This window comes from Actinophytocola sp. KF-1 (genome assembly GCF_054661535.1).
The window spans coordinates 1-56,199 of record NZ_BAAFVK010000008.1 but is presented as its reverse complement, the minus strand read 5'-3'; the positions used below and the strand labels follow the sequence as shown (position 1 = coordinate 56,199).

The following is a 56,199-nucleotide window of genomic DNA, read 5'->3' as shown; positions in this document are numbered from 1 at the left end:
CCGTGTTTCAGGAAGCGGACGTCACGCGGTAGACGTCGTACACCCCTTCGACACTCCGCACGACCTTCAGCACGTGCCCGAGGTGCTTCGGATCGCCCATCTCGAAGCTGAACCGGCTCACCGCGACCCGGTCGCGGGAGGTGGTCACCGAGGCGGACAGGATGTTGACCTTCTCGTCGGCCAGCACCTTCGTCACGTCCGACAGCAGCCGGTGCCGGTCGAGCGCCTCGACCTGGATGGCCACGAGGAACACCGACGACTCCGACGGCGCCCACTCGACGTCCACCAGGCGCTCCGGCGACTGCAGCAGCTCACCGGCGTTCGTGCAGTCGGTGCGGTGCACGCTGACGCCACCGCCGCGGGTGACGAACCCGAGGATGTCGTCGCCGGGCACCGGCGTGCAGCACCGCGCGAGCTTCACCCACACGTCGGACGCGCCCTTGACGATCACGCCCGCGTCACCGGAGGCGCGGCGCCGGGTGACCGTGGACGGCGTGGACCGCTCGGCCAGCTCCTCCTCGGCGTGCTCGACCCCGCCGAGCAGCGCCACCAGGCGCTGCACCACGTGCCGCGACGAGGTGTGGCCCTCGCCGACCGCCGCGTACAGCTGGCTGACCTCGGTGTACCGCAGCTCGCGGGCCAGCGCCGCCATGGAGTCGGCCGACACGAGCCGCTGCATCGGCAGCCCGACCCGGCGCACCTCCTTGGCGATCGCGTCCTTGCCCGCCTCGATCGCCTCTTCCTTGCGCTCCTTGGCGAACCACTGCTTGATCTTGGCGCGCGCCCGCGGGGAAGCGGCGAACGCGAGCCAGTCGCGGGACGGGCCCGCGCCCTCGGCCTTGGAGGTGAAGATCTCGACGACGTCGCCGTTCTCGAGCTTGCGCTCCAGCGCGACGAGCCTGCCGTTGAGGCGGGCGCCGATGCAGCGGTGGCCGACCTCGGTGTGCACGGCGTAGGCGAAGTCGACGGGGGTCGAGCCGGCGGGCAGCGTGATCACGTCGCCCTTGGGGGTGAACACGAAGATCTCGCGGGCGGCGAGGTCGTAGCGGAGCGCCTCGAGGAACTCGCCGGGGTCGGCGGCCTCCCGCTGCCAGTCGAGGAGCTGGCGCATCCACGCCATCTCGTCGACCTCGACGGCCTGCCCGTCGTGGGTGCCGCGGGTCTCCTTGTACCGCCAGTGCGCCGCGATGCCGTACTCGGCGGTGCGGTGCATCTCGTGCGTGCGGATCTGGACTTCCAGTGGCTTGCCGTCCGGCCCGATGACCGTCGTGTGCAGCGACTGGTACACGCCGAACCTCGGCTGCGCCACGTAGTCCTTGAACCGGCCGGGCATGGGCTGCCACAGCGCGTGGACGACACCCATGGCGGCGTAGCAGTCACGCACGTCGTCGACCAGGATGCGCACGCCGACCAGGTCGTGGATGTCGTCGAAGTCGCGGCCGCGGACGATCATCTTCTGGTTGATCGAGTAGTAGTGCTTGGGGCGGCCCTCGACCTTGGCGTTGATCCGCGACTGTTCGAGGTGCGCGGTCAGCTCGCCGGTGACCTTCTGCAGGTAGGTGTCACGGGAGGGGGCGCGGGTGGCGACCAGGCGGACGATCTCGTCGTACTTCTTGGGCTGCAGGATCGCGAACGCGAGGTCCTCCAGCTCCCACTTGACGGTCGCCATGCCGAGGCGGTGCGCGAGCGGTGCGAGGACCTCGAGGGTCTCGCGGGCCTTCTTCGCCTGCTTCTCCGGCGGCAGGAAGCGCATGGTGCGCATGTTGTGCAGCCGGTCGGCCAGCTTGATCACCAGCACGCGCGGGTCGCGCGCCATGGCGATGACCATCTTGCGGATGGTCTCGGCCTCCGCGGCGCTGCCGAGCTGCACCTTGTCCAGCTTGGTGACGCCGTCGACCAGGCGGGCGACCTCCTCGCCGAAGTCGTCGTGCAGGTCCTTGAGGCCGTAGGAGGTGTCCTCGACGGTGTCGTGCAGGAGCGCGGCGACGAGGGTGATCGTGTCCATGCCCAGCTCGCCGAGGATGGTGGCGACGGCGAGCGGGTGGGTGATGTAGGGGTCACCGGACTTGCGCCGCTGACCGCGGTGCGCCTCCTCGGCGACGTCGTAGGCGCGTTGCAGCAGGGCCAGGTCGGCCTTGGGGTGCAGTTCGCGGTGGACCGCGGCCAGGGGTTCCAGCACCTGTTTGACCGGCGCGGACCGCTGGGCGGTGATGCGGCGCGCGAGGCGCGCGCGTACGCGGCGCGTGGCGGACGGCGCCCGCGCGGCTGGCGGTGGCGGCGCGCTGTCGGACGCCGCTCCGGTCTCAACGTTCTGGCTCAATCGCGACTCCTCTGGCACTGAGAATAACCGCGTTCGCATGGAAGATCCGGCAGCGGGTTGATGTAGACTTGGTTGAAACTTCAACTTCAGGAGTCGACCATGTCCATGCCGGTGCTGTATCTGTCCCATGGCGCCCCGCCGCTGGCGGACGACGCCGTGTGGACACGCCAGCTCGCGGACTGGTCAGCGGGCCTGCCGAAGCCCACGTCGATCCTGATGGTGTCCGCGCACTGGGAGAACGCGCCGCTCACCGTCGGTGCCACCACGACCGTGCCGCTGGTGTACGACTTCTGGGGTTTCCCGCCGCACTACTACGAGGTCACCTACCCCGCGCCCGGCGCGCCGGAGCTGGCCGCGTCCGTCCGCGGCCTGCTCGGCTCGGTGCACTCCGATCCGGACCGCGGGCTCGACCACGGGGCGTACGTGCCGTTGAAGGAGATGTACCCGGACGCCGACGTGCCCGTGCTGCAGATGTCGATGCCGTCGCTGGACCCGCGGGAGTTGTTCGCAGTGGGGCAGCGGCTGGCGCCATTGCGCGACGAGGGTGTGCTGATCGTCGGCAGCGGGTTCTTCACGCACAACCTGTCGGGGATGCAAGCGTCTCCCGGCGGCGCAGCGCCTTCGTGGTCGGCCGAGTTCGACCACTGGGGCGCGGAGGCGCTGGCCGCCCGGGACTTCGACGCCCTGCTGGACTTTCAGCACCGGTCGCCATCGGCTCGGCTCGCGCACCCCCGGACCGAGCACTTCGCGCCGTTGTTCGTGTCCATGGGAGCGGCTGCCGGCGGTTCGGATGCGCCTGAGCAGGTCATCGACGGGTACTGGTACGGCTTGGCCAAACGGTCCGTGCAGTTCGGGTGAGGCGCTGTCCACAGGTGGGGTGGTTATCCACAGCCTGCCCTTCGCCGCCCATGAATGTCGGTGGGTACCTGTAGACTGGCATGGCGGGTGGCCCCCGGGATCGGGTGGGGGTTGCCATCGCGCGCGCGAGCGGCGTGAGCCGACCCCGGCATGCCGGGCGCGCAGCGCCCGAACCCCGCGAAGCAGCGCGAAGCGGGGCGAAAGCCCCAACACCCACTGAGGGTGTGCCTGCCATCCCGTCGACCTGGCGAAGCCCGATCACACCGTGTCAAGGGGGCCCGAAACCCAAAGCACCACGCACCCAAGCCACCGGGCCCCCTTGACGCGGTGTGATAGCCCCGTGGGAGGTCGACGGGATGGCAGGCACCACCACCCAACAGCAGTCCTTGCCAACCCAGCCCCGTGCAAGACCCGCTGCCATCCCGGAGACCAGCCCCTCCGGCGAGGAGGCCCGTCCGGCAGGACGCCCTCCGGCGAGGAGGCCCGTCCGGCAGGACGCCCTCCGCCGAGGACGCCCGTCCGGCGAGGACAAACCCAGGACGGGGACAACCCCGGAGGCACCCCGATACACCACCAGCAGCGGTTTCGCCGTGTCGGCGGCCGCGGGCTGCCTGTCGGCGGGGTTCGGCTGTCGGAGGCTCCGCGGCCACGGGCGGGAGCGGTTCGGGTTCGATCGGTTCGTCGGTGGCTTGCTCGGCGGCAGGTGGCTGAAAGGCGCGTTCAGGACAGGTACGGCGTTCTGAAGGCGGTTCGGTGGCCAGTCCGTGGGATCACGGTTCGCCGGTTCGGTGGTCGGCGCGCTGCTTCGTGACGGTGCCCGGAAAGGCGCGTTCACGACAGGCCCCTTGGGGCGACGCGTTTTTGTCGGTGGTCGCTGAGACCATCCGTGCGTGATCACATTGAATGGGCGGCAGATCGCCGACGAGGGGTTGTCCGAGTGGGTCTACCTGCTTGGTGGAGTGCAGACCCGCGTCCGGACCGGGGACTTCGCGACCGGGGTGTCGTTCGTCGCCGCGGTTGGGGACGTGGTCGGGGAGGCCACGCCTGATCTCGACGTGCGGGCCGGGCACGTGGACGTGCGGATCACCAGCCGGGTCGTGCGTGGGGTCACCGCGGACGAGATCCGGCTGGCTCGCGCGATCACCTCGGTTGCCGGCGGGGCCGGGCTGACGCTCGAACCCGCCGGCGTGTCACGGCTCGAGTTGGCGCTCGACACGCCGGACCGCGAGGCCGTGCTGCCGTTCTGGGCCGCCGTCTTCGCGATGGAGGTGGGTGATGGGGAGATCCTCGATCCCGGGGACCACCTGCCCGCGGTCTGGTTCCAGGGCTCGGGCAGCGAGGAGCCGCGGCAGCGGTGGCACCCGGACATCTGGGTGGACCCCGTCCAGGTCCAGCCGCGGATCGACGCCGCGCTCGCCGCGGGTGGGACGCTGGTCAGCGACGAGGCCGCGCCCAGCTACTGGGTGCTCGCCGACCCGGAAGGCAACCGGGTGTGCCTGTGCACGTGGCAGGAGCGCCGGTAGGTCAGAGCACCTGCAGCGCCTGGATGTCACAGCCTGGCAGCCGGTCACGGCCGGACAGTGCCGCCAGCTCGAGCACCACGGACACCACGGACACGGTCGCGCCCGCGCGTTCGACCAGCTCGCGCACCCCCGCGACCGTGCCCCCGGTTGCCAGCACGTCGTCGATGACCGCGACCTTCGCGCCCGCCTGCAGCACGCCGCCGGGCAGTTCCAGGGACGCGGTGCCGTACTCGAGGGCGTAGTCGACACGGTCCGCGACCACCGGGAGCTTGCCCGGCTTGCGGATCGGCACCAGTGCCACGTCACGGGCGACGGCGATCGGGGCGCCCAGCAGGAAGCCGCGGGCCTCGATCGCCGCCACGGCGTCGACGTCGGCCGGTAGCCGGGCGGCCATCTCGTCGATGACCGCCCGGAACGCCGGTGCGGACGCGAACAGCGGGTTCAGGTCCCGGAACTGCACCCCTGGCTCGGGGAAGTCCGGGACCGTGCGAACCAGCTCCAGGGCCGCCGCGATGTCGGTCAACGGCGGCGCTTGCCCGACGGGCGACCGGGGTGCTTGCCGGCCGGCTTGCCTCGGCGGTGCGCCTCGCCCGCCTTCGGGTTGCGGGCCGGGACACTGCTCGCCGCCGCCATGGCGCGCTCCTGCCGCAGCTCGGCGTCGAGCGACTCGTCGTCGGTGGCCGGGGCGTCCTCGGCGTCGACGACAGCCGCGTCCGCCGGGGCGCCCGACTCCTCGCGCTCGGCCGCCTTGCGGGCCAGGTTCTCCCGCCGCGCCTTCACGCGCGCCGCCTGCTGCTGGAACTTCGGCTCCCGCATCTTCAGGTCGACGAGGACCGGCGTGGCCAGCGTGATCGACGACAGCGCACCCGCGATGATGCCGGTCAGCTGCACCAGCGCCAGGTCCTGCAGGGTGCCGACACCGAGCAGGCCGACACCGACGACCAGCAGGCCGATCACCGGCAGCACCGCGATCAGCGACGTGTTGATCGAGCGCATCAGCGTCTGGTTCAGCGCCAGGTTCGCCGCCTCCGCGTACGTCCGGCGCGTGAGGCCGAGCAGGCCGCGGGTGTTCTCCTTGACCTTGTCGAACACCACCACCGTGTCGTACAGCGAGAAGCCGAGGATCGTCAGCAGACCGATCACGGTCGCCGGGGTCACCTCGAAGCCGACGATCGAGTACACGCCCGCGGTGACCACGATGTCGTGCACCAGCGCGGCGAGCGCCGCGACCGCCATCCACTTCTCGAAGTACAGCGCGAGGAACACCGTCACCAGCACGAGGAACACGGCGAGCGCGATCAACGCCTGCTGCGAGATCTCGCCACCCCACGACGCGCTCACCGCGCTGTCGCTGATGGACCGCTCACTCGGCTCGCCCTGCGCGTTCACCGGCTGGAACTTGTCGAACAGGGCCGTCTTCAGCTCGGTGACCTGCTCGTTGTTCAGCGCCTCCGACCGGATCTGGATCGTCGCCGCGTCACCGGTGCCGACCGTCTGCACGGCGGCCGGCTCCATGTCGAGCGTCTCCTTGAACGCGTCCTCGATCGCGGAGATCGAGATGTCGCCGTTCGCGCCCTGCGCGGGCAGGGAGACGCGGGTGCCGCCGGTGAAGTCGATCCCGAGGTTGAAGCCGCGGAAGACGATCGACGCGAGGCACACGAGGATCAGGACCGCGAAGAAGACGTACCACCGCTTGCGCTTGCCGACCACGTCGAACGCGCCGGTGCCCACGTAGAGCCGGTGGAACACGCCCTCCTTCTTGGCGGGCGCCTGTGCTTCGTTGGCAGCCACGTCACACCTCCTTCGCGACGGTACGGCCGGCGGCCCGCCGCTCGCTCGCCTGGCGCTGCACCGCGCCGAGACCGGACATCTTCGGGCTGGACAGGAACTTCGACTTCGACGCCAGCGCGACCAGCGGGTGGGTCACGAAGAACACCACGATCAGGTCCAGGACGGTCGACATGCCCAGGGTGAACGCGAAGCCGCGGACCTGTCCGACGGCCAGCACGTACAGGACGGCGGCCGCGAGGAACATGACCGCGTCGGCGGACAGGATCGTGCGCCGGGCACGCACCCACGCCCTCGGCACCGCCGACCGGAACGTCCTGCCTTCGCGTATCTCGTCTTTCAGCCGTTCGAAGAAGACCACGAACGAGTCCGCGGTGATACCGATGGCGACGATGAAGCCCGCGACACCGGCGAGGTCGAGGGTGAACCCGATCCACCGGCCGAGCAGCACCAGCACCGCGAACACGATCACGCCGGACAGCGCGAGCGACAGGATCGTGAGCACGCCGAGCATGCGGTAGTAGAAGAGGCAGTACAGGAAGACCAGCGCGAGGCCGATGGCACCCGCGATCAGGCCGGCCTTGAGCGACGCCAGGCCCAGCGTCGCGGACACGGTCTCCGCCTCGGACGAGTCGAACGACAGCGGCAGCGAGCCGTACTTCAGCACGTCCGCGAGGCTCTTGGCCTCCGAGGAGCTGAAGCCGCCCTGGCCGCCGCCGGTGATCTGCGTCTGACCGGTGATGGCGCCCTGGATCTCCGGGGCGGACACGACCTGGGTGTCGAGCACGAACGCGGCCATCTCACCGACGTGGGCCTCGGTGTAGTCGGCCCAGATGCGGCTGCCCTCGCTCTCGAAGTCCAGCGTCACGACGTAGCCGACGCCCTCCGGGTTGGGCGCGGAGCCCGCGTCGGAGATCTCGGTGCCCTGCAGGAAGGTCGGGCCGAGGACGTACTTGGCGGTGCCCTCCTGGTCGCACGCGACCAGCGGCCGGTCCGCGATGTCGTTGCCGACGAGCGGGTCGGGCTTGCTGCAGTCGAGCGCGGCCATGGCGGCCTGCTGCGCGGTCGCGTCCGGCTGGACGGTGCCGTCGGCGCTCGGCGCGAGCTGCGGCGCCTGGCGGCACGCGCGGCCCGACTGGATCAGGCTCGCGGTGGTGACCGCGCTTTCCTTGCCCGCCGCGACGTCCTTGGTGTACGTGTCGACGTCCGCCGAGTACTTCGCGCAGGCGCTCAGCGGGTCGGCGAGCGCGTCGTCGGACGGCTGCTCGGCGCCGGACGTCGGCGGCGTGGAGGCACCGCTCGACGGCGGGGCCGACGGCTCGGTCGTGCCCGGCTGGCCCGCGGCGGCCGGGGCGGGGCGGCCCTGCGGCGTGCCCTCGCCCGCCGACGGCGGGGTCGACGACTCGCTCGACGGCGGCGTGGACGCGCCGCTGGACGGCGGCGTCGACGGCTCGGTCGACTCGGACGGCTGCTCCTCCTGCGCGGGCGGCGTGGCGGCCTGCGGCTGCCCGATCACCGCGCGGAAGCGCAGCTGGGCGGTCTGGCCGAGGTCCTTGGCCTGCTCGCCCTCCTCGCCCGGCACCGTGATGATGATGTTGTTGCCGTCGAGCACGACCTCGGTGCCGGAGACACCGATGCCGTTCACGCGGGTCTCGATGATCTGCCTGGCCTGGTCGAGCGACTCCCGGCTGGGCGCCTCACCGGTCTCGGTCCGCGCGGTCAGCGTGACCCGGGTACCGCCCTGCAGGTCGATGCCGAGCTTGGGCTCCAGCTTGTGGTCCGGCGTGGCGAAGACCAAGCCGTAGAGCAGAACCACGATGAACAGAAAGAACGCAAGGTAGCGTCCTGGGCGGATCTGCCCGGAGGGTGAGGCCACGGTCGGTCGGTCTCCTCGAACTACAAGGGTCGTCAGGCGTGTCTTGGTCCGTGTCTTGGCACAAGACTGCGCCCGCACCCATTACACGTGTGGGTGAGGGCGCAGCGTACCTCCCGTGACGTGAGGCCGTTGTCACACGGTCACGTCACGCTCACGCATCCCGCTACTTCTGCTTGCCGGACTCGAGCTCGGCGTCCTTGGCGGCCGGGGGCTCGTTCGTCTCGGGGTCGACGGGCTCGACCTCGATCTCGGCGTCCTCGAGGGCCTCGACGTCGTCGGTCTCCTCGACGGGGCCGACCTTCTCGCGCACCGCGGCACGCAGCCACTCCGTCTCGACGCCGGGGGCGATCTCGATGGAGACGGTCTGCTCGTTGTCCGTGTCGGTCACCGTGCCGTAGAGGCCCGAGGTGGTCATCACGCGGTCACCGACGGCGAGCGAGTTCTGCAGCGCCTGCTGCTGCTCCTGTGCGCGGCGCTGGCGCCGGCTCATGAAGTACATCATGACGCCCAGCAGGCCGAACATCAGGAGCAGGGGGAGGAGTTCCATGGTTGTCCATCCGTGAGTTGCCTACTCTGCGGTGTGCGCAGTGTTGTTCATGTCACTGTCGAACAGCGTAGGCGGCATCGGGCCAGGAGCGTTAACCGGGGGCAAAAGCCCCAAATGGGACCAAGCCGCCGCAGTGGCGACACGACCCCGCGGAGTCCTGGCGAGCATGCCCGCCCGCACCAGGTACGGCTCGCACACCTCCTCCACCGTACTTGGCTCCTCCCCCACCGCGACAGCCAGCGTCGACACGCCGACCGGACCGCCGCCGAACGAGCGGACGAGCGCGCCGAGCACGGCCCGGTCGAGCCGGTCGAGCCCCAGCTCGTCGACGTCGTAGACCTCGAGCGCCGAGCGGGCGATCGCCCTGGTCACGACGCCGTCGGCGCGGACCTCGGCGAAGTCGCGCACGCGGCGCAGCAGCCGGTTCGCGATGCGCGGCGTGCCCCGGGAGCGGCCCGCGATCTCGGCGGCGCCGTCGGCGCGCAGGTCGACGCCGAGGATGCCCGCCGACCGGCGCAGCACCTGGTCGAGGTCCTCGGCCGAGTAGAACTCCATGTGCGCGGTGAAGCCGAACCGGTCGCGCAGCGGACCGGTCAGCGAGCCCGACCGCGTGGTGGCGCCGACGAGCGTGAACGGCGCGATCTCCAACGGGATGCTGGTGGCGCCGGGCCCCTTGCCGACGACCACGTCGACGCGGAAGTCCTCCATCGCGAGGTAGAGCATCTCCTCGGCGGGGCGCGCCATCCGGTGGATCTCGTCGATGAACAGCACGTCGCCCTCGACGAGGTTGGACAGCATGGCGGCGAGGTCGCCCGCCCGCTCCAGCGCGGGGCCGGACGTGATGCGCAGCGAGCTGCCCAGCTCGGCGGCGATGATCATGGCGAGGCTGGTCTTGCCGAGGCCGGGCGGGCCGGAGAGCAGCACGTGGTCCGGCGGCACCCCGCGCTGGGTGGCGCCCTGCAGCACCAGCTCGAGCTGCTCGCGGACCCGGTGCTGGCCGACGAACTCGGCGAGCCGCTTCGGGCGCAGCGTCGCCTCGTCGTCCCCGGGCAGCACCTCGGGGGAGGCGATCTCGTCGAGCTCGTCCGGGTCGGTCACGGCTTCATCGTGCACGACCCGCTACCGCTTCTTGCCCAGGGTGGCGAGCGCCCTGCGCAGGACGGTGGCGGTGTCGGCGTGGCCGTTCTCGGCGAGCACCCCGTCGACCGCCTGCTCGGCCTGCTTGGCGGCGAACCCGAGCCCGGTCAGCGCCTCGACGACACTCCCCCGCACCGCGCCGTTGCCGGTGGCCACCGACTCGGCGGTGACGGCGGCGAGCGCGCCGACCTTGTCCCGCAGCTCGACGATGAGGCGTTCCGCGCCCTTGCGGCCGATGCCGGGCACCTGGGTGAGCACGGAGACGGCGCCCTCGCCGAGCGCGGCACGCAGCTGGTTCGGGTCGAGCACGGCGAGCGTGGCCATGGCGATGCGCGGGCCGATCCCGGAGACGGTCTGCAGCAGGCCGAACAGCTCGCGGGACTGCGAGTCGGCGAACCCGAACAGCGTCAGGGAGTCCTCGCGGACGACGAGCGTGGTCTCGAGGATCGCCTCCTCGCCGGTGCGCAGCGTGGCGAGGGTGGCCGGGGTGGCGGTGATCGTCAGGCCGACCCCGCCGACCTCGACCACCACGTGGTCGAGACCGATCGAGAGCACCGTGCCCCGTACGCGGGAGATCATGTGGTCGTCTTCCTCTTGTTGGCGGCCTCGGCGAGCCGTGCCTTGTGGTTGCGGGCGAGTTCGGCGGCCTTCGCCTCGGCCTCGGCGAGCCGGTTGCGCATGGGTGCGCGCCAGATGTGGCAGACGGCGATGGCGATGGCGTCCGCCGCGTCCGCGGGCCTCGGCGCCGTCCGCAGCCCCAGCAGCTTCGTGACCATGGCCGTGACCTGCGCCTTGTCGGCGCGGCCGGAGCCGGTGACCGCGGCCTTGACCTCGGACGGCGTGTGGAACACGACCGGCAGGCCGCGCTTGGCGGCGGCCAGGGCCACGACGCCGCCGGCCTGGGCGGTGCCCATGGCGGTGCGGACGTTGTACTGGCTGAAGACCCGTTCGACCGCCACCACGTCCGGGCGGTGGCGGTCGAGCCAGTCCTCGACGGCGTCGGACACGGCGAGCAGGCGCACGGCGAGGTCGGCGTCGACCGGGGTGCGCACCACGTCCACCTGGACGCAGGTCACCTTCCGGCCCACGGCCCCGTCGACGACGGCGATCCCGCAGCGGGTCAGGCCGGGGTCCACGCCGAGCACGCGCATGGTCTTGGCTGTCGAGAACATCAGTTCGAAGCCTAGGGGACCAGGGCCTTCTCCCTGCGCACCGACACGGCGCCGAGCGCGACCGCGCCGAGTGCCACCACCCCGGTGGCAGCGCCGAGCCAGGCGACGACCGGGTAGTCCGCGCCTGCGTCGAGCGCGCGGCCGCCGAGCCACGGGCCCGCGGTGATGCCGACGTTGAAGGCGGCGATGTTCAGCGCCGCGGCCAGGGTCGGGGCCTGTGCCGACTCGGCGAACACCCGGGTGTTGAGCGCCGGGTTCACCGCGAAGCCGAACGCGCCGATCAGGAAGACCGCGGCGATCGCGGGCAGGGGCGCGTGCGCGGTCGCGGCGAGCACGGCGCTGGCGGCGACGAGGCCGCCGGTGCCGTAGGCGAGGGTGCGGAACGGGTGCCGGTCGGCGGTGCGGCCGCCGACCGTGATGCCGATGAGCGAGCCGAGCCCGTAGACGCCGAGCACGACCGGGACCGCGCCGTCGGGCAGCCCGGTGGTCTCGGTGAGCAGCGGCGCGAGGTAACCGAACGTGACGATCAACGCGGTCATGAGGAGCGCGGTGGTGGCGTAGGCGAGCCAGAGGCGCGGGTTGGCCATGGCCCGCAGCTCGGCGGCGACGCTCGGCCGCGCGCCGGTCGTCGGTCCGTTGTGGACGGTGGCGCGCACGGCGGCCATCGCGAGCAGCGACATGATCGCGACCGCCCAGAACGCCGCGCGCCAGCCGAGGTGCTGCCCCACGAACGTGCCCGCGGGGAGCCCGGCGATGGTGGCGACGGTGAGCCCGCCCGCGACGATGCCCATGGCACGCCCGCGGCTGTCCTCGGGCACGAGCGACAGCACCGCGACCGTCGCGACCGCCCAGAACCCGGCGTAGACGAACGCGCCGACGACCCGCGTGACCAGGAGGAATTCGTAACTGTCCGTGAGCGCGGCGGCGACGTGCACGACCGCGAACACCGCGAGGAACGCCAGCAGGGTGGCCCGCCGCGGCCAGCGCAGGGTGACGACCGCGAGGACGGGCGCGCCGGCGAGCATGCCGACCGCGAACGCGGAGATCAGCAGTCCGGCCTGGGGGATCCCCACGTCGAGGTCGCGGGCGAGTTCGGGCAGCAGCCCGGCGAGCATCAGCTCGGACGTGCCCTGGGCGAAGATCGACAGCCCGATGACGTACACGGCGAGCGGCACGGTTCCTCCTGTTTTGGATCGATTGGTTCAGAATGCGTGCGTGCGGGCACGCCGTCGTCCCGCACCGGAGGTCAGATGGCGGTCAGCGCCACCTCGGCCACGGACTCGAGCGTCGCGCGGCCGGCGCCCGCCCGCGCCATGACCCGCATGCCGTTGATCGACGACATGACGAAGTGCGCGAGCGCGTCCGGATCCTTGCCCGCCGCGATCTCCCCCGCGGCGCGCCCGGCGGCGAACGCGTCCCGCAGCGCGGCGAAGCGCCGGTCCTGGTCGGCCCGGAGCAGGGCGGCGACGTGCTCGTCCCGCGGCCCCAGCTCGACCAGCGAGTTGACCACGAGGCAGCCGAGCGGGTCGTCCTCCGGCGCGTCGACCGACTGCCACAGCAGGGCGCGGACCCGCTCCCGGACCGGGCGGTCCTGCGCCAGCAGCGCGAGCGCGGCGGCGGTCCGCTCGGTCATGTACCGCGTCAGCGCCTGCTCGAACAGGTCCCGCTTGCTGCGGAAGGTGTTGTAGATGCTGGACCGCCCGAGCCCGGTCGCCGCGCACAGGTCCTGGGTCGACGTGGCCTCGTAGCCCGCCGACCAGAACGCGCGCATCGCGGCGTCCAGTGCGCGGTCCTCGTCGAACTCCCTCGGCCTCGGCATGCCCCGACCGTACCAGAGTTTTGGAACGTTCGATTCACAACCGCAGGTCGAGGCCAATGAAAGCGCCTTCACTTGACATGCGTGTTAGAACTGCACACAACAGAAATGTAAGCGCTTCCAACGACGGAAGGCCGCCATGTCGGGTCGGGAACGACGGCCGGTCACCATCTACGAGGTGGCCGAACGGGCCGGGGTGTCGATCGCCACCGTGTCCCGTGCGCTGCGCGACTCCGACCTGGTCGCGCCCGCCACCCGGCGGCGCGTCCAGCAGGTCGCCGAGGAGCTGCGCTTCCGCCCCAGCCGCGCGGGCCGCGCGCTCGCCGAGGGCCAGCACGCCGCGAACGGCATCGTGTTCCCCGACCTGTCCGGCCCGTACTACGCCGAGGTGGTCCTCGGGTACGAGGAGGTCGTCGCCGAGCTGGGCCGCAGCGTCCTGATCCTCGCCACGAACGGTCGCGCGAACGCCGAGGAGGCGGTGCTCGAGCTGGCCGGGCGCGTCGACGGCATGGTGATCATGGGCCGGACGGTCGGCGACCACGTGGTGGCCCGCATCGCCGACACCGGGCTGCCGCTCGTGCTGCTGGCCCGCCCGCCGGTCGGGCTCGTCGACACCGTGACCGCCGACAACGAGACCAGTGCCCGGGACCTGACCGCCCACCTGCTCGGTCACGGGCACCGGCGGATCGCGTTCCTCGGCGACCCGGCGGAATCACCGGACGTCGCCGGCCGCTACAAGGGTTTCCGCCGCGCGCTCACCGACGGCGGGTTCACCGTCCCGGCCGCCACACCGTGCGCCTTCGACGTCCGGTCCGGCTACGCGGCGGCCGAGCACCTGCTGGGCACCCGCCCCGACGCGGTCGTGTGCGCCAACGACGAGGTGGCGCTCGGTGCGCTGCGGGCCGCCGAGGACCTGGGGCTTTCCGTGCCCGGCGACGTCGCGCTGACGGGCTGGGACGACATCATGGCCGCCGGCTACGCCCGGCTGACCACCGTGCACCAGTCGATGCGCGAGCTGGGCGCCACCGCCGCGCGGTGGCTGGACGAGCGCATCGGCGGCGCGAAGACCGCACAGACAGCCACACGGACACCGGCACGCCGCGAGGTGCTGCCGACCCGGCTGGTGATCCGCGCCAGCTGCGGTAGTCACGACCCCTCCGGAGGTACAGCATGACCCGACCCAGCAGGCGAACAGTATTGCTGGCCGCTGTCACCGCGGCCGCGCTGGCCGCGTCGGCGTGCGGGCGCGAGAGCGGCGACGCGGGCGCCAAGCAGGGCGAGGAGGTCGCCGCGGGCAAGGCGTCCGGCGAGATCACCGTCTGGGCCATGGGCACCGAGGGCGAGAAGCTGTCGGTCCTCGCCGACGACTTCATGAAGGAGAACCCGGACGCGAAGGTCACCGTCACGCCGGTGCCGTGGGACGGCGCGCACAACAAGCTCGCCGCCGCCATCGCGGGCCAGGAGACACCCGACGTGACCATGCTCGGCACCACCTGGGTCGGCGAGTTCGCCAAGACCGGCGCGCTGGACGTGGTGCCGCCGGACTTCGTGAACGAGGACGACTTCTTCCCCGGCGCGTGGGAGACCGGCGTCGTCGACGGCACCTCCTACAGCGTCCCGTGGTACGTGGAGACCCGGCTGCTGTACGTGAACAAGGCCGTCGCCGAGAAGGCCGGGATCACCGAGGCCCCCACGACGTGGGACGAGCTGAAGCAGTCTGTCAAGGCCATGCAGTCCAAGGGCGGCGCCAAGTGGGGCACCTACCTGCAGCCCGGCCAGACGGGCGCGTGGCAGACCGTGATGCCGTTCGTGTGGCAGAACGGCGGCGACATCCACGACGGGTCGAAGTTCACGCTGGACTCGCCGCAGGCGGTCGAGGCACTGGAGTACTACAAGTCCTTCTACGACGAGGGTCTGTCCACCAAGGACCGCCTGCGCGAGGGCGAGACCGAGCCGAAGATCCTCTCCGGCGAGATCGCGTCGTTCGTGTCCGGGCCGTGGCACATCGGGCTGCTGAACGAGCTGGGCGGCGAGGGCAAGTACGAGCTGTGGCCGATGCCGTCGGGCGACGGCGACTACACGTCGTTCATCGGCGGGTCCAACATGTCCGTCTTCAAGAACACCGAGAACCGGGACGCCGCCTGGAAGTTCGTGTCGTACCTGATGCGGCCGGAGGTGCAGGTCAAGTGGTACCGGACGGTGTCGGACCTGCCGTCGGTGCAGGCCGCGTGGGACGACGAGGCGCTGGCCGGTGACCCGCAGCTGAAGGTGTTCGGCGACCAGCTCGACAAGGCCAAGGCGCCGCCGTCGATCCCGACGTGGGAGCAGATCGCGGCAGGCATCGACAGCGAGCTGGAGAAGGTCGCGAAGGGCACCGAGTCGGCCGCCGACGCGGCGAAGGCCATGCAGGCCCAGGCCACGTCGATCGGCACGGGTGGCTGACGTGCCAGAGGTACGGGACCGCACCGTCCCGCGAGACCCGGCCGCGGATCCCGCGGTCGTGCCGGGCCCGCGCCCGCCCGCGCGGGCCCGGCGAACCTCCCGCGCGCTGACCGGCTGGGGGTTCGCGCTGCCGTTCGCGGTGCTGTTCCTCGTGTTCACCGCCGGGCCGGTCGTCGCGTCGCTCGTGATGAGCGTGACCGACCTGCGCAGCGCGGACCTGCTGAACCCGTTCAACGTCAACGTGATCGGGCTGGAGAACTACGTCCGGCTGTTCTCCGACGAGAAGTTCCTGACCGCGGCGGGCAACACGGCCGTGTTCGTGGTGGTCGGCGTGCCGCTCACCATGGCGCTGTCGCTGCTCGTCGCGCTCGGGCTCAACTCGGGCCTGGTGCGGTTCCGGACGCTGTTCCGGGTCGGCTACTACCTGCCGGTCGTCACCAGCATCGTGGCGATCTCCGTGGTGTGGCGGTTCGTGCTGCAGCCCGACACCGGGTTGCTGAACGAGATCCTCGGGTTCGCCGGGATCCAGGGCCCGAACTGGCTCGACAACCAGACGTTCGCGCTGCCGACGCTGATCGTGATGGGCGCGTGGCGCAACCTCGGGTTCGGCATGGTGATCTTCCTGGCCGGGCTGCAGGCCATCCCGAAGGACCTGTACGAGGCCGCCACGATCGACGGCGCCAAGCGGTTCCAGCAGTTCCGGCACCTGACGCTGCCGATGCTGCGGCCCACCATGCTGTTCGTCGCCGTGATCACCACGATCGGCTACGTGCAGTTCTTCGAGGAGCCGTTCGTGATGACGCAGGGCGGCCCGCTGGACTCGACCCTGTCGATGGCGTACGCGACCTACAACCAGTTCGGGTTCGGCAACTACGGCTACGCCTCCGCCATGGGCTACGTGCTGTTCGTGGTCGTGGTGCTGCTGTCCATCGCCTGGTTCAAGCTGCTGAGGAACAACGTCGATGACTGACAGGCCGCGTTCTCGGGACAGGATCGCCAAGGCGGTGCTGTACGTGCTGTTGTTCGGCGGGCTGCTGCTCGTCGTCGGGCCGTTCGTCTGGATGCTGCTGTCCTCGTTCAAACCCGAGGGCGAGATCCGCGCCGACCCGCCGACGTGGTGGCCGAACGACCCGACGTTCGCGAACTACGGGACCCTGTTCGACCGGCTGGACTTCCCCACGTACTTCACGAACTCGGCCGTGGTCGCGATCGTCACGACCGTCGGCAACCTGCTGTTCTGCTCGGCGGCCGGGTACGCGCTCGCGAAGCTGCCGTTCGCGGGCAAGAGGGTGCTGTTCGGGATCGTGCTGGGCACGCTGATGGTGCCGAGCATCGTCACGATGGTGCCGCTGTTCGTGCTCTCGTCCAACCTGGGGCTGGTCAACACGCTCGCCGGGCTGATCCTCCCCTACCTGGCGCAGGCGTTCGGCGTGTTCCTGATGCGGCAGTTCATCCTGTCCATCCCGGACGACCTGCTGGAGGCCGCGCGGATCGACGCGGCGAGCGAGTTGCGGATCTTCTGGCAGATCGTGCTGCCGCTGTGCCGTCCCGCGCTCGCCACGCTCGGCATCCTCACGTTCCTGGCCTCCTGGAACAACTTCCTCTGGCCGCTGGTCGCGGCCACCGAGGAGGAGACGTACACCCTGCCGGTCGCGCTCGCGCTGTACGCGATCGGTCAGAACCGGACCGAGTACGACCTGCTCCTCGCGGGCGCGGTCGTGGTCGTGGTGCCGGTGCTCGTCGTGTTCGTCCTGCTGCAACGTCATTTCGTCCGCGGAATCGCGACGACCGGACTGAAGTAAGAGGAGCCACGCATGTCCCGATTACGACTGGCTGGCGTCGCCGTGCTCGCCGCGGCGCTGCTGTCCCCGCTGGCGCCAGCCACGGCGTCCGCCACGGCACCGCACCTCGCGCTGGTGCGCGACACGTGGCGGTCTTTCGACGCGATGACCGTGCCGGAGACCGGGATGCCCGCCGACAACATCGGCGGCGACCTCGACCCGGCCACCCGCTCGAAGTACACGTCGCCGACGAACATCGGCTCGTACCTGTGGTCGGCGATCGTCGCCGAGGACCTCGGCGTGATCTCCCGGCGGGAACTGGTGTCCCGCACGAGGACCACGCTGTCGTCGGTGGCCCGCCTGCAGCGCCACCCGGCGTCCGGCCAGTTCTACAACTGGTACGACCCGGCGACGCTCGAACGGCTCACCACGTGGCCGGAGGACGGGTCGGTCGTGTACCCGTTCGCGTCCAGTGTGGACAACGCGTGGCTCGCGGCCGCGCTGATGGTGGTCCGCAACGCGGTGCCCGAGGTGCGCGCGCAGGCGCAGGAACTCCTGGCGCCCATGGACTTCTCGTTCTACTACGACCCGCAGGGCCGGGGCCCGGACGTGCCTGCCGGACTCATGCGCGGTGGTTTCTGGGACTCCCCTCCCCCGCAGTGCTCCCTGCCCGGCAACTACACCGGGGTCGGCCCAGAGGTGTACTACACGTGCCACACCTACGGTTCGTTCGCGTCCGAGACCCGCATGATCTCCTACGTCGCGATCTCGCTCGGCCAGGTGCCGCCCGCGCACTACTTCGCGCCGTGGCGGACGTTCCCGGACACGTGCGACTGGGCATGGCAGGAGCAGAAGCCGTCCGGTGAGTTCGTCGACTACCTCGGGGTGCCGGTGTTCGAGGGCCACTACACCTACCGCGGGCTGAAGTTCGTGCCCACGTGGGGTGGCGACATGTTCGAGGAGCTGATGCCGGACATGTTCGTGCCCGAGGTGCGCTGGGGCGTGAACTCGTGGGCGCGGCAGCACTCGGTGTACGTGCGCGGCCAGATCGAACACGGGCTCCACGACGCGAAGTACGGCTACTGGGGCTTCTCGCCCGCGTCCAACCCGGCGGGCGGGTACCGCGAGTACGGTGTGGACGTGATGGGCCTCGACGGCCCCGGCTACACGAGCGACCAGGAGAAGACGTCGGTGGACGTCGGCTTCGAGGGCTGCCGTGAGGCGCAGCCGTTGCCGTCCTCGTACGGCGACGGGGTCGTGACCCCGCACGCGGTGGTGCTCGCGCTGCCGTACCAGCCCCGCGCCGCCGTGACCGAGCTGGCCAAGCTGCGCCGCGACTTCGACGCCTACGGCCCGGGCGGCTACTACGACGCGATCGCCGTCCGCAGCGGCACGGTCGCCAAGCGGTACCTGGCCCTCGACCAGGGCATGGTCATGGGCGCCCTGGGCAACCTGCTGGGCGACGACATCCTGCGGAACGCTTTCACCAAGGGCGGCGCGGAACAACACCTGCGCCCGGTCATGGCGATGGAGGAGTTCAACCTCCCCCGGCGGCAGTGACCCGGCGGGTGCCGGGGCGGATGGCAACCCCGTCCGCCCCGGCGCCTCAGGCCACCACCACCCCGGCCGCGGGCAACACCGTCCGCCAGGGCTTGATCGCCGCGACCATGGTGACGATGTCGAACGCGGCCGACAGCAACTCCGCCCCACCACCGCCGAACATGCCGGTCGCGCCTGATGTGGTCGCCCGCGCCCGCAGCGCGTCGAGTTCGGCGAGCTGCGCGGTCGTGAACTTCGGGGACATCGCGGCCCCGGTGCCGACGAGGTCGAACCGCCTGCCCGCCGCCGTCAGCACCATCGTGGAGAAGACCGTGAACCTGGCGCGGGCCTCGGCACAGGGCACGTCGAACGCGACCCCGTCCACCGCGGACAGCCGGAGGCGACCGCCCGTCACCGACAGGATGGCGGGCACGCACTTCCTGCCGTTGAGCTTGCTCTTGCGCCAGTAGAGCCCGGCAGCGAAGTCGACCACGTGTGGAGCTGGTGTCACCGGGCGAGTGTATGTGCCGCTGGACAACGGTCGGCCCGTTTTCCCATGACGTGTGGCGTGCGGCTCGTGACGGTCGCTCATGGCACTGCCGTTGCGGGCCGGGGCCGCGTGACCGAACACGACCATCAGTGCATCCGGTGAATGCGCCCCACGCACAGCACCACTCAGGCGCTACGGTCCGGCCACGGAGCGGGACCTGCCCGAAAGACGAAACATCCACGGCACCGCCGATGCCCTCACCCCATCGCGGCCGGGCGCCACAGGCTCGGGCCGCGAAGCGCGCGGCACCACACACCACCGAACACAATCACCAATGCATCCGGTCGGCACCACCCACTTGCGGCACCGGGCACTCCGCTCCGGGCCACAAGAGCGTGGCCTGTCGGGAACGACATTCACCGGGCGCTACGCGCCCCGCCCGCGAAGCGGGGCACCTCCCATACGACCGAACACCTCCATCAATACGTCCGATCGACGTCGCCACCGCGCCATTCATGGCACCACGGGCCGCGCGCTACGCCCGGCCCGCAAAGCGGGCCACCACACACGACAGAACACGACCATCAGTGCATCCGGGCGACGCCGCTCCACTCACGGCGCCACCCGGACACTCCGTGCACAGCCACGAGAGACCGACGTGTCAGGAAAGACGAACATTCACCGGGCGCTTCGCGCCCGGCCCGCGCAGCGGGCCGCCACCGCACGATCGAATACGACCATCAGTGCATCCGGTGGAAGCCGCCCCATTCTCGGCACCACTCAGGCGCTACGGTCCGGCCGCGGGGCGAGACCTGTCGGAAAAGACGAAACCACCGATATCCTCACCACAACCCGGCCGGGCACCACAGGCTCGGCCCGCAAAGCTGCGACACCACCGAACACAATCACCAGTGCATCCGGTCGGCACCACCCGGGCACTCCGCAGAGCGTGGCCTGTCGGAAACGGGCGCCACCCCGACCACGATCACCAACCCACGCCGAAGAACCCCATCACGCAGGCGGCACCTTCACCGGCGGCTCGATCAGTTCCGGGGTGAGCGGCTGCTCCGGCAGCAGCCACGGGTCGGTCGGCGCGCCGGCCGGGTTGGGTTGCCACGCGCGGCACACGCGGTCCACCTTCACCGGGTATATGGTCAGCGTGCCGTCGCGGCCGACGTGCAGTCGCAGGAAGCCCTTGTGGTCCTCGATGCCCTGGCCCGCCATGACCTCGTTGAGGTTGATGCCGAACCGGCTCGCGATCAGCAGGTACAACGCGACCAGCTCGGCGTCGACGAAACCGATCACGACCAGCGTGCCCGCCGTCGCGACGAAGAAGATCACCCAGTCCGCTGCGACGGTCCCGCCGGGCAGGACGTCGTGGTAGAGCCAGCGGATCACCACCGCCCAGCCCGCGCTCAACGCCAGGTGCGCCACGGCGTGCAGCACGCCCGCCACGACGTTGACCTTGTTCGTCTCCGGTATGTCGATCCGCGCGAACGTCACTCCCACGAGCACCAGGACGGCCGCCACCAGCAGCGCGGGCGACCACGAGGCCAGCAGACCGAACACCCCGGACCGCGTCGCGGACTCGGCGAGCCCGTACAGCATCGCCAGTGTCGCGAGGAGCTGGATGAGACCGGTCAGCCCCCAGAAGCTGGGGTTGCGCCACGGCAACCGGAAGATGCCCGCGGCGAGGCGGCCCGTGTGGCTCGGGTAGCGGGTCGTCAGCCGGTACCGGGACGGCGGTGACGGTTCCCGCACCCGCGACTTCGCGCCCGGCAGGTCGAGGGTGGCCGGCATCCGGTCCGTCGAGGCGAGGTACGCGCCGCCGAGGCCTGCCGTGATCTTCTGGCCCGTGCCGCCCTCCTCGGCGTAACGCACGTAGTGGTGTTTGTCGCCGGTCAGCATGACGCGGACCTTCGCCCCGTGCGGGCGGATCACCTCGCGCTGGAAGAACTCGATGGTGTCGTACCCCTTCGCGCGGCCGCCGCAGCCTGCCTCCACCCACGCGGGCGTCGACGTGCACAGGATGATCGAGTCGCCCTCCCGCAGCCCGGCGGACGCGGTGCGGAAGTACTCGAGCTGCGGCGCGTCGACGTAGTCGTCGAACTGGGTGTCGATGGCGTACAGCCACCAGTTCCTCGGCAGCCGGATCGCGAAGTAGCTGCGGGTCTGCTCGGTCTGCCAGCCACCGAACGGCCGCCGCTGCGCGAAGACGCGCAGGAACGAGGTGAGCCCGTCGTACCAGTCGTGGTTGCCGGGCAAGGCGAACAGCGTCGGCGGCTCCTCGGGCGGCACCGGCAACGCGGCGCGGTAGACGCCCTTGCTGCGGTCCTCGTACGCGTTGGTGGACGCCGCCGGGTAGACCTCGTCGCCGCCCATCACGAGGAGCCTGCCGCGCGGCGTCGGCTGCCCGTCGAGGACCAGCTCCGGCGCGGCGAGCAGCGACGCGATCGAGTAGGTGGCGTCGAACCCGTCCCCGAGATCCGCGACGAAGTCGAGCCACAGCTCGTCGTCGTCACCGTGGTCGTGCACCGTCGCGGGCAGGCTGCCCTGCAACTCCCTCTTGTCCGCGTAGGAACCGAAGATCCCGGCGAGCATCGACTGCAGACCGGTGGTGATCAGGACTTTCGGTGCGAGCCAGCGAACTGCTTCCCTGGGCCGGAAACCGAGCTGCTCCTCGGACATGTCCAGTGGGCGCGGTCGTGCCATCCGTCCAGGGTGGTGCAAGATCGTCCGTATGTCCATGACCAGCGGCACGCCGCGACCACCAGACGAGAACGAGTCCGCCCCGGCCGCGGCGCCCGCGCCACCGCTCCCGCCGCCGGCCGCGCCCGGCACGGGACTCGGCGCCATCGCCATGGTGCTCGGTGGTCTCGGCTGCCTGCTGCCGCTGACACCGTTCGCGTTCAGCGACGCGCGGGAGTGGCTCCCGCTGGTGTTCGCGATCCCCGGCGTCGCCTTCGGGCTCTACGGGTGCACCGGGCGCAACCGCGGCAACGTGCTGGCGATCGTCGGCGTGATCCTGTGCACGATCGCGATCGGGTTGTCGACGGTGGCGCTCACCAAGTTCTGGGGCAACCCGGGCGCCGACGGCGACGAGACCGAGGAGCTGCTGCGCGACGAGATCGACGTGCACCTGGGCGAAGTGCACCAGGACCCCGAGTCCGGGAAGCTGTCCATGTCGGTGACGATCTACAACAAGGGGTCCGACTTCGCCTCGTACGAGGTCACGTTCGACGTCAACGACAGCGAGGGCGGGTGCGAGGCGACCGCGAGCGTGAGCGACCTGTTCCCCGGCGCCAGCGCCCGGGAGATGGTCAGCACCTGCAACGCGGGCCTGGAACCGTCGGAGTTCGACGCGCAGATCGTCAAGGTGGAGCGGCGCTAGCGGGGACCGTAACCGTGCGGCGGGTAGCCCTGCGGCGGGTACGGCGGCCCGGGCGGCATCGGCGCGCCGGGACCCATTGCCGGACCGGGCATCCCCGGCGGCGGCGTGCCCGGGCCCATGGGGCCGGGGTGCATCCACCCGCCCGGCGGCGGAGTTCCGGGTCCCATCGCCGGGCCGGGCATCCCGGGCGGCGGCGTGCCCGGTCCGTACCTCCCGGGCGCGACCATCGCGGGACCCGGCATGCCGGGCGACGGCGTGCCGGGACCCATTGCGGAGCCGGGCATTCCCGGCATTCCGGGTGGCGGCATCCCCGGTCCCGGCATCCCGGGCGCGACCATCGCGGGCGCGGGCCCCGGCATCGGCGGTGCGCCCATGCCGGCGGTCGCGGCCAGCTGCCGTGCCTGATCACCCGGCACCCGCTGCTCGCTCTCGCACGCGGTGCAGAACAGCGTGTGCTTCTTGTTGATCGGGAAGAGCGGGATCCAGAACAACGTGAACTTCGTCGTCAGCTTGCGCAGGACGTGTTCTGCGTTGTTGCCGCACTGGGCGCACACCAGGTGCAGCACGGCCAGCACCTGGACGTACGTCTTCCAGCCATAGATGATCATCCGGGATCGCCTTCGTGAAAGGGCCGCGACGGCCCGAGGGTACGCGACACCCTAACCGGGCTTCGCCGTGGTTCGTCGGGGTTTCTCCAACACCACCAACGTGACGCCCGCCGGGTCGGTGCTCTGCCCGACGACCTCGTAGCCCGCTTTGCGGTAGAGGCGAAGATTGTCCGCACTGTCGAACCCGGTGATCAACCAGAACGTGCGCACCGCGGCCGGGGCCGCCGCCTCGACCGCCGACAGCAGCGCGCGCCCGATCCCGCGGCCCTGCAGGTCCGGCGCCACCGACAGCCGCGCGACCTCCATCCGGTCGCCGTCGACCCGGCCGCGGACCGAACCGGCGAGCCGGTGGCCGTCCCACGCGCCGAGCGCGAGCACCCCGGACGCGAGGTCCGCGCGGAGTTCGGCGAGGGTCTCGACGAGCGGCGGGATGCGCGGCGCGTCGTAGTGCTGCGCCTCGGTGACGTACGCGGCGCGCTGCACGGTCAGCGCCTCACCGGCGTGCGCGTCCGCGAGGGGTCCGATGTGGATGGTCACGCGGCCAGTGCACCACAGTCCGCGCTTGCGCGGGGGTCAGGGCCCGTCGACGCCGGGGGTCCAGCTCTCCGGCGCGTGGGTGGTGGTCAGGATCGGCTGCCAGCGGTCGAAGCCGGGCGGGGCCTCGGGTTCCCACGGCCACATGTCGTCCGGGGTGGCGGTGATCAGCTGGACCGCGTCGAAGTCGCCGTCCGGGTGGAGCAGGAAGACGCTGCCGAAGTACGTGAAGTAGTGGCCCTTGCTGACGTTCTCGACCGTGACCAGCACGCCCTCGAGGAGGTCGTCCCACACCGAGCCCGGCGGGAACTCCTCGCCCTCGCCCGCGCGGCGCACGTAGTTGCGGACGAGGAACTCGCCCGCGCCGGGCGGCAGCCCGATCGTCACGGCCTCCGGCACCCCGAACCGCCGCCACGCGCCGACGGAGAACGTGTACGGCGGGTGCTGCTCGTCCCCGGCGACGTCGACGACCGCGGCGCCGTGCGCGTTGGACTCCGCGATGAACCGGTCCCGCAGGCGCCGCTCCTCCTCACCGAGTCCGGTGGTCATCGCGGCACCTCCGGTGCGACCTGGGCGACCTGCCACGGCATGGCCTTCACCTTGCCGATGGCGTACAGCACGTACCCCGCGGCGAGCACGGCCAGCAGGAAGAACATCACCATGCCCGCGAACGTGCTGCTGTCGGGATCGAGGAAACCGCCGTACAGCGCGGGCCTGGCCGCCACGAAGTACCCGAGGTAGGCCAGCGGGAACACCAGCCACGTGAACGGGTGCCACCACCGCACCCGCGCCTGGCTGCGACCCACCAGCACCCAGTCGGCGAGCACCACGAGCGGCGTGACCACGTGCTCGAACAGCGAGTACGTGTCGTCGACGTCCCCGCTCATCAGCGTCTGGTAGGTGCCTGCGACGAGCAGCAGCAGGACGCACACCGCACCGCGCAGCCACGGCGACGCCGGCTCGTGCGCGCGGCCGCCGGTGCACAGCGGGTAGGCCGCGAGCCCGAGGTACACCACGCCGGTGAGCAGGCTGGCCTGCTGCGACAGCGCGGGCCACGGGTCGGACATGACCGCGACCGCGGCGAAGAACCCGGTGAACGCGCACGCCGCGACCACCAGCCGCCACGCGACGACGCCGGTGAGCACACCGGCGGACAGGCGTGGCGGCGGCGGTAAGTGCGGGTTATGCATCAACCTCAGCCATCACGTCGTCCGACACGTCGAAATTGGCGTAGACGTTCTGCACGTCGTCGCTGTCCTCGAGCGCCTCGATCAGCCGGAACACCTTGCGGGCCGCGTCGGCGTCGAGCGGGACGCTGACCGACGGCAGGAAGCTCGCCTCGGCCGACTCGTAGTCGTAGCCCGCCTCCTGCAGCGCCGTGCGCACGGCGACCAGGTCGGTGGCCTCACTGACGACCTCGAAGCTCTCGCCGAGGTCGTTGACCTCCTCGGCGCCGGCCTCGAGGACGGCCATCAGCACGTCGTCCTCGGACAGGCCGTTCTTCGGGAGGAGCACGACGCCCTTGCGGTTGAACAGGTACGACACCGAACCCGGGTCGGCCATGGAGCCGCCGTTGCGGGTCATGGCGGTCCGGACCTCGCTCGCGGCGCGGTTGCGGTTGTCGGTGAGGCACTCGATCAGCACGGCGACGCCGTTGGGGCCGTAGCCCTCGTACATGATCGTCTGCCAGTCGGCGCCGCCCGCCTCCTCGCCACCGCCGCGCTTGCGGGCGCGCTCGATGTTGTCCTGCGGGACCGAGTTCTTCTTCGCCTTCTGGATGGCGTCGAACAGCGTCGGGTTGCCGTCCGGGTCACCGCCACCGGTGCGGGCCGCGACCTCGATGTTCTTGATCAGCTTGGCGAAGAGTTTGCCCCGCTTGGCATCGAGTGCGGCCTTCTTGTGCTTGGTTGTGGCCCATTTTGAATGGCCGCTCACGATCTACCCTCCACCATTTCGACAAACAGTCTGTGTACGCGCGTGTCCCCAGTGAGCTCCGGGTGGAACGCCGTGGCCAGCACGGTTCCCTGCCGGACCGCGACGATCCTACCGGCGGCCGCCTCACCACCAGGGACCTCCGGGTCATCACTCACCCGCGCGAGCACCTCGACCTGCGGCGACGCCGACTCGACCCACGGTGCGCGGATGAACACCGCGTGCACCGGGCCGCCTGCCACGCCCGCGAACTCGAGGTCCTCCTCGAAGGAGTCGACCTGCCGGCCGAACGCGTTCCGCCGCACGATCATGTCCAGCCCGCCGAGCTGGTGCTGGTCCTCGCGGCCGTCGAGCACCTTGGTGGCGAGCAGGATCATGCCCGCGCACGACCCGTACGCGGGCATGCCGTCCGCGATGCGCTCGCGCAGCGGCGTCAGCAGCTCGAAGATGTCGAGCAGCCGGGACATGGTCGTCGACTCGCCGCCCGGCAGGACCAGCCCGTCCACTTCGGACAGCTCGGCCGGCCTGCGCACGGTCGTCGCGCGCGCGCCACTCGACTCGAGCGCGGCGAGGTGCTCGCGCACGTCTCCCTGCAGCGCGAGCACACCGATCAGCGGACCAGCGGACACGGGTTGACCTCCTGTGATTCGTCCAGCTTACTTACGGCACGCCGAGCGCCCGCAGCCCGGCCGCGACCACGGCGGCCGCGACGACCACGACGACGAACGGCGCCTTGCGCCACGCCAGCACCCCGCCCGCCAGCACGCCCGCGGGCAGCGCGATCCCGGCGAACGAGCCGCCGTCGGTGAGCGCCGAGGTGGCGATGAGCGCGACCAGCAGCACGGTGGCCGCGGCGGACAACAGCTCGGCGAGCCGCGGCGGCAGCTCGGCCTCCCCGCCGTGCGCCTTGGCCAGCCGGGCCCGCAGCAGCGGGCCTGCCAGCCGGAACGCGTACGTGCCGGCCGCGAGGATCAGGATGGCCGTGATGGTCATGCCGCCACCTCGTCGTTCTTCTTCGGCGCCGGGACCAGCACGACCAGCCCGGCGAGCGACAGCAGCACCGGCACCCCGGCGGGCAGGAACGGCGTGGTCGCCAGCGCGACCGCCGCGCCGAGCAGCGCCGCGTTGCGCACCCGCGCGTTCTTCAGCGCGGGCAGCACGAGGGCGAGCAGCGCGGCCGGGAACGCGGCGTCCAGGCCGAACGCGCCGGTGTCGCCGATGACCTGCCCGGCCGCCGCGCCCACGACCGTGCCGAGGTTCCACACGACGAACGCCGTCGTGCCGAGGAACCAGAACACCGCGCGTGCCCGGGCCGGGTCGCCCCGCTGGGCCAGCGCGAACGCGACCGACTCGTCGATGAGCAGGTGCGCGCCGACGACCCGCGCGAGCGGGCGGCGGCCCATGAGGTCGCCGAGCGCGAGCCCGAACGGCAGGTGCCGCGCGTTGAGCAGCAGGGCGCCCGCCACCGCGGCGACCAGCCCGCCGCCCGCGGCGACGACGCCGACCACCATGAACTGCGACCCGCCCGCGAACACCAGCACGGACAGGGCCGACGGCATCCACCAGTCGAGACCGCTCGCGACGGCGATCGCGCCGAACGACACGCCGACGACCGCGATCGCACCGGCCATGGCCAGCGCGTCCCGTTGCAGGGATGGAGTGAGTGTTCGCCAGATCGAACGCATGTCTTCTAGAATGAACACCACGCGTTCGTTCGTCAAGGAGAACGAGCGGTCCGGTATATCGAACGGAGCTGTCATGGCACAGGCCCCGCTGGACGCCATCGCGTTCTCCCTGCGCCGCGAGCGGGAACGCGCCGGGCTGTCGCTGTCCGAGCTGGCGAAACGCGCGGGCATCGCCAAGTCGACGCTGTCCCAGCTGGAGTCCGCGAGCGGCAACCCGAGCGTGGAGACGCTGTGGGCGTTGTCGGTCGCACTGGACGTACCCTTCGCGCGGCTGATCGAACCGGTGCGGCCCAAGGTGCAGATCATCCGCAAGGGCGAGGGCCCCGCGGTGTTCTCCGAACGGGCGAACTACGTCGCCACCGTCCTGTCCGCCTGCCCGCCCAACGCGCGCCGCGACCTGTACCTGATCACCGCCGAGCCCGGGTCGGTCCGCGAGTCCGAGCCGCACATGCCCGGCGTGGTCGAGCACGTCGTGCTGTGCTCCGGCCGCGCCCGGCTCGGCCTCACCGACGACCCGGTGGAGGTCAGCCCGGGTGACTACGTCGCCTACCCGGGCGACCTCCCGCACGTCTTCGAGGCACTCGAACCCGGCACCACGTCGGTCATGGTGTCCGAGCACACGTGACTACCAGCCGCGCTCGGCCAGCCGGTGCGGCTCCGGGACGTCCTCGACGTTGATGCCGACCATGGCCTCGCCGAGGCCGCGCGACACCTTCGCGATGACGTCGGGGTCGTCGTGGAACGCGGTCGCCTTCACGATCGCCTCCGCGCGCTTGGCCGGGTCACCCGACTTGAAGATGCCGGAGCCGACGAACACGCCCTCGGCGCCGAGCTGCATCATCATCGCCGCGTCGGCCGGGGTCGCGATACCGCCCGCGGTGAACAGCACCACCGGCAGCTTGCCGAGCTGCGCCACCTCCTTGACCAGTTCGTACGGCGCCTGCAGCTCCTTGGCGGCGACGAACAGCTCGTCCTCGGGCAGCGACGTCAGCCGCTTGATCTCGGCGCGGATCTTGCGCATGTGCGTGGTCGCGTTGGACACGTCGCCCGTGCCCGCCTCGCCCTTGGAGCGGATCATGGCCGCGCCCTCGGTGATCCGGCGCAGCGCCTCGCCCAGGTTCGTCGCACCGCACACGAACGGCACGGTGAACTGCCACTTGTCGATGTGGTTGGCGTAGTCGGCCGGGGTCAGCACCTCGGACTCGTCGATGTAGTCCACGCCCAGCGACTGCAGGACCTGCGCCTCGACGAAGTGGCCGATGCGGGCCTTGGCCATCACCGGGATGGAGACCGCGTTGATGATCCCGTCGATGAGGTCGGGGTCGCTCATGCGGGCCACACCGCCCTGCGCCCGGATGTCCGCGGGCACCCGCTCGAGCGCCATCACGGCGACCGCGCCGGCGTCCTCGGCGATCTTCGCCTGCTCGGCGGTGACCACGTCCATGATCACGCCGCCCTTGAGCATCTCCGCCATGCCGCGCTTGACACGCGCGGTGCCCGTCTCCGGAGTGGTCGAAACGTCAGTCACCAATTCGTCCTTCCCATGTGGATTCCCCACCCAGTTTAGGTGTGATGTGGCCCCCGCCAGCGTGCCAATTCCGAGGTATCTCGCCAGGCCACTTCTCTGCTTGGGGTTGTCCCGCCTGGTAAACAGGTGTGAGATCGAGCACATAGCGGACACCAAGCATCCGGGCTGACAACGAGGTCAGTGGGCAGCGGCGGATGTCTGCTCCGCAGGCTCCGCAGAGAGGTGAGATGCATGGCCAAGAATTCCGACAACGGCGGTGGTGGCGGAGCCGCGGTCGCTGTAGACGACCCGGCCAAGGTGCGGAACATCGTTCTCGTCGGGCCATCCGGTTCCGGGAAGACCACCCTCACAGAGGCGCTGCTCGCCGCGGCCGGGGTGATCAGCAGGGCGGGCACGGTCACCGAGGGCACCACGGTCTGCGACCACGACCCCGCGGCGCAGCGACAGCAGCGGTCGGTCGGGTTGTCCGTGGCCCCGCTGGTGCACGACGACGTCAAGATCAACCTGATCGACACCCCCGGGTACGCGGACTTCGTCGGCGAGGTGCGCGCCGGCCTGCGTGCCGCCGACGCCGCGCTGTTCGTCGTGTGCGCGGCCGAGGGCGTCGACCCGGCGACCATCGCGCTCTGGGAGGAGTGCGCCGCGGTGCGCATGCCGAGGGCCGTCGTGGTCGCGCGGCTGGACCACCAGCGCGCGGACGCCGAGGCCGAGATCCGGGCCTGCCAGGAGGCCTTCGGCGCGGGCGTGCTGCCGCTCTACCTGCCCTCGGCCGGCAAGCCGGGGCTGCTGGGGCTGATCACCCGCCGGTTCTTCGACTACTCGAACGGCTACCCGCCCACGGTGGCCGAACCGGACGAGGACGACCTCGCGCGGATCGACGAGGCACGCAACGAGCTGATCGAGGGGATCATCGCCGAGTCCGAGGACGAGACCCTCATGGACCGCTACCTCGAGGGCGAGGACATCGAGACCGAGACGCTGATCTCCGACCTCGAGACCGCCGTCGCCCGCGGCTCCTTCCACCCCGTCATCCCCGTGTGCGCGACCAGCGGCGTCGGCCTCGCCGAGCTGCTCGAAGCGCTGACCGGCGCGTTCCCGTCACCGCTCGAGCACACCGTGCCCGACGTGACCGACGTCAACGGCAAGAACGGCGACCGCATCTCCGCCGACCCGGACGGGCCGCTGGTGGCCGAGGTCGTGCGCACCGCCATCGACTCCTACGTCGGCCGCGTGTCACTCGTCCGGGTGTTCTCCGGCACGCTGCGGCCGGAGCGGCCGGTGCACATCTCCGGGCACGGCATGGCCGACCGCGGTCACGAGGACCACGACGTCGACGAACGCGTCGCGCACATCTACTCGCCGCTCGGCTCCAACCTGCGCGAGGTCACCCACTGCGTCGCGGGCGACATCTGCGCGCTGACCAAGCTCGGCTCCGCGGAGACCGGCGACACCGTGTCCAGCCCGGACAAGCCGCTGCTGATGCGGCCGTGGACGATGCCGGAACCGCTGCTGCCGGTGGCGATCGTCGCCAAGACCCGCAGCGACGAGGACACGTTGTCCCGCAACCTCTCCCGGCTCGTGGCCGGTGACCCGACGCTGCGGCTGGAACGCAACGGCGAGACCCACCAGCTGGTGCTGTGGTGCATGGGCGAGGCGCACGCCGACGTCGTGCTCGCGCGGCTGCGGGCCGGTGGCGCGGACGTCGACACCGAACCGGTGAAGGTCGCGCTGCGGGAGACGTTCGCGACCAAGGCGCGCGGGCACGGGCGGCACGTCAAGCAGTCCGGCGGGCACGGCCAGTACGCCGTGTGCGACATCGAGGTCGAGCCGCTGCCGGTCGGGTCCGGGTTCGAGTTCGCCGACAAGGTCGTCGGCGGGGCCGTGCCGTCGCAGTTCATCGGCTCGGTCGAGAAGGGCGTCCGGGCGCAGCTGGAGAAGGGGCTGCAGGCGGGCTACCCGGTGGTCGACCTGCGCGTCACCCTGTTCGACGGCAAGGCGCACAGCGTCGACTCCTCCGACGCGGCGTTCCAGATGGCGGGGTCGCTCGCGTTGAAGGACGCGGCCGCGAACGGCCGGATCTCGCTGCTGGAACCCGTCGACGAGGTCGCGGTGCGGCTGCCCGACGACCACCTCGGCACGGTGCTGGGCGACCTGTCGTCCCGGCGCGGTCGCGTGCTCGGCACGGAGGCCGACGCGTCACCGGGCTACAGCGTGGTCCGCGCCGAGGTCCCGGCGACGTCCCTGCTGCGGTACGCGATCGACCTGCGTTCCATGACGTCCGGCTCGGCCACGTTCACCCGCAAGTTCGTCCGCTACGACCCGCTGCCGGAGTCCCTGGCCGCCCAGGTCACCTAGCCCCCGTGCCGTGACAGGCGCGTTCCGGCACCCAACGCGGGAACGCGGCTGTCGCGGCACCGGTCAGCGGACCGTGCGGACCGTGCCGTTCCACGGGGTCGACAGCACCTCGGGCAGCAGCGACGGCAGCTGCACCGGGTACACGGTCTCCTCGGTGGCGCGCAGTTCCTCGACGGTCCACCACTTGTGCCCGTCCACCGTGTCGTTCTCCAGCTCGGTGAAGCCGGAGGTGTCGACGGCCACGTCCTCGGCGAGGTCGGCCACGAAGAACCACTCCTCGCCGTCGTAGGTGCGGCCGTCGAAGCTGAACGCGACGCGGCGCCGCCACACCGGGCCGACCAGGGCGTCGTCGGAGAGCTTCACGCCGGTCTCCTCGGCCAGCTCGCGCAGCGCGGCCGTGCGCAGGTCCTCCCCCGGCTCGACGCCGCCGCCGACGGTGAACCAGAACCGCGCCTCCGGGCGGATCGGGTCGTGGCCGTTGAACAGCAGCACCCTGCGCTCGGCGTCGATCAGCAGCACCCGCGCCGACGGCCTCGGCAGCGGCGCGGCGTCCGGCTCGCCGGACAGGGTCGGCTCGACGATCTCGAAGTACTCCGGCCGCGGCGCCGTGCCCGCGAGCTTCAGCCACCGCACGAGCCTGCGGCGGCGCTGGGTGAGGGTGTCGCGGACGGCGTCGTTGTGCACCCGCCGCGCGATCACCACGCGGTGTTCGGCGTCGAGCAGCTCGGCGGCCAGCGCGAGCGGCAGCTTCGCCCGGTCCACGGCCGCGAGCTGCAGCGACAGCCGGTTCTCCGCCTCCTCGCGCTCGTCGCGCGGGGTGCCCTCGGCGCGTTCGGCCTCGGCACGCAGCCGGTCCGCGCTCACGTCGTCGAGCCGGATCGCCGCGGCCACCGCCCGGGCCACCACCGCACGGCGGGCCAGTGCGGCGTCGAGTGCCGCCCACGCCGCGTCGGTGCGCACGTGCAGCCGGTCCAGCCGGTTCGCGGTCGCGGCGAGCCACAACCCCAGGACCAGCGCGACGACGAGAACAACGACGACAAGCGTGACGACCAACGCTGTCACTGCACCTCACCAGACTCGAGACCGGCACCTGACTCGACGATCCGCCGCGGGTCGGCGGCGATCGCCTGCTCGTAGACCCGCAGCACCTGGCCGGACAGGACCGTCCAGTCGAACACCGTCACGCGCCTGCGCGCGGTCGCCACGAGCGACGCACGCCGCTGCGGGGAGACAAGCATGCCCCGCAGCGCGTCGGCGAGCCCGACCGGGTCGCCGACCGGGAACAGCGCACCCGCCCGCCCGTCGTCGAGCACGCGCCGGAACGCGTCGAGGTCGCTGCCGACCACCGCCGCGCCCGCCGACATGGCCTCCGTGAGGATCATGCCGAAGCTCTCGCCGCCGGTGTTGGGCGCGCAGTAGACGTCGACGCTGCGCAGCGCCCGCGCCTTCACCAGGTCGTCGGCCTGCCCCAGCAGCACGAGCCGGTCCGCCAGCTCCGGTCCGGCCTGGCGCCGCAGCTCGTCCTGGTCGCCGCCGCCGACCACCAGCAACTGCAGTCCGGGGAACTCCGGGGCCAGGACCTTCATGGCGGACAACAGGACCGGCATGCCCTTGCGCGGCTCGGTGAACCGGCCGACGAACCCGATCGTGCCGCCCTCGCGCGGGTAGCCCGGCAGCGGCTCGGCGGCGGAGAAGAACGAGACGTCCACCCCGTTGGGGATCTCCACGGCGTCGCCGCCGAGGTGTTCCACCTGCACGCGGCGGGCGAGCGCGGACACCGCGATCCGCGCGGTGATCTTCTCCAGGAACGGCCGCAGCACCGGCTGGAACGCGCTCAGCGTGCGCGACCGGGACGTCGACGTGTGGAAGGTGGCGACGATCGGCCCGTCGGCGATCATCAGCGCCAGCAGCGACAGGCTCGGCGTCGTCGGCTCGTGCAGGTGCAGCACGTCGAAGTCGTGCTCGCGGATCCAGCGGCGCACCCGCCGGTAGGACACCGGCCCGAACGACAGCCGCGCCACCGAGCCGTTGTAGGGGATGCCGACCGAGCGGCCCGCCGGGCGCACGAAGTCCGGCAGCGGTGTGTCCTCGTCGGCGGGGGCGAGCACGTCGACCTCGTGGCCGCGTTTGCGCAGCGCCTTCGCGAGGTCGAGCACGTGGGACTGCACCCCTCCGGGGACCTCGAAGGAGTACGGGCACACGATGCCGATCTTCATCGCGATCCCTGCAGTGCCTTCCGCCGGTCGTCGTCGAGGTCGGCGAGCCAGAGCTTCTGCATCATGTGCCAGTCGGCCGGGTGGGTCGCGATGTCGGCGGCGAACGCGTCGGCCATCCGCTGGGTCGCCGGCGCCACGTCCTCCCGGCCGTGCACGTGGATCGGCGTGTGCACCCGCACGCCCCAGCCGTCGTCGGTGAACGTGTTGTCCACGATCAGGACCTCCGCTCCGGTGGCCGCCGCGAGCCGGGCGGGCCCGGCGGGCATCCTCGTCTCCTCGCCGAAGAAGGTGACCGGGATGCCGCGCTTCGACAGGTCCCGGTCGGCGACCAGGCACACGATCTTGTTGGCGCGCAGGCGTTCGATCAGCACCCGGTACGCACCGCCCTCGCTGGGCACGATCTCGAACCCGAGCGACTCGCGGAAGGCCACGAAACGCTGGTAGAGCGACTCCGGCTGGAGCCGTTCGTTGACCGTGGTGAACGAGCCCTGGGTGGCGACCAGCCAGATGCCGGAGACGTCGAAGTTGCCGGTGTGCGGCAGCGCGAGGACGAGGCCCTTGCCCCGCTCGAGGGCCGCGTCGATCAGCGGCTTGCCGACGAACTCCGCGTCGACCTTGCGGTAGATCGCCTCGTGGTCCATGCCGGGCAGGCGGAACGTCTCTTTCCAGTACCGCGCGTAGGACCGCAGGCCTGCCCGGACCAGGTCGTCCAGCTCGGCGGGCCCCGCCTGCGGCACCACCCGCCCGTAGTTGCGGCGCATCTGCCGGGTCCCCGGCCCGTTGCGCCGCGCGCCGAGGTCGGCCGCCGCCCGGAACAGCCCGTTCGCCACCGGCTCCGGCATGCCCCGCACGACGCCCCAGCCCGTGGCGTACGCGAGGTCGGACAACCGTTGCGTGATGCTCATGCCGCCTCCGCTGCCGCCGCCGACCGCCGCACCGCGACGAGCCGCTGTCCCACCGTGATCACAGAACCGGCGACGAGCAGCCACAGCGCCACGTCGACCGCGTAGGGCACCCCGAGCCCCGTCAGGCCGGTGCCGACCAGCGCGATGATGAGCCGCTCCGCGCGTTCGACCAGGCCGACGTTCGCCGAGAGTCCCGCTGCCTCGGCCCGTGCCTTGATGTAGGAGATGACCTGGCCGAGCACCAGGCAGATCAACGCGGCCGCGCCGAGCAGCCGGCTGCCCGCGACCTCGAAGGCGTACCACGCGATGCCCGCCATCAGCGCGCCGTCGGCGAGCCGGTCGCACACCGAGTCGAGCACCCCGCCGAACCTGGTGCCGCCGCCCTGCGCGCGCGCCATCGCGCCGTCGAGCAGGTCGAGCATGACGAAGCCCCACACGACGAACGTGCCTGCCAGCAGGTGCCCCGTCGGGAACAGCCACAGCGCGAACCCGACCGCGCCCGCGGTGCCGATGAGCGTCATCCCGTTCGGCGTGAGCCCTGCCCGCACGAGCGCCGCGCCGATCGGGTCGGTGACGCGCGAGACCGAGGCTCTGGCGAAGATGTTCAGCATGGGGGCGGCGAGCCTCACGGACGGGCGGCGACAGGTGGCCCTGGCAGCCTACTGGGTACGCGCGCGGGTCCGTCAGGACGCGCGGCCCTCCGCGGTCAGGCTCGGGCAGGTCACCGCGGGCGGGGTGCCCAGGCCGCGCTGGATGGCCCTGCTGATCTCCCCCAGCTGCTCCACCTGCTCCGGCGTGAGCTGGTCGAACAGCCGCGCGCGCACCTCGGTCACGTGCCCCGGCGCCGCGGCCTCGAGTGCGGCGTACCCCTCGTCTGTCAGCATCGCGAACGAGCCGCGTTTGTCGGTGGGACAGTCGCGGCGGCGCACCCAGCCCGCCTCCTCGAGGCGGGCGACGGCGTGTGACAGCCGACTACGGGAGGAGTTGCGGACCCCTGCCAGCTCACTCATGCGCATCGTGCGGTCCGGCGCCTCGGACAGCGCGACGAGAATCTCGTAGTACGCGTGCGGCATCCCGGCGTCCCGCTGGAGCTGCCGGGCGAGTGCGTCGGTCAGCCCAAGGGTCGCCGACAGGAACGAACGCCAGATGTCCTGCTCGCGTTCGGACAACCATCGGATCTCGGACATGACACCAGTGTACTTGTTGAACTCTCAATCACGCAGGTGTACAGTTCCGGTTGATCGCTCAACAACTGATCGCTCAACTATCTCCACAGGAGGACCTTCCCGATGAGCAGTGCCACCAGCATCGAGATCCCGGGTTACGTCGCCGGTACCTGGGACATCGACCAAGCGCACTCCGAAGTGGGCTTCGTCGTCCGCCACCTGGTGGTCACGAAGGTCCGCGGCCGGTTCGCCAACTTCTCGGGCACCATCGTGACCGCCGAGAACCCGCTCGAGTCGAGCGTGGACGTCGAGATCGACCTGAACTCGATCACCACGAACCAGGAGCAGCGCGACGGCCACCTGCGCTCGGCCGACTTCTTCGAGGTCGAGAAGTACCCGACCATGACCTACAAGGCCTCCGGCGCCCGCCAGGAAGGCGACAAGTTCGTCCTCGACGGCGAGCTCACGCTCAAGGACGTCACCAAGGTCGTGCCGCTGACCTTCGAGCTCAACGGCATCGGCGAGAACCCGCTCGCCGGCGGCACCGTCGCGGGCTTCTCCGCGCACGCGACCATCAACCGCCGCGACTTCAACGTCAACTTCGAGGGCGTGCAGAACGGCATCGCCATCGTCGGGGACAAGGTCGAGATCCACATCGAGGCCGAGGCCAACCTCCGCAAGCCGGAGGCCTGAGCCCGGGCTCCGGTTGCCGTGAAGGCCCCCTCGCGCGTGCGCGACGGGGCCTTCACGGCATCTCGGACCAGGCCTTCGCCAGCATCGAGCGGGTCTCCCCGAGCAGCTGCGGCAGCACCTTCGTGTGCCCGATCACCGGCATGAAGTTCGCGTCGCCGCCCCACCTCGGCACCACGTGCTGGTGCAGGTGCGCGGCGATCCCGGCGCCCGCGATCACGCCCTGGTTCATGCCGACGTTGAACCCGTGCGGCGCCGACACCGCCCTGGCAACCGTCATCGCCTTCTGCGTGAACCGGGCCAGCTCGGTGGTCTCCTCCGGCGTCAGGTCCGTGTAGTCGGCGACGTGCCGGTACGGCACCACCATCAGGTGCCCGGGGTTGTACGGGTACAGGTTCAGCACGCCGTACACCAGCGCACCACGCGCGATGATCAGCGCGTCGGCGTCCTCGAGCGCGGGCAGGCGGCAGAACGGGCACCCGTCGGACTCCTCGCCGACGGGCTTGCCCTCACCCTTGATGTAGGCCATGCGGTGCGGAGTCCAGAGCCGCTGCAACGCGTCGGGAATCCCGACGCCCTCCTGCTCGACGAACTCCGCACCAGTCATGCGGCCAATCCTAGTTCTCGACCTTGATCGCCTCTGCCGACGGCGAGGTGTTCTCCCTGCGCTCGACCCACTCGACCACGGTCCGCACGGCCTCGTCGACGGGCACGCCGTTGATCTGGCTGCCGTCGCGGAACCGGAACGACACCGCGCCCGCCTCCACGTCCTTGCCACCCGCGAGCAGCATGAACGGCACCTTCTGGGTGGTGTGGTTGCGGATCTTCTTCTGCATGCGGTCGTCCGAGGTGTCCACGTCCACCCGGATGCCCGCCGCCCGCAGCTTCTCCGCCACGGCCTGCAGGTGCGGCGCGTGCTCGTCCGCGATCGGGATGCCCACCACCTGCACCGGCGCGAGCCACGCCGGGAACGCGCCCGCGTAGTGCTCGGTCAGCACACCGAAGAACCGCTCGATCGACCCGAACAGGGCACGGTGCAGCACGACCGGCATCTGGCGGGAACCGTCCGGCGCGGTGTAGGCCAGCTCGAACCGCTTCGGGTGGTTGAAGTCCACCTGGATGGTGGACATCTGCCACGACCGGCCGATCGCGTCCTTCGCCTGCACGGAGATCTTCGGGCCGTAGTAGGCGGCGCCACCCGGGTCCGGGACCAGCTCGAGGCCCGAGTCGACGGCGGCCTGCCGCAGCGTCTCGGTGGCCTCCGCCCACTCCTCGTCCGACCCGATGAACTTGCCGGTGTCACCCTTCGTGGACAGCTCGAGGTAGAAGTCCGACAGACCGTAGTCGGCGAGCAGGTCCAGCACGAACCGCAGCAGCGACCGCAGCTCGCCGGGCATCTGCTCCTTGGTGCAGTAGATGTGCGAGTCGTCCATGGTCAGGCCGCGGACGCGGGTCAGGCCGTGCACCACGCCGGACTTCTCGTACCGGTAGACCGTGCCGAACTCGAACAGCCGCAGCGGCAGCTCCCGGTACGACCGCCCGCGCGACCGGAAGATCAGGTGGTGCATCGGGCAGTTCATGGCCTTGAGGTAGTAGTTCTCCTCGTCGAACTTCAACGGGGGGAACATGGTGTCCGCGTAGTACGGCAGGTGCCCCGAGGTCAGGAACAGCTGTTCCTTGGTGATGTGGGGGGTGTTGACGAACTCGTACCCGGACTCCTCGTGGCGGCGCCGCGAGTAGTTCTCCAGCTCGCGGCGGATGATGCCGCCCTTCGGGTGGAACACCGGCAGCCCGGACCCGATCTCCTCCGGGAAGGAGAACAGGTCCAGCTCGGCGCCCAGCTTGCGGTGGTCGCGGCGCTCGGCCTCGGCCAGCCGCTCCAGGTAGGTGTCCTGTGCCTCCTGCGACTCCCACGCGGTGCCGTAGATGCGCTGGAGCTGCGGGTTCTTCTCGTCACCGCGCCAGTAGGCGGCGGCCACGCGGGTCAGCTTGAACGCCGGGATGTGCTTGGTGGTCGGCACGTGCGGGCCGCGGCACAGGTCGCCCCACACCTGCTCGCCGGTGCGCGGGTCGAGGTTGTCGTAGATGGTCAGCTCGCCGCCGCCGACCTCCATGACCTCGTCGGTGTCGATGGCGTCGTTGGCGTCGGACTTGAGGTCGACCAGCTCCAGCTTGAACGGCTCGTTCGCCAGTTCCTCCTTGGCCGCCTCGACCGACTCGAGCTTGCGGCGGGAGAAGCGCTGAGCACCCTTGATGATCTGCTTCATGCGCTTCTCGAGCGCCTGCAGGTCCTCCGGGGTGAACGGCCGGTCGACCGCGAAGTCGTAGTAGAAGCCGTCGCGGACCGGCGGGCCGATGCCGAGCTTGGCCTCCGGGAACTGCTGCTGCACGGCCTGGGCGAGCACGTGCGCGGCCGAGTGCCGGATGACCGAGCGGCCGTCGTCGGTGTTCGCGGCGACCGGCTCGACCTGGGCGTCCGCGTCCGGGGTCCAGGACAGGTCACGCAGGCGGCCGTCGACGTCACGGACCACGACGATCGCGTCGGGGCCCTTGCCGGGCAGGCCTGCCTCGCGGACCGCTGCGCCCGCCGTGGTGCCGGCCGGCACCACCACGCGCGGGGTGGGTTCGGCGGCAGGCGGACGCGGCTCAGACACTGTTACTCCTGGAAGCTCGACTTGTAGTGGGTGCAACAGGTCGATGCTATCGAGCCGCCCCGCGCCTTGGCCTGCGGGTTTCCGCTCAGCCGTTCAGCCACTTCTGCATGCGCCGGATCTCGTCGGACTGCTCGGCGGTGACGTCGTCGGCGATCTCCTGCACCCGGATGTCGACGCCGTTCTTGCGCACCTCGTCGGCCATGGTGAGCGCGCCCTGGTGGTGGGCGATCATCAGCTGCAGGAAGAGCTTGTCGAAGGCCGCGCCCTTCGCGTTCTTCAGCGCGTCCAACTGCTCGGCCGTCGCCATGCCCGGCATCGCGGCGCCGCCGTGGCCGTGCGGCGCGTTCGGGTTCACCGTCGGCACGGCGTGCTGGGACAGCCAGCGGTTCATCATGTCGATCTCGGGGCCCTGGACGTCGTGGATGCGGCTGGCCAGGCCCTTGACGTCGCTCGACGCGGCCCGCTCCGGCGCCAGCCCGGACATGTACACGGCCTGCTGGTGGTGCACGATCATGTCCTGGACGAACCGCTTGTCGGCGTCGTTGGGGCCGGGCTGCTCGGCGACGCTGGCCTCGCCCGGGGCGATCGTGCTGGCCTCCTCCCCGGGCTTGCCGGGGACGATGACGGGCACCGAGTTCGTCGGTGGTGGCGGTGGCTCGCTGGTGCAGCCGGCCAGCACACCGAGGGTGAGCAGTCCACCGACACCCACCGTGACCAGGCGGTATGTCCAGTAAGTCGCGTTCACAGGAAAACGGTTTCCCATCTGCCGGTCGGCGAAGATTAGATCTAGTTTATTACCGACCCAACTGTTCATAATGTGTCATCCCAACGGCACGAGAGGGGACCGTCGTGAGCTCCACCCTGCGCGGCTGGCATCGAAGAGTGTCAGTCGCCGCGATCGGCGCAGCAACCCTGGCGATCGGCGTGCTCACCGCGCCCGGGGCGTCCGCACAGGACTTCCCGGCACCGGACGAGATCGTCAGCAGCCCGAACATGAAGCACGAGCTGAACATCCCGCCGACCGCGCCGCTCGCCGGCGCCGGCTCGACGGGCACGGACATCGCGTTCCAGGGCCGTTACGCGTTCGTCGGCAACTACCTCGGCTTCACCATCTACGACATCAAGACCCCCAAGAAGACGAAGATCGTGAGCCAGGTGCTCTGCCCCGGCTCCCAGAACGACGTCTCGATCATGGGCAACCTCCTGTTCCTGTCCACGGACTCGCGGCGCAGCGACGACTCGTGCGCGTCGACGAGCCAGCCGGACGGTACGAAGGCGTACTGGGAGGGCATCAAGATCTTCGACGTGAGCGACAAGCGGGCGCCGCGGTACATCAAGTCCGTGGAGACCGCGTGTGGCTCGCACACGCACACCCTGGTGCCGTCGAAGGACCGGAAGACGGCGTACCTCTACGTGTCGTCGTACAGCCCGTCGGCGACGCTGTCGAAGTGCCAGCCGCCGCACGACCTGATCTCGATCGTCGAGGTGCCGCTGAGCAACCCGACGTCGGCCCACGTCGCGGCGACCCCCGTGCTGTTCCCGGACGGCGGCAACCCCGGCGACGGCAACTCCTACCCGAACGGCACGTCCGCCACGACGGGCTGCCACGACATCACCGCGTACCCGGAGAAGGACCTCGCGGCCGGCGCCTGCATGGGTGACGGCGTGCTGTTCGACATCTCCAACCGCCTCGCCCCGCGCGAGCTGAGCCGCGTCCAGGACGACGAGCACTTCGCGTTCTGGCACTCGGCGACGTTCAACAACGCGGGCACCAAGGTCGTCTTCACCGACGAGCTGGGTGGCGGCGGCGCGGCGACCTGCAACGCCGAGATCGGTCCGGAGCGCGGCGCGGACGGCATCTACGACATCACCGGCCGTGGGGACAACCGCAAGCTCGTGTTCAAGAGCTACTTCAAGATCGACCGCTACCAGACCGACGACGAGAACTGCGTCGCCCACAACGGTTCGCTGATCCCGGTCAAGGGCAAGGACATCATGGTCCAGGCCTGGTACATGGGCGGCATCCAGGTGTGGGACTTCACCGACTCGTCGCACCCGAAGAAGATCGGTTTCATCGAGCGCGGCCCCGCGGCCGACCCGGACACGGGCGGCGGCAGCTGGTCGGCGTACTACTACAACGGCTACATCTTCTCGTCCGACCTGGGCAAGGGCTTCGATGTGATCAGCATCAGGGACCCGCGCACGGATCCCGCCAAGTCCGTGCGGATGGATGAGCTGAACGTGCAGACCCAGGGCAGCTACGGCCGCTGAGTGGTGCGCACGTGAGGGGGCCCCGCCGGTCGGCGGGGCCCTCTTCTCATGCGAGACCGCGCAGGTCCCCGGTCATCTGCGCCCGCAACAGCCGCCCGACCGGCCGCCCGGTGTCGTCGGGCACGGTGACCCGCACCAGCTCCCCGGCTTGTTCGACGTCCGCCCCGCCCAGGAACTCGTCCCAGGGCTCCCGCGTGGACGGCACGGCGCCGTCGAGCGCTGTTTCGACGTCGTCGAGGTCAGCGTCGAGGCAGAGCACCTCGGTCCCGTCGGCCCGCACCCCGGCAGCCGTCCCGTCGATCCGGGCGGCGACCACGTCCCCGAGACAACGCGCGAACCCGGCGACCACGGGATCCCCGGCAAGCGTGTCCTCGCCGGCCTCCGTCACCCATTCGACACCCACCCGAGCCGGAGCGAACGCGAACGACCCGGCCGCCGTCCGCACGGCGTTGAACTCGTTGAGCTGCACCACCCCGGCGAAGGGCCTGTCCCCGAGCGAGATCTCGAAGTCCTCCCCGGACGTCCAGAGCGTGCCCCCACCCTGTTCGACGGCGTCGATCCCCTTCCCCCGGAGCACACCGTCGACGGCCGCGACGTCGTAGTCACCCCACAGGGCCGCACCCCACCGAGGCGCCCGCCCGACGACGATCCCGTGGTCGAAACCCCTCGGGTCCACCCCGAGAGCGTCGTCGACACGGCGCGCGTAGGCCGCGATCGTGCCGAACCCGTAACCCTCCAGACCGCGGAACCGCTCCCCCAGCTCCCGAACCCGGGCAGGAGCCCCGTACTCGACGGCGACCCGGGTGTCCTCGGAAGCCCGGACCTGCCCCAGCGCCCCCATCAACCCATCCACCGGCGCGGGCCCGGGCGCCGACTCGCCGGCACACCCCCCAAGCCCCGCGATCGCGACAACGGCAAGAACCGCAGGTAAACGCACGAACTGATCTTATGGCGACCCTCCCCGAACCCCGCCGAGAGGCATCGGGTAGTCTTCCGACATCACCGAGGGCGATTAGCTCAGCGGGAGAGCGTTCCGCTCACACCGGAAAGGTCACTGGTTCGATCCCAGTATCGCCCACCCTCGACGATCGGCCCGTGCTCACTGACAAGCACGGGCCGATCGTCTTTTCTTGGGTCGCTCCATCTGACGGAGTGCTGTCGGGTGTGTTCCCCGCTCGGCCTTGCCTCACTTGGCGGGCAGCGCGCTCACGAGTCCGACGCTGCCATCCGGGGGCACCTCTCGAACATGTTCCTCGCCCGGCTCTCGTAGGGCCTCCATTCGCCGGTCCGTCCTCGCGCGTCTCCGCCCCGCCTCTCGCAGCCCGCCTGTGCCCCACTGAGCGTCCTCGCCCCGTCCCACCACGCCGCCCCTTCCCTCGCCCAGCTCGCCTAGGGGTTCATCGCCCCGCCTCTCGCAGCCCTGGCCTCCCTTCGCCAGTCCGTCCTGGCACGTCTCCGCCCCGCCTGTCCCAGCCCGCCTATGCCTCGCGATCCCGCTGAGCGTCCTCGCCCCGTCCCCGCCTGCGTCCCAGCACGCCGCCCTTCCCTCACCCAGCCCGCCTACCGGTCCTCGTCCGCCGCTCGCAGCCCACCCCGTACCTCGCCCCATCCCGCAGGCCGACGTTTCCCTCGCCCAGCCGCCTACCGTTCCTCGCCCGCCTTCCGGCTCTCGCAACCCGCCCTATGCCTCACCCCGTCCGCCAATCCGCCCTCGCCCGCGATATCCCTCGGCACATCCACCAGCCGCCCTCGTCGCCTCCGCCAACCTCTCGCCAGCCTGTCCGTTCCTCGCACCATCCCTCCCCGACGGTCCCGCGGTACTCATGCGGTCACTCAACCCGTCCCCCCAATCCGTCCTCGCCGCCCTCGCCTGCCTCGCCACGCCGCCCTCGCCTGCCCTCGCCTGCCTCGCCTCGCCTGCCCTCGCCTCACCTCACCCGCCCCTCGCCTCGCCCGTCCTCGCCCGTCTATGCCGGTCCTCGCGCCTCGCTGTCGGGCCGCGCCCGTCGCCCGCCCATCCCTGCGGCCCTCCCTCTCCCGCCGGATCTCGCCTTCTCGCTACCCCTCGCTCGGTCTCGCCCGGTCCCCTCCGGCCCTAACCAGCCCTCGCCGGTCCCTCGCCCGCCCTCACCGTTGCTCGCCGCTCCCTAACCGTTCCTCGTCGGCCACCCGTTCTCGCCGCTCCCTCGCCTTCGCCCGTCCTCGCTGGCCCCTCGTCGCGTCTCGCCCTCGCCGGGCCCTCCCCTTTGCCTCGCCCGGCCGCCGATCCGCCCTCGCCTGGCTGCCCTCCCCTCGCCCACTCCGCTTGCCGTCGCCATCCGACCCTCGCCGCCCGGACCCGTCACGCGCCTCCGCCACCCCACCGCCTTGGCCCTCCACTCGGCACATACCTCCGCCAGGCCCCCTCCGGTCCGCGCCTTGCCGAACCCTCCGCGCGACATGCGGTGACGAAGGTCTCGCGCAAGTGGGTGCACCTCCCAGCCGGACACGCTGCGTACTCGAACTCGCCCTCCCGCCCGGCGGGACCGGCAATTGCCCCGCCGCCCGATGTGGCGTATGTCACTCGCGAGGCCGCGCATCCGACTCCCCGGCAACAGCCGTCGCCGGAGCGGCAGCCACTTAGCACGATCGACACGCTTCTCGCCTGGTCAGCGGCGTGTTGTCCGGTTCCGACCGTCCAAAGCGGTAGCCACGCTGACACTTACCGTTGTTGACCAAGACCGGAATTCACCCGATCGGAGGGGCTTTAGTCCCTGAATGAGTGGTCATAGCCAACTCCCAGCCGAGTCGGGCCAGGTCGGTGTTGATCATTCGCGAGGTGGGCATCGTCCTGGTTGGACTATCGATCACCCGTATGGGTCAGCACGCCTCACCCGGTTGTTCACCCTGGTGACAGGGCAGGTTCTTTCCCGACTCAAGTTGGTGTCCTGTTAGGGGAAATTCTGGTTCGCTGCGGGTTGTATGGCCCTACCCTGAGGTAAGTTGCCGGGTGGTACGAGCAACATTCGGGCAACGGCGCTACCGGGGCGCGGTCGTTCCTTGCCACCATGGCGAATGACGGAACGAACCGGCTCACGCAGCGTCGCGGACCGGGTGCGCTCTGCTGAACTGCTTGACCCGGATGGGTGAACTGCAAGGGTTGTGCGACCGAAAGGGCTCCTCCAGCCGTCACAGGGGCAGGGACTCAGTCGTTTCCAGGCTGGGAAGGGAGAGAAGGGGTAGCGACAATGCGCAACGACCACGTAACGCTCCGCTCAACAGCGGTGTTCGACCTTCTGGCACCGAGGACCCCAGCGGTCCCGGTGAAGGTCGAGCTGCGCTACGACACTCGTGATCCCTACGCCGTTGTCGCGGCCTTCCGTACCGGCCGGGCCGGGTGGGTCGAGTGGGTGTTCGCCCGCGACCTGCTCGCCGACGGGCTCATCGCAGAAGCCGGCAACGGCGACGTCCGGATCCGCCCCGCGGTCGACGACCCGGAGGTCGTCGTCATCGAGCTCAGCTCGCCGTCCGGCCACGCCGTGTTCGAGGCGTCGGCGCAGGAACTGGCCGACTTCCTGGACCGCACGTACGACGTCGTGGTGCCGGGCAACGAACACCTCTGGGTGGACGTCGACGAGGCCCTCACGCACCTCATCTCCACCGATCTGACGTGAGGGGGACCCCCCTGTGATCGTCGATTTGGGCATCGGATAGAGTTCCGCTCACACCACGGGGAACACGGAATCCGTTCCACAGCCCCAGGTTCGCGGACGTAGCGCAGCTGGTAGCGCATCACCTTGCCAAGGTGAGGGTCGCGGGTTCGAATCCCGTCGTCCGCTCGAGAAGGGGAATTCCCATACACCCCAACTCCACGCGGTAGCCACGGCGGCGTGGCCGAGTGGCTTAGGCAAGGGCCTGCAAAGCCCTGTACGCGGGTTCGATTCCCGCCGCCGCCTCGGGCGATTAGCTCAGTGGGAGAGCACTACCTTGACACGGTAGGGGTCACTGGTTCAATCCCAGTATCGCCCACCAGGTATACACACTGGTCAGACGGCCTGTTGGTGATCATCACCGACAGGCCGTTTCTGCATTCTGGGAGCAAATTGGGAGCAACTGATCTTGACCACACTTGCGTCCCAGTAGTGGTCACCCGCATCCCTGCTCCCACATTGCTCCCACCGGCGCTGGAGCCCGTCGAGCATGGCGGCGATCATGGGTGGGGTGACGTGGGAGTAGATACCGGACACGCCCTTCTGTCGGTGGCCCATGCGGCGGTGCCGCAGCACGTCCGGAACGTGGTCCTCGATCAGCCACGTGTTATGCGTGTGACGTAGATCATGAAAGTGCAGACCAGGTGTGATCGGGTCCCAGCCGCGTTTGACGTCTCCGGCGACGGCAGGCAGCCAGACCCGTCGCCGGAAGTTCGCCCGGCGATGCCACCCACCCTCCACGGCGGTGAACACATACCGCGCCCCCGGATGTGACGCGCGCAGCTCGGCGAGCAGCTCGACCACGAACGGCGGCAGGTGCACGATACGGGCGCTGGCCTTGGTCTTCGGCGGCCCCAACGTCAACGTTCCACTGACCTCGTGCAGGGCCCCGTCCTTGGCGTCGATGCTCAACTGGCCGCGGTCCAGGTCGACGCGGCGCCACTGCAGACCGGCAAGTTCACCCCACCGCATCCCACCGTACGCGGCCATGATCATCATCACACGATCCATCAACCGCGCCCGCCCCGCGATCAACGCCACCTGCCCCGGAGTCGCGACAGGCCGCTCCTCCCCGCCGCCGGTGTTGATCCGCAACCGACGGCGCGGATTCGCCGCGATCAGCCCCTCGTCGACGGCTTCGTTCATGATCGTCGAGAACAACGAGACCACGTCCTGCACGGTGGGCTCCGCCAGCGACCGGCGCAGGGCCTTGACCCAGGCCTTGACCGTCATCCGCCCGATCTCGCCCAACTCGGTCTCGCCGAAGCGGGGCAGGATGTGGTTCCGCAGATGCGAGTCGTACTTCGCCCACGTCCCCGCACCCACATCGTGCGCGTCCGACCACCGCCGCACCCACTCCCCCACACACGTCTGCGCCAACCGCGGATCCACAAACACCCCCGTCCGCTGCTCGGACTCCACATCAGCCGCCCGATCCGACGCCGCACGGTACGAGGTGAACCCAGTCACCGACTGCACACTCCCATCCGGCAACCGGTACCGGACTCGAAACCCCGACCCGTGCTTCTCCACCCACGCCATCCAGCACCACTCTTCCCTTCGACGGTGACTGCCCCGACCAACCACGCGGGGACACGGCACCATGGACGCTCCGTACACCCCAGAGAGCAAGCCCGTATGTGGTCACACCCGCCCATCAGGTGAACCACCCGGCCGACCGCCAGCCCGAGATCGGCGGCCATGCCGCGGCACCGCATCCCTGGCCGGGCGGGCACCGTCAGCCACGATCGCCTCAAGATCCGCACGCGAGAACCGCAAATGCTTACCCACAAAACAACACGGCACCCGACGCTCCGCAGCCCGACGCCGCAACCACGACTCCCGCACCTGCAACACCTCAGCCGCCTGCGCCGGCGTCAACAACAACACCTCACCCACCACAACTCCTCCCAACACCCTCCAACCGGACACCCCTTAACTCCGAGATTTCGGTCCATTGGGGACACCGAGGAGCCGAATTTCTGTCCCAAAGCGGGTCCGTACATTCGGAGGGCGGGTCGCGGGCTGAGGACACACCAGTCTCACTCGATCGACATCGCCGCCGAGGTAGGTCATGATGAACGGGTGTGCCCAGCCGTGTCTTCCGGGCAGCGCGCAGAGCATCCGCAGCGCCGTCCGTGTCCTCTCTAGACCTGTTCGCGGTCCCTGCGGTGTTCACTCAGAACCCGTTACTCGACACCGGCCAGTTCATCGATGAAGCCAAGAAACGCGGCCTGTCCATCACACTCGACGACCTGCAACACCTGCACACTCACGGCACGCTGTTCTCCCTCTTCCGGGTCAGCGACACCGCGGCCACAGGCCGACGGATCAGCGGAAGACCCAGCATCGTCAGCCACAACCCCACCGACTGGGCCTGGGAAGCCGCTGCCGAAGGCCGCCTACATGACCCGTACCACGAGTGATACAGCACGGCATGGTCCCTACCGGCGGGCCCGCGACGAGAATCCGCGCGACTGGTGGAACGGCTTCGTCTACTCGCCCTGGCAACTGCTCGAGCTCCCCCACGCGCTATCCCTTCACAACTACACCACAGCGTTCGGGCATCGCCCGAACCATCGACACCTCGCGCGACACGGGAGAACAACCCTCGCCCTGGCCGCCCTTTCCGTGAAATATCTGCCTACAGCAACCGGCAGGATGACCATCCCGACCGGGATGTCCGAAGGTGACTGCTGGAAGATCCGCACCGACGCTGACACAGCAAACCTGATCAAACTCGCCGGCGTCTCCCCCGACCAATTGCTGCCATACGCAGAACACTTCCTGGGACGAGCACACTCGAACGATCCCATGATCAAATGGTTGCCGCTGGCCCGCCACGCGAGCTTCGACGCATGGATGAAACTCAAAGAACAACCTCTGGCCTGCATGTGGCACCGAATCGGCGCCGAAGTGCTCCTGCTCGCCCATGACGACCTGGCCTACACGGGGACCGTCCTACCGTTACCGGACCTATCCGACGCCACGTTCTGGACTCCCCTGCACGACCGGCTCTCCTCCAGCAACGCCAACGCCGCCACGCTCGAACGCGCCCTGGGCGACTTCGACCTTTCGCCTCACCCCAAGGTGCTGGCACTCGTGGAAGGAAAGACCGAGCGCAACCACATTCCCCGCCTGCTCGCCGAAGTCGGCCTGAGCCACCCCCGAAGAAGTCCTCCGCGGCGCCTACCAAGCCGCACAACTCCACCACCGCGGCAGCGCACTACTCATCATCACCGCCGCCTGGACCGGCTGCCGCTGGGGCGAACTCGCCGCCCTCCAACGCCACAACACCCACCTTGACGACTGCCTGATCATCATCGACCCCGACATCGGCGCACTCAAAGAAAGCACCACCCGGCAATGGCTCGGCCCACCCAAACCCGCCGCCAGCGCCCGCACGATCACCCTCCCCGCCTTCCTCGCCGTCCTACTCAAACACCACCTCGCCACCCACGACCACTCCCCCGTCTTTCCCAACACCGACGGCGGATTCCTTTGGCGGTCGAGCTGGCGCACCCGAACCTTCAACCTCGCGTTCGACGGCAACCAGCATCTGCCCAATCCGCGCGAACGGCTCTATCCGATCCGGCCTGGCCTGACGTTCCACGAGCTACGACACAGCCACAAAACCTGGCTCATCGCCGCCGGCATACCCGAGATGGGACTGCCCAGACTTTGGTTGACGGTTCGGGTGTGGTGGGTCAGGCCGCGTGTGCGGCGGTGTGGATGGTCTCAAACTCGACCGGGGTGAGTCGGCCCAGGCGTCGTTGTCGGCGGCGGCGGTGGTAGGTCTTCTCGATCCAGGTGATGATCGCCAGCCGTAACTGGTCGCGGGTGGCCCAGCGTTGGCGGTCGAGCACGTTCTTCTGCAGCAGCGCGAAGAACGACTCCATGGCGGCGTTGTCGCCACACGCGCCGACCCGGCCCATGGAGCCCGTCAGGCCGGCGGTGCGGAGCGCGGCGACGTATTTGCGGGACCGGAACTGGCCGCCGTGGTCGGAGTGCACGATGGTCCCGGGTGGTGACCGGCGTGCGATGGCGTTGCGCAGAGCGGCGACAGCGAGGTCGGAGGTCATCCGATCCGCCATGGAGTAGCCGACGATCCGGTTCGAGGCGCAGTCTTTGATCGCGCAGAGGTAGAGCTTGCCCTGCCCGGTCGGGTGCTCGGTGATGTCGGTCAACCACTTCACGTCCACCGCCGGTGCGGTGAAGTCCCGGGCGACCAGATCGTCGTGCACCGGCGGACCCGCTCTTCGGCTCAAACCATGTTTCCTGGCGTGGGCCGACCACAGCCGCTGAGCCGAGCACAGCCGGTTCACTCGGTTCTCGCTGGCCTGGTGCCCGGACTGGCGCAACTGGTCGGCGATCAGCCGGTAGCCAAACTCCGGATCGTCGGCATGCACATCAACTGCGGCGTTCGTCAACTGCGCGTCCTCCCAGTCCCGTCGTGACACCGGGTCGCGTTTCCACTGGTAGAACGCTTGGGTCGAGAACCCAAGCACCCGACAGGTCACCGCCACCGGCACACGCACCGGCGAGTCTGGGGCAGCGAGATCACGGACCAGCGGGTAGATCATTTTGGGTTGATATCCCGTGCCAAATACGCCGCCGCCCGTCGCAGGACTTCGTTCTCCTGCTCGAGCAAACGGTTACGTTTCCGCAGCTCACGCAGCTCAGCCGACTCCTCCCCGGTAACGCCGGGACGCTTGCCGTCCTCGACATCAGCCGCCCGCAGCCAGTTCGCCAGACACGACTCGGAGATCCCGAAATCGGCCGCGACCTGCTCCAACGGCGCATGACCCTTCCGGGCGACCGCGACGACATCATCTCGGAACTCACGTGGGTAGGGCTTGGGCACAACGACATCCATCCAGCGAGGCAGAACCTCACAGATCAGATGTCAACCAAACCCTGGGCAGTCCCCCCTACCCACGGTGCGGTTGAGCAACACCGCCCACCGCACCCAGCCGGACCGCGGGTCAGCCGCCTCCACGGGACCGTCCCTCACCGAAACGAGGAAGCACACCGCGCCCTTCCAAACGCCCAGCACCGGTCGAGCCCGACCCCGCGAGACCAGCTGCACTCCCGATATCGAGGGCTACTTCCAGCCCGTCCGTGCGTCTCTACCGATCGCCGCGTTCACGGTAACTCCACCTCGCCACCCGCTACAGGTGGTAGGACGGCGCATCCGGTCGTGCCAAGCTCTTCGAGTGATCGAGGACCTGACCGCCGACGAGCAGGCGTTGGTCGACGCTTCCTGCGCGGGGCGCGTGTTGACCTGCGACGACGGCATGGAGATCCGCGCGGGGCTGATCCGGGAGCTGATGCTCGGCCGGCGCGGCGAGCCGGATCCGCGCGGTGTCCGCCTCGCCAACGCCCACGTGGTCGGCACGCTGGACCTGGCGCACGTCACCGCGACAGTGGGGCTGAGCCTGACCGGGTGTCTGATAGCGGAGCGGATCGTACTCACCGCGGCCACGTTGCCCTGGCTGGTGTTGCAGGGAAGCCGGCTCAACGGTGGGGTCCGCGCCTCTGTCCTCCGTGTCAGCGGCGATGTCGACCTCAGCCGATCGACCATCACCTGCTCGATCGACGAAGGCGCACTACGGCTGAGAGACGCACATCTGGGCGGCATCGTCCTGGACGACGCGGAGGTGCACGGCGGATCCGGCCCGGCGCTGTCCGCCGACCGGCTGACGGTGGACAGCATCATGCGCCTGTCCCGGACGCGACTGACCGGCCGGGGTGAGCAAGGTGCGATCCGCATGCACGGTGCGCACATCAACGGTGAGCTGGACCTACGACACACGAAGGTCCGCAACGACACGGGACCGGCCATCAACACCACGAACGTCACCGTCGACACCAACCTGTTCCTCTCCCACGCCGAGGTGACCGGTAGTGGGGACAAAGGGGCCGTTCGGGTGTCCGGCCTGCGCGCCGGCGGTCTGCTCGTCCTGGACCGCGCGGACATCCGCAATCCGTCCGGTCCCGGTGTCCGCGCTGACGGCGCGCACATCGGCGGCGAGCTCACCCTGCGGGACACGCGCGTGTCGGGGGAAGGGAACCTTGGCGCGGTCTTCCTGCGCGGTGCTCGCGTCGCCTACGACCTTCAGGTGATCGACGCGGTGGTGCGCAACGGATCCGGGCCTGCCCTGCAGGCAAACGGCCTGCAAGTCGCGGACCACGTCGTCCTGCTTCGGAGCCAGGTGTCCGGCGCCGGTGAGGCCGGGGCGATCAACCTGCGGGAGGCACAAGCGGGCGGGATACGTTGTGTCCGATGTGACGTGCATGCCACGACAGGTCCCGCGTTGGTCGCCGACCAGTTCCAGGCCAAGGGGCCAATGGTGCTCGAGAGCACACAGCTGTCGGGCGACGGCGAGCACGCCACGGTCACGCTCGCCTCCGCACGAGTTGGCCAGCAGTTCTCCATGCTCGACACCACGATCGTCAACCCGTCCGGCCCCCTGCTCGACGTCACGGACTTCACCTACGGCACGCTCGTGGGCAAGGACTGGCGCGAATGGCTGAACCTGATCCGCAACCACACCGCGGCGTACCGGCCCTCGCCCTACCAGCAACTCGCCGCCGTCGAACGCGCGGCCGGCCACGACGGCAACGCCAGGAACATCCTGATCGCCCAACAACACGACCTGCGCCACCGCGCACCCACCGCGTTCGGCAGCCCGCTCACCAGGTGGTTCCACTGGCTGTGGGGAGCCCTGGCCGGCTACGGCTACCGCGCCCGCCGGACCGCGCTGGCCCTGCTGATAGCTCTGGCCGCGGCGAGCTCCGTCAGCCTGTGGGCCGGCCACGTCACCACCGAACACAGCCAGCACGCCGCCACACACACCACCGCCACCACCACACCAGGCGCACCCTGCTCCACGATCGAACTCATCGGCCTCGGACTCGACCGCGGCCTCCCCCTCGGACCGACCGGCCTGCGCACCCGCTGCGACCTGGACACCGGGTCCACCGCCGGACAGGTGTTCACCGCGGCGCTGTGGCTGGTCCAGGCCGCCGTCTGGGGACTGGCCACCCTCGCCCTCGCCGGCTACACCGGCCTGATCCGCAAAAGCGGATAGCCGACCCGAACTCGCAACCAGCGGTCGAGACCATCCACACCCACCTCAGTAAGCATGGACCGGCATACGGCACACCGACCAAGCACACGCAACTCAAGCAGACTTGTCCCCAGTGGAACCTGGCTCACAGCTTGAGACGGGCGAGGGCGGACTCGACCCGCTCGTCATATCCCCTGGCACGACGACCGCGTACGCGGCACCGTCGACACCGTACGCAAGGAACTCGACCGCGACGGGTTCCTCCTCCGCTACGACCCCGCACGCCGACGGCGGCGTCGACGGCCTCCCGGCGACGAAGACAGCTTCCCTCGCCTGCACCTTCTGGCTCGCCGACGCCCTCCACGGCACCGGACACACCGACGACGCCCACACCCTGTTCGAGAAACTGCTCGACCTCCGCAACGACGTCGGCCTACTCAGCGAGGAACACGACACCGAACAGCAGCGGCAGGCCGGCAACACACCCCACGCGTTCAGCATGGTCGGACTCGTCAACACGGCACTGCACCTCATCGGGAGCGAAGGCTCAGCTTTCGTTCGCTTGATCGGATCGTCGTGGTATCGGCGTGTCGTTGATCAGATAGGCCAGGGTGTCCGGTGGACAGGTCAACGACCAAGAAGACCAGTGTTACCGGAGATCTGGGGCCGGCGTAATGGTGGCGGGGCGTGTCGATCTGTCCGACGCGCAGTGGGCAGTGCTGGAGCCGTTGTTGCCTGCTGGGAAGAAGCCGGGGCTTCCGCCGCCGTGGAGCAAGCGGCAGCTCATTGATGGGATCCGGTCGCGGAGTGTGGTAGGCGCGCCGTGGCGGGTCCTGGCAGACGGTGTATGGGTTGTTCAGGCGCTGGCAGCGGGCCTGGGCCTGGAAACGGATCCTGACCGGGTTGCAGGCCCACGCGGACGCCGCGGGGCGAGGGGATCCGCCTGGCCAGCACCGGTTACGGCCGACGGCGGACCACCCCAGGACCCGCGCGCGCTGCTTCACCTCGGCACCTGGCCGACCGGTGACGTTCAGCATGCCGAGACCCGACGCCGAACGCCTCGGCGAGCTCGGCCGCCCGGTTCCTCGTGCACGAGCTGGGCTCACGCCGCAACGGTGCACGTGGCACGACTGCGGACCGAGGACCGAGTCGCCAAGGTTGTGCCGACCGCGGGGTTCATCCGGGGTGGATGGGCAGGCACTCCCTCACGATCGTCGCGACAGGGTCGATGGCCACCAGATTCGGCGGCCGATGTCGATGGCGAGGGCGGGGACGAGAAGCGATCGGACGATGAGGGTGTCCAGCAGGACACCGAAGGCCACGATGAAGGCGATCTGTGCGAGGAAGAGAATGGGCAGGACCGCAAGCGCCGCGAACGTCGCGGCGAGCACGACACCGGCGGAGGTGATGACACCGCCGGTGATCGTGAGTCCCTTGAGGACCCCCGCCCGCGTTCCCGAGCTGATCGCCTCCTCGCGCACGCGTGTCATGAGGAAGATGTTGTAGTCGATACCGAGAGCGACGAGGAACACGAAGCCGAAAAGGGGTACGACGGGATCTGCTCCTGGGAAGCCCAAGATGTCATTGAACACCACGGCGGACACACCCATCGTGGCGGCGAACGACAGGACGACGGTCCCGACGAGGAGCAGTGGCACCAGCAGCGCGCGGAGCAGTAGCGCGAGGACCACGAAGATCACGACCAGCACGGTGGGGATGATCACGTCGCGGTCGCGCTCGGAGATGGTCTGCGTGTCGAGCAAGGTCGCCGCGCGGCCGCCCACCTCGGCGTCGGCCCCGGGAACGGCATGCACCGCGTCACGCAGCCGCTGCACGGTCGCGGTGGCCGCCTCGGAGTCGGCCGGGTCGGTGAGCGTCGCCTCCACCCGTGCGAGGCCGTCGACCACGCGCGGCGCACCGTCGGCGTCCCGGGTGACCGCGACGTCGCCGACGCCGACGACGCGGGCCGCCGCCTCGACGCGCCCGATCTGATCGGCATTGGCGATGACGACGGCCGGGGATCCCTCGCCCGCGACGAAGTGGTCGGACAGGATTTCCTGACCCGCGACGGAATCCACCTCGTTCAGGAAGATGTCCGACTCGGACGTGCCGGACGCCCGCAGCTGTGGGAGGAACGCCACGCCGACGAGCAGGACCGCCGTCGTGCCGACCCACACCAGCCGCGGGCGCGCGGCGATCCGGTCGGCGACCCGTCTCCACAGCCCGGAGTTCTCCGGGTGCGGTGAGCCGAGCGCGGGCCGGAACGGCCAGAACGCGGACCGGCCGAGCAGTGCCAGGACAGCGGGGAGGAAGGTGGTGGCGGCCACCAGCGCGGCGGCGATGCCGATCGCGGCCACCGGGCCGAGTCCCTGGTTGGACCGCAGGTCGCTGAACAGCAGGCACAGCACGCCGAGGATGACGGTGCCCGCGGACGCGGCGATGGGCTCTATCGTCGCGCGCCACGCCGAGCGCATCGCGGCGAAGCGGTCCTCGGTGTCGCGCAGCTCCTCGCGATAGCGGGACACCAGCAGGAGCGCGTAGTCCGTCGCGGCGCCGAACACGAGGATGAAGAGGATGCCCTGGCTCTGTCCGTTGAGGTCGATCACGTCGGCGTCGGTGAGCAGGTAGACGACCAGGCTCGCGAGCCCGAGCGCGAACACTCCCGAGATCAGGACCATGACCGGCAGCACGGGGCTGCGGTAGACGAGCACGAGGATGACCGCCACCACCGCGCCCGCGACGACGAGCAGCAGTCCGTCGATGCCGCCGAACGCCTCACCGAGGTCCGCGCCGAGCGCGGCGGGGCCGGTCACCAGCACCGTGAGTCCGTCCGGGCGTCCGTCCGCGAGAAGTGCGCGGATCTCCGCCACCGCGTCCGCCGGATCGACCCCCGCGTCGATGGGCACGAACAGGCGCAACGCCGCTCCGTCGTCGGAGGGAAGGGGTGGCGACACCTGCCCGGCCACCCCGGAGATGCCCGCTAGCTTCGCCGAACGGCCCGCGAGGAAACTCGTGTCGTCCGGCGTGATGCCGCTCTGCCGCTGCGCGACAACGATGGCGGGCACGACCTGCTGTTCGGCGAACAGGCGGTCGCGCGCGGCGACGTCGGTGGACTCGGCCGACTCCGGGAGGAACGCGGAGTTGTCGTTCTCCGCCACCTCGCTCAGCTTCCCCGCGAACGGTCCGCCGATCCCGCCCACCACGAGCCAGGCGAGCAGCACCAACGCGGGCACCAGCCACCTGCGCACCGGTGGCCGCCGGGGCGTCGCCGGCTTCTCCTCGTGCACGACCGCCTGAGGCATGGCACACCTCCAGATATTTCCATCGTCGAATATTTCTACCATGGAATGATCCGGTGTGCAGAAGGCGGTGGTACCACCGCTAACATCGGCGGATGGACGGCGACACGATCACGGAGAGGCGGGAGTCCGACCGGGAGCTGGCACGTCTCCTGCGGCAACTCATCGTCGAGACCGATCGCTTCGCTGAGGCGTTCGCCGAGGTCCACGGCATGCACAGGACTGACGTGAACGCACTTGTGGTGATCATGGACAGCCAGCGCCGCGGCGAACCGGTTTCGCCGACTTCCCTCGCCAAGGCGCTCCAGTTGAGCGCCCCGGCCACCACCGCGCTGCTCAACCGGCTGGAAGCCGCCGGGCACGTGACGCGCGACCGCGACCCGTCCGACCGGCGGCGCGTCGGCCTCGCCATGGCGAGTACGGCCATGGCCCTCGGTGAACAGTTCTTCCGCCCGCTGGCCGGCGAACTGGCCCGTGCGTGGCGCGACTACACCGAGGAGCAGCGCGCCACGATCCGGAACTTCCTCGAGTCGAGCATCGCGGCGACGATCAACGTCCGCACCGGCGTCGCCGACCCGGACCAGTCCGGCTAGCCCGCCCACATGGCCGCGGTCGGTGATGCCGCCAGCCGTAGCCCGCGGTCAGCGCACAGCACCTGGATCGCCTCGACCCGCTGCTTGCCGAGGCGCAGGGGATCGAAGACGGTCGGCCGGACCGCTGACGGAAGATCGTGGCGGCATGAGCAGTCTCGTCGCACCGCTGTCGGTGATGACCGGCGGTGGCACGTACCGTTCTCGATGATCGTCAGCCGGGTATTCTGCCCGCGTGAAGCCAGCCAGTGACGAGCTGACCCCAGACGGCGGCGAGGACCTCGCTCCACGCCCGCACGTCGAGCAACTCCTGTCGATCCACAT

General features: G+C 70.2%; 51 protein-coding genes, 4 tRNA genes and 2 pseudogenes. 23 read left to right on the top strand and 34 right to left on the bottom strand.

The window, feature by feature from the left end; genetic code table 11:
* Positions 1 to 7: 7 nt before the first annotated feature.
* The gene (locus ACYQ77_RS24155) at positions 8 to 2,359 is read right to left on the bottom strand and encodes a RelA/SpoT family protein (RefSeq protein ID WP_459715016.1); all 2,352 of its coding nucleotides are present in this window, start codon (positions 2,357 to 2,359) and stop codon (positions 8 to 10) included.
* A gap of 60 nt (positions 2,360 to 2,419) precedes the next feature.
* On the opposite strand from ACYQ77_RS24155, the gene ACYQ77_RS24150 reads away from it, so the two are divergent.
* Both ACYQ77_RS24150 and ACYQ77_RS24145 read left to right on the top strand, forming a co-directional pair.
* The gene (locus ACYQ77_RS24150) at positions 2,420 to 3,178 is read left to right on the top strand and encodes a dioxygenase family protein (protein WP_459715014.1); all 759 of its coding nucleotides are present in this window, start codon (positions 2,420 to 2,422) and stop codon (positions 3,176 to 3,178) included.
* An 890-nt stretch (positions 3,179 to 4,068) separates the two neighbouring features.
* On the top strand, positions 4,069 to 4,701 hold the full coding sequence (locus tag ACYQ77_RS24145; RefSeq protein ID WP_459715012.1) for a VOC family protein: 633 nt from the start codon (positions 4,069 to 4,071) through the stop codon (positions 4,699 to 4,701).
* A gap of 1 nt (position 4,702) precedes the next feature.
* On the opposite strand, the gene ACYQ77_RS24140 is transcribed toward ACYQ77_RS24145, so the two are convergent.
* The 9 genes from ACYQ77_RS24140 to ACYQ77_RS24100 form a co-directional block, all read right to left on the bottom strand.
* Complete coding sequence (locus ACYQ77_RS24140; protein WP_459715010.1) at positions 4,703 to 5,224, bottom strand: adenine phosphoribosyltransferase; 522 nt, start codon at positions 5,222 to 5,224, stop codon at positions 4,703 to 4,705.
* Positions 5,221 to 6,492, bottom strand: coding sequence for a protein translocase subunit SecF (secF, locus tag ACYQ77_RS24135; protein ID WP_459715008.1), 1,272 nt, complete (start codon positions 6,490 to 6,492; stop codon positions 5,221 to 5,223). Before secF ends, ACYQ77_RS24140 begins: the two co-directional genes overlap by 4 nt.
* Before the next feature lies 1 nt (position 6,493).
* The gene (gene secD / locus ACYQ77_RS24130) at positions 6,494 to 8,365 is read right to left on the bottom strand and encodes a protein translocase subunit SecD (protein WP_459715005.1); all 1,872 of its coding nucleotides are present in this window, start codon (positions 8,363 to 8,365) and stop codon (positions 6,494 to 6,496) included.
* Between the two features lie 163 nt (positions 8,366 to 8,528).
* On the bottom strand, positions 8,529 to 8,912 hold the full coding sequence (gene yajC / locus ACYQ77_RS24125) for a preprotein translocase subunit YajC (RefSeq protein ID WP_459715002.1): 384 nt from the start codon (positions 8,910 to 8,912) through the stop codon (positions 8,529 to 8,531).
* Between the two features lie 21 nt (positions 8,913 to 8,933).
* Positions 8,934 to 10,010 (bottom strand): Holliday junction branch migration DNA helicase RuvB, encoded by a 1,077-nt coding sequence (ruvB, locus tag ACYQ77_RS24120; protein WP_459714999.1) that lies wholly within the window; start codon positions 10,008 to 10,010, stop codon positions 8,934 to 8,936.
* Between the two features lie 21 nt (positions 10,011 to 10,031).
* Entirely contained in the window at positions 10,032 to 10,628 is a 597-nt protein-coding gene (gene ruvA / locus ACYQ77_RS24115) for a Holliday junction branch migration protein RuvA (RefSeq protein WP_459714996.1), read from the bottom strand.
* Complete coding sequence (gene ruvC, locus ACYQ77_RS24110) at positions 10,625 to 11,200, bottom strand: crossover junction endodeoxyribonuclease RuvC (RefSeq protein ID WP_459715793.1); 576 nt, start codon at positions 11,198 to 11,200, stop codon at positions 10,625 to 10,627. Before ruvC ends, ruvA begins: the two co-directional genes overlap by 4 nt.
* Positions 11,201 to 11,232: 32 nt before the next feature.
* A complete protein-coding gene (locus ACYQ77_RS24105; RefSeq protein WP_459714993.1) occupies positions 11,233 to 12,396 on the bottom strand; it encodes a Cmx/CmrA family chloramphenicol efflux MFS transporter in 1,164 nt (387 codons plus the stop codon).
* Between the two features lie 71 nt (positions 12,397 to 12,467).
* Positions 12,468 to 13,040 (bottom strand): TetR/AcrR family transcriptional regulator, encoded by a 573-nt coding sequence (locus ACYQ77_RS24100; protein ID WP_459714990.1) that lies wholly within the window; start codon positions 13,038 to 13,040, stop codon positions 12,468 to 12,470.
* A gap of 136 nt (positions 13,041 to 13,176) precedes the next feature.
* Here ACYQ77_RS24100 and ACYQ77_RS24095 point away from each other — a divergent pair, with 136 nt between their 5' ends.
* Genes ACYQ77_RS24095 through ACYQ77_RS24075 form a run of 5 tightly spaced genes read left to right on the top strand, consistent with a single transcriptional unit; the run spans position 13,177 to position 18,820 of the window.
* Positions 13,177 to 14,211: a LacI family DNA-binding transcriptional regulator gene (locus tag ACYQ77_RS24095; RefSeq protein ID WP_459714988.1), complete on the top strand. Its 1,035-nt coding sequence runs from the start codon at positions 13,177 to 13,179 to the stop codon at positions 14,209 to 14,211.
* Positions 14,208 to 15,479, top strand: a complete 1,272-nt coding sequence (locus tag ACYQ77_RS24090; RefSeq protein ID WP_459714986.1) for a sugar ABC transporter substrate-binding protein — start codon at positions 14,208 to 14,210, stop codon at positions 15,477 to 15,479. The genes ACYQ77_RS24095 and ACYQ77_RS24090 overlap by 4 nt, the downstream gene beginning before the upstream one ends.
* A 1-nt stretch (position 15,480) precedes the next feature.
* The gene (locus tag ACYQ77_RS24085) at positions 15,481 to 16,449 is read left to right on the top strand and encodes a carbohydrate ABC transporter permease (protein WP_459714984.1); all 969 of its coding nucleotides are present in this window, start codon (positions 15,481 to 15,483) and stop codon (positions 16,447 to 16,449) included.
* A complete protein-coding gene (locus ACYQ77_RS24080) occupies positions 16,442 to 17,281 on the top strand; it encodes a carbohydrate ABC transporter permease (RefSeq protein ID WP_459714981.1) in 840 nt (279 codons plus the stop codon). Before ACYQ77_RS24085 ends, ACYQ77_RS24080 begins: the two co-directional genes overlap by 8 nt.
* A gap of 12 nt (positions 17,282 to 17,293) precedes the next feature.
* The gene (locus ACYQ77_RS24075) at positions 17,294 to 18,820 is read left to right on the top strand and encodes a glucoamylase family protein (protein ID WP_459714978.1); all 1,527 of its coding nucleotides are present in this window, start codon (positions 17,294 to 17,296) and stop codon (positions 18,818 to 18,820) included.
* A 46-nt stretch (positions 18,821 to 18,866) separates the two neighbouring features.
* Here the strand turns inward: ACYQ77_RS24075 and ACYQ77_RS24070 are convergent, their stop codons facing one another.
* Positions 18,867 to 19,310 (bottom strand): hypothetical protein, encoded by a 444-nt coding sequence (locus ACYQ77_RS24070; protein ID WP_459714977.1) that lies wholly within the window; start codon positions 19,308 to 19,310, stop codon positions 18,867 to 18,869.
* A 990-nt stretch (positions 19,311 to 20,300) separates the two neighbouring features.
* Positions 20,301 to 22,001: a metallophosphoesterase family protein gene (locus tag ACYQ77_RS24065; protein ID WP_459714974.1), complete on the bottom strand. Its 1,701-nt coding sequence runs from the start codon at positions 21,999 to 22,001 to the stop codon at positions 20,301 to 20,303.
* Between the two features lie 28 nt (positions 22,002 to 22,029).
* On the opposite strand from ACYQ77_RS24065, the gene ACYQ77_RS24060 reads away from it, so the two are divergent.
* On the top strand, positions 22,030 to 22,680 hold the full coding sequence (locus ACYQ77_RS24060; protein ID WP_459714972.1) for a hypothetical protein: 651 nt from the start codon (positions 22,030 to 22,032) through the stop codon (positions 22,678 to 22,680).
* On the opposite strand, the gene ACYQ77_RS24055 is transcribed toward ACYQ77_RS24060, so the two are convergent.
* Genes ACYQ77_RS24055 through ACYQ77_RS24020 form a run of 8 tightly spaced genes read right to left on the bottom strand, consistent with a single transcriptional unit; the run spans position 22,677 to position 27,439 of the window.
* Complete coding sequence (locus ACYQ77_RS24055) at positions 22,677 to 23,288, bottom strand: zinc ribbon domain-containing protein (protein WP_459714969.1); 612 nt, start codon at positions 23,286 to 23,288, stop codon at positions 22,677 to 22,679. The two genes, ACYQ77_RS24060 and ACYQ77_RS24055, sit on opposite strands and share 4 nt — an antisense overlap.
* 51 nt (positions 23,289 to 23,339) lie before the next feature.
* Complete coding sequence (locus ACYQ77_RS24050) at positions 23,340 to 23,825, bottom strand: GNAT family N-acetyltransferase (RefSeq protein ID WP_459714967.1); 486 nt, start codon at positions 23,823 to 23,825, stop codon at positions 23,340 to 23,342.
* Positions 23,826 to 23,861: 36 nt separating this feature from the next.
* Complete coding sequence (locus ACYQ77_RS24045; RefSeq protein WP_459714966.1) at positions 23,862 to 24,371, bottom strand: DUF4262 domain-containing protein; 510 nt, start codon at positions 24,369 to 24,371, stop codon at positions 23,862 to 23,864.
* Positions 24,368 to 25,012, bottom strand: a complete 645-nt coding sequence (locus ACYQ77_RS24040; RefSeq protein WP_459714964.1) for a hypothetical protein — start codon at positions 25,010 to 25,012, stop codon at positions 24,368 to 24,370. Before ACYQ77_RS24040 ends, ACYQ77_RS24045 begins: the two co-directional genes overlap by 4 nt.
* Positions 25,005 to 25,757 (bottom strand): YebC/PmpR family DNA-binding transcriptional regulator, encoded by a 753-nt coding sequence (locus tag ACYQ77_RS24035; RefSeq protein ID WP_459714963.1) that lies wholly within the window; start codon positions 25,755 to 25,757, stop codon positions 25,005 to 25,007. The genes ACYQ77_RS24040 and ACYQ77_RS24035 overlap by 8 nt, the downstream gene beginning before the upstream one ends.
* Entirely contained in the window at positions 25,754 to 26,383 is a 630-nt protein-coding gene (pdxT, locus tag ACYQ77_RS24030) for a pyridoxal 5'-phosphate synthase glutaminase subunit PdxT (RefSeq protein WP_459714962.1), read from the bottom strand. The genes ACYQ77_RS24035 and pdxT overlap by 4 nt, the downstream gene beginning before the upstream one ends.
* A 31-nt stretch (positions 26,384 to 26,414) precedes the next feature.
* The gene (locus tag ACYQ77_RS24025) at positions 26,415 to 26,747 is read right to left on the bottom strand and encodes an AzlD domain-containing protein (RefSeq protein WP_459714961.1); all 333 of its coding nucleotides are present in this window, start codon (positions 26,745 to 26,747) and stop codon (positions 26,415 to 26,417) included.
* Positions 26,744 to 27,439, bottom strand: coding sequence for an AzlC family ABC transporter permease (locus ACYQ77_RS24020; protein ID WP_459714959.1), 696 nt, complete (start codon positions 27,437 to 27,439; stop codon positions 26,744 to 26,746). The genes ACYQ77_RS24025 and ACYQ77_RS24020 overlap by 4 nt, the downstream gene beginning before the upstream one ends.
* Positions 27,440 to 27,512: 73 nt before the next feature.
* Between ACYQ77_RS24020 and ACYQ77_RS24015 the strand changes: the two genes are divergently transcribed.
* On the top strand, positions 27,513 to 28,064 hold the full coding sequence (locus ACYQ77_RS24015; protein ID WP_459714957.1) for a helix-turn-helix domain-containing protein: 552 nt from the start codon (positions 27,513 to 27,515) through the stop codon (positions 28,062 to 28,064).
* On the opposite strand, the gene pdxS is transcribed toward ACYQ77_RS24015, so the two are convergent.
* Positions 28,065 to 28,967, bottom strand: coding sequence for a pyridoxal 5'-phosphate synthase lyase subunit PdxS (gene pdxS / locus ACYQ77_RS24010; protein ID WP_459714956.1), 903 nt, complete (start codon positions 28,965 to 28,967; stop codon positions 28,065 to 28,067). It lies immediately after the preceding gene.
* 231 nt (positions 28,968 to 29,198) lie between these two features.
* On the opposite strand from pdxS, the gene ACYQ77_RS24005 reads away from it, so the two are divergent.
* Positions 29,199 to 31,322 (top strand): elongation factor G-like protein EF-G2, encoded by a 2,124-nt coding sequence (locus ACYQ77_RS24005; protein ID WP_459714953.1) that lies wholly within the window; start codon positions 29,199 to 29,201, stop codon positions 31,320 to 31,322.
* 63 nt (positions 31,323 to 31,385) lie between these two features.
* On the opposite strand, the gene ACYQ77_RS24000 is transcribed toward ACYQ77_RS24005, so the two are convergent.
* From ACYQ77_RS24000 to ACYQ77_RS23980, 5 genes are all read right to left on the bottom strand, one after another.
* A complete protein-coding gene (locus tag ACYQ77_RS24000; RefSeq protein WP_459714950.1) occupies positions 31,386 to 32,384 on the bottom strand; it encodes an NUDIX hydrolase in 999 nt (332 codons plus the stop codon).
* Complete coding sequence (locus tag ACYQ77_RS23995; RefSeq protein ID WP_459714949.1) at positions 32,381 to 33,538, bottom strand: glycosyltransferase family 4 protein; 1,158 nt, start codon at positions 33,536 to 33,538, stop codon at positions 32,381 to 32,383. Before ACYQ77_RS23995 ends, ACYQ77_RS24000 begins: the two co-directional genes overlap by 4 nt.
* Positions 33,535 to 34,443 carry a phosphatidylinositol mannoside acyltransferase gene (locus ACYQ77_RS23990; RefSeq protein WP_459714947.1) on the bottom strand — a complete coding sequence of 303 codons (909 nt, stop codon included), beginning with the start codon at positions 34,441 to 34,443 and terminating at the stop codon, positions 33,535 to 33,537. The genes ACYQ77_RS23995 and ACYQ77_RS23990 overlap by 4 nt, the downstream gene beginning before the upstream one ends.
* Positions 34,440 to 35,054, bottom strand: a complete 615-nt coding sequence (gene pgsA / locus ACYQ77_RS23985) for a phosphatidylinositol phosphate synthase (RefSeq protein ID WP_459714946.1) — start codon at positions 35,052 to 35,054, stop codon at positions 34,440 to 34,442. The genes ACYQ77_RS23990 and pgsA overlap by 4 nt, the downstream gene beginning before the upstream one ends.
* Positions 35,055 to 35,126: 72 nt before the next feature.
* On the bottom strand, positions 35,127 to 35,630 hold the full coding sequence (locus ACYQ77_RS23980) for a MarR family winged helix-turn-helix transcriptional regulator (protein WP_459714944.1): 504 nt from the start codon (positions 35,628 to 35,630) through the stop codon (positions 35,127 to 35,129).
* 102 nt (positions 35,631 to 35,732) lie between these two features.
* Between ACYQ77_RS23980 and ACYQ77_RS23975 the strand changes: the two genes are divergently transcribed.
* The gene (locus tag ACYQ77_RS23975) at positions 35,733 to 36,302 is read left to right on the top strand and encodes a YceI family protein (protein WP_459714943.1); all 570 of its coding nucleotides are present in this window, start codon (positions 35,733 to 35,735) and stop codon (positions 36,300 to 36,302) included.
* Positions 36,303 to 36,354: 52 nt separating this feature from the next.
* Here ACYQ77_RS23975 and ACYQ77_RS23970 read toward each other — a convergent pair whose 3' ends face one another.
* The 3 genes from ACYQ77_RS23970 to ACYQ77_RS23960 form a co-directional block, all read right to left on the bottom strand.
* Entirely contained in the window at positions 36,355 to 36,906 is a 552-nt protein-coding gene (locus tag ACYQ77_RS23970) for an HIT family protein (protein WP_459714941.1), read from the bottom strand.
* 10 nt (positions 36,907 to 36,916) lie between these two features.
* On the bottom strand, positions 36,917 to 38,953 hold the full coding sequence (gene thrS / locus ACYQ77_RS23965) for a threonine--tRNA ligase (RefSeq protein WP_459714939.1): 2,037 nt from the start codon (positions 38,951 to 38,953) through the stop codon (positions 36,917 to 36,919).
* 85 nt (positions 38,954 to 39,038) lie between these two features.
* Positions 39,039 to 39,698, bottom strand: a complete 660-nt coding sequence (locus ACYQ77_RS23960; protein ID WP_459714937.1) for a DUF305 domain-containing protein — start codon at positions 39,696 to 39,698, stop codon at positions 39,039 to 39,041.
* Positions 39,699 to 39,835: 137 nt separating this feature from the next.
* On the opposite strand from ACYQ77_RS23960, the gene ACYQ77_RS23955 reads away from it, so the two are divergent.
* Positions 39,836 to 41,224 (top strand): LVIVD repeat-containing protein, encoded by a 1,389-nt coding sequence (locus ACYQ77_RS23955; protein WP_459714936.1) that lies wholly within the window; start codon positions 39,836 to 39,838, stop codon positions 41,222 to 41,224.
* A gap of 46 nt (positions 41,225 to 41,270) precedes the next feature.
* Here the strand turns inward: ACYQ77_RS23955 and ACYQ77_RS23950 are convergent, their stop codons facing one another.
* A complete protein-coding gene (locus ACYQ77_RS23950) occupies positions 41,271 to 42,065 on the bottom strand; it encodes a hypothetical protein (RefSeq protein ID WP_459714934.1) in 795 nt (264 codons plus the stop codon).
* 165 nt (positions 42,066 to 42,230) lie between these two features.
* On the opposite strand from ACYQ77_RS23950, the gene ACYQ77_RS23945 reads away from it, so the two are divergent.
* From ACYQ77_RS23945 to ACYQ77_RS23925, 5 genes are all read left to right on the top strand, one after another.
* A tRNA-Val gene (locus ACYQ77_RS23945) sits at positions 42,231 to 42,302 on the top strand.
* Positions 42,303 to 44,451: 2,149 nt separating this feature from the next.
* Positions 44,452 to 44,877, top strand: coding sequence for an SsgA family sporulation/cell division regulator (locus tag ACYQ77_RS23940; RefSeq protein WP_075123646.1), 426 nt, complete (start codon positions 44,452 to 44,454; stop codon positions 44,875 to 44,877).
* Between the two features lie 92 nt (positions 44,878 to 44,969).
* Positions 44,970 to 45,042 (top strand) — tRNA-Gly (locus tag ACYQ77_RS23935).
* A 45-nt stretch (positions 45,043 to 45,087) separates the two neighbouring features.
* Positions 45,088 to 45,159 (top strand) — tRNA-Cys (locus tag ACYQ77_RS23930).
* 1 nt (position 45,160) lies between these two features.
* Positions 45,161 to 45,235, top strand: a tRNA-Val gene (locus tag ACYQ77_RS23925).
* A 14-nt stretch (positions 45,236 to 45,249) separates the two neighbouring features.
* Here ACYQ77_RS23925 and ACYQ77_RS23920 read toward each other — a convergent pair.
* Together ACYQ77_RS23920 and ACYQ77_RS23915 are read right to left on the bottom strand one after the other, a co-directional pair.
* Entirely contained in the window at positions 45,250 to 46,383 is a 1,134-nt protein-coding gene (locus tag ACYQ77_RS23920) for a tyrosine-type recombinase/integrase (protein ID WP_459714932.1), read from the bottom strand.
* 174 nt (positions 46,384 to 46,557) lie between these two features.
* The gene (locus ACYQ77_RS23915; protein ID WP_459715789.1) at positions 46,558 to 46,803 is read right to left on the bottom strand and encodes a helix-turn-helix domain-containing protein; all 246 of its coding nucleotides are present in this window, start codon (positions 46,801 to 46,803) and stop codon (positions 46,558 to 46,560) included.
* A gap of 281 nt (positions 46,804 to 47,084) precedes the next feature.
* Between ACYQ77_RS23915 and ACYQ77_RS23910 the strand changes: the two genes are divergently transcribed.
* Together ACYQ77_RS23910 and ACYQ77_RS23905 are read left to right on the top strand one after the other, a co-directional pair.
* Entirely contained in the window at positions 47,085 to 47,339 is a 255-nt protein-coding gene (locus ACYQ77_RS23910; protein ID WP_459714930.1) for a hypothetical protein, read from the top strand.
* On the top strand, positions 47,320 to 48,219 hold the full coding sequence (locus ACYQ77_RS23905; protein WP_459714928.1) for a hypothetical protein: 900 nt from the start codon (positions 47,320 to 47,322) through the stop codon (positions 48,217 to 48,219). The genes ACYQ77_RS23910 and ACYQ77_RS23905 overlap by 20 nt, the downstream gene beginning before the upstream one ends.
* Before the next feature lie 401 nt (positions 48,220 to 48,620).
* Here the strand turns inward: ACYQ77_RS23905 and ACYQ77_RS23900 are convergent.
* Positions 48,621 to 49,777 (bottom strand): IS3 family transposase gene (locus ACYQ77_RS23900; protein WP_459715787.1). Its coding sequence is split into 2 segments (ribosomal slippage): positions 48,621 to 49,507 and positions 49,507 to 49,777, totalling 1,158 coding nucleotides; the frame shifts between segments, so codons are not numbered across the junction.
* A gap of 352 nt (positions 49,778 to 50,129) precedes the next feature.
* Between ACYQ77_RS23900 and ACYQ77_RS23895 the strand changes: the two genes are divergently transcribed.
* From ACYQ77_RS23895 to ACYQ77_RS23885, 3 genes and pseudogenes are all read left to right on the top strand, one after another.
* Positions 50,130 to 52,007 (top strand): hypothetical protein, encoded by a 1,878-nt coding sequence (locus tag ACYQ77_RS23895; RefSeq protein ID WP_459714925.1) that lies wholly within the window; start codon positions 50,130 to 50,132, stop codon positions 52,005 to 52,007.
* 112 nt (positions 52,008 to 52,119) lie between these two features.
* Positions 52,120 to 52,449: pseudogene (locus ACYQ77_RS23890) on the top strand (hypothetical protein); the annotation flags it as partial.
* 211 nt (positions 52,450 to 52,660) lie between these two features.
* Positions 52,661 to 52,765: pseudogene (locus tag ACYQ77_RS23885) on the top strand (transposase); the annotation flags it as partial.
* Between the two features lie 426 nt (positions 52,766 to 53,191).
* Here ACYQ77_RS23885 and ACYQ77_RS23880 read toward each other — a convergent pair.
* Positions 53,192 to 55,288, bottom strand: a complete 2,097-nt coding sequence (locus tag ACYQ77_RS23880) for an MMPL family transporter (protein ID WP_459714923.1) — start codon at positions 55,286 to 55,288, stop codon at positions 53,192 to 53,194.
* 92 nt (positions 55,289 to 55,380) lie between these two features.
* Here ACYQ77_RS23880 and ACYQ77_RS23875 point away from each other — a divergent pair, with 92 nt between their 5' ends.
* Entirely contained in the window at positions 55,381 to 55,878 is a 498-nt protein-coding gene (locus ACYQ77_RS23875) for a MarR family winged helix-turn-helix transcriptional regulator (protein ID WP_459714920.1), read from the top strand.
* Positions 55,879 to 56,199: the final 321 nt, after the last annotated feature.

Bases quoted from the DNA above. Each gene is read 5' to 3' on its own strand.
- ACYQ77_RS24055 (WP_459714969.1), bottom strand. From the start codon at position 23,288: ATGATCATCTATGGCTGGAAGACGTACGTCCAGGTGCTGGCCGTGCTG.
- ACYQ77_RS23875 (WP_459714920.1), top strand. From the start codon at position 55,381: ATGGACGGCGACACGATCACGGAGAGGCGGGAGTCCGACCGGGAGCTG.
- ACYQ77_RS23975 (WP_459714943.1), top strand. From the start codon at position 35,733: ATGAGCAGTGCCACCAGCATCGAGATCCCGGGTTACGTCGCCGGTACC.
- ACYQ77_RS24025 (WP_459714961.1), bottom strand. From the start codon at position 26,747: ATGACCATCACGGCCATCCTGATCCTCGCGGCCGGCACGTACGCGTTC.
- pgsA (WP_459714946.1), bottom strand. From the start codon at position 35,054: ATGCTGAACATCTTCGCCAGAGCCTCGGTCTCGCGCGTCACCGACCCG.
- ACYQ77_RS24100 (WP_459714990.1), bottom strand. From the start codon at position 13,040: ATGCCGAGGCCGAGGGAGTTCGACGAGGACCGCGCACTGGACGCCGCG.
- ACYQ77_RS24075 (WP_459714978.1), top strand. From the start codon at position 17,294: ATGTCCCGATTACGACTGGCTGGCGTCGCCGTGCTCGCCGCGGCGCTG.
- ACYQ77_RS24045 (WP_459714966.1), bottom strand. From the start codon at position 24,371: ATGACCACCGGACTCGGTGAGGAGGAGCGGCGCCTGCGGGACCGGTTC.
- ACYQ77_RS23970 (WP_459714941.1), bottom strand. From the start codon at position 36,906: ATGACTGGTGCGGAGTTCGTCGAGCAGGAGGGCGTCGGGATTCCCGAC.
- ACYQ77_RS24015 (WP_459714957.1), top strand. From the start codon at position 27,513: ATGGCACAGGCCCCGCTGGACGCCATCGCGTTCTCCCTGCGCCGCGAG.
- ACYQ77_RS24080 (WP_459714981.1), top strand. From the start codon at position 16,442: ATGACTGACAGGCCGCGTTCTCGGGACAGGATCGCCAAGGCGGTGCTG.
- ACYQ77_RS24090 (WP_459714986.1), top strand. From the start codon at position 14,208: ATGACCCGACCCAGCAGGCGAACAGTATTGCTGGCCGCTGTCACCGCG.
- ACYQ77_RS24155 (WP_459715016.1), bottom strand. From the start codon at position 2,359: ATGCGAACGCGGTTATTCTCAGTGCCAGAGGAGTCGCGATTGAGCCAG.
- ACYQ77_RS24005 (WP_459714953.1), top strand. From the start codon at position 29,199: ATGGCCAAGAATTCCGACAACGGCGGTGGTGGCGGAGCCGCGGTCGCT.
- ruvA (WP_459714996.1), bottom strand. From the start codon at position 10,628: ATGATCTCCCGCGTACGGGGCACGGTGCTCTCGATCGGTCTCGACCAC.
- yajC (WP_459715002.1), bottom strand. From the start codon at position 8,912: ATGGAACTCCTCCCCCTGCTCCTGATGTTCGGCCTGCTGGGCGTCATG.
- ACYQ77_RS24060 (WP_459714972.1), top strand. From the start codon at position 22,030: ATGTCCATGACCAGCGGCACGCCGCGACCACCAGACGAGAACGAGTCC.
- ACYQ77_RS24065 (WP_459714974.1), bottom strand. From the start codon at position 22,001: ATGGCACGACCGCGCCCACTGGACATGTCCGAGGAGCAGCTCGGTTTC.
- ACYQ77_RS23980 (WP_459714944.1), bottom strand. From the start codon at position 35,630: ATGTCCGAGATCCGATGGTTGTCCGAACGCGAGCAGGACATCTGGCGT.
- ACYQ77_RS24150 (WP_459715014.1), top strand. From the start codon at position 2,420: ATGTCCATGCCGGTGCTGTATCTGTCCCATGGCGCCCCGCCGCTGGCG.
- ACYQ77_RS23905 (WP_459714928.1), top strand. From the start codon at position 47,320: ATGACCCGTACCACGAGTGATACAGCACGGCATGGTCCCTACCGGCGG.
- ACYQ77_RS23990 (WP_459714947.1), bottom strand. From the start codon at position 34,443: ATGAGCATCACGCAACGGTTGTCCGACCTCGCGTACGCCACGGGCTGG.
- ACYQ77_RS23940 (WP_075123646.1), top strand. From the start codon at position 44,452: ATGCGCAACGACCACGTAACGCTCCGCTCAACAGCGGTGTTCGACCTT.
- ACYQ77_RS23950 (WP_459714934.1), bottom strand. From the start codon at position 42,065: ATGGGGGCGCTGGGGCAGGTCCGGGCTTCCGAGGACACCCGGGTCGCC.
- ACYQ77_RS24040 (WP_459714964.1), bottom strand. From the start codon at position 25,012: ATGCATAACCCGCACTTACCGCCGCCGCCACGCCTGTCCGCCGGTGTG.
- ACYQ77_RS24095 (WP_459714988.1), top strand. From the start codon at position 13,177: ATGTCGGGTCGGGAACGACGGCCGGTCACCATCTACGAGGTGGCCGAA.
- ACYQ77_RS23995 (WP_459714949.1), bottom strand. From the start codon at position 33,538: ATGAAGATCGGCATCGTGTGCCCGTACTCCTTCGAGGTCCCCGGAGGG.
- ACYQ77_RS23880 (WP_459714923.1), bottom strand. From the start codon at position 55,288: ATGCCTCAGGCGGTCGTGCACGAGGAGAAGCCGGCGACGCCCCGGCGG.
- ACYQ77_RS24020 (WP_459714959.1), bottom strand. From the start codon at position 27,439: ATGCGTTCGATCTGGCGAACACTCACTCCATCCCTGCAACGGGACGCG.
- ruvC (WP_459715793.1), bottom strand. From the start codon at position 11,200: ATGCGCGTGCTCGGCGTGGACCCCGGCCTGACCCGCTGCGGGATCGCC.